Genomic DNA, 54,970 nt, shown 5'->3' on the forward strand with positions numbered 1-54,970 from the left:
GGCTCCATCATCCCCTCAGCAGGGGCGCCCACGATGCCGTGGAATCCGTGCCCACCATCGCGTGGAAATCGTGCCCATGATGCCGTGGAATACGCGCCCACGATGCCGTGGAATGCGCAGCGCTAGAGCCCTTTCCGATCTGATGGCTTTCATCAGGGCCGGACGGAAAGGGCTCTAAATCATAAGTTTCCGATAACCGTTTCACACTTATCGGAAAATGCTCTAGGCGGCGACCATTACGAAGGCGTTGGGAAACTGACGTTCGAACCGACCCAAGGCTTGAGCATCGAGGCGCGCGACGATCGTCACGCCACCCTCCGCCTCGTCCTCGCGACTCATCACCCGGCCGTGGCGATAGATCCAGGCCAAGGCTTCGCCCTCGCCTGCCGTGAGGCGGATGGCGATGGGCGGGGAGTCATCGATCAGACCGCTGATGCGCTTGAGCAGCGCTTCGCAGCCTTCGCCCGTGGTAGCCGAAACCGGTGAGGCCTCGGCCCGGCGGGCGCTTCCATCGACCTCCTCGCGGTCGTCTTCGGAGACCAGGTCGATCTTGTTCCAGACCTCGACGACGGTCTTGCCCTCGTCGAAAGTGACGCCAAGTTCGGCCAGCACGGTCTCGACGTCCCGGGCCTGAGCCACGCTGTCGGGGTTGGCGATATCGCGCACGTGCAGCACGACGCCGGCCTCTTGCACCTCCTCGAGGGTGGCGCGGAAAGCCTCGACCAGTTCGTGCGGGAGGTCTGAGATGAAGCCAACCGTGTCGGACAGGATCGCCGGCCGGCCATCGGGCAGTTTCACCGTCCGCAAGGTTGGATCGAGCGTCGCAAACAGCATGTCCTTGGCCAGGACATCAGCCTCGGTCAGGCGATTGAACAACGTCGACTTGCCGGCGTTGGTGTAGCCAACCAGAGCCACGGTCGGATACGGGACCTTCTTTCGAGCCTTGCGATGCAGGGTCCGGGTGCGACGCACCTCTTCCAGCTCGCGCTTCAGCTTGATGATATTGTCGGCGATCAGGCGGCGGTCGAGCTCGATCTGGGTTTCGCCGGGGCCCCCAGTATTACCTGTGCCGCCGCGCTGGCGCTCAAGGTGGGTCCAGGTGCGGACCAGGCGCGAACGCTCGTAGTCGAGCCGCGCCAGTTCGACCTGCAGCTTGCCTTCACGTGTGCGGGCGCGGCGGGCAAAGATCTCTAGGATCAGCCCGGTCCGGTCGATCACCTTGACGTTGAGGCTTCGCTCCAGATTGCGCTGCTGGACGGGGGTGAGCTGGTCGTCGAACACGGCGACGTCGATCTTCTCGACCTCGCAGATCGCAGCAAACTCCTCGATCTTGCCCTTGCCGAACAGGGTGGCGGGCGTGACCGCACGCAGCGGCGCGATCACCGTCTCCACGACGTTCAGGTCAAGGGCCAGCGCAAGGCCGACCGCTTCCTCAAGACGTGACTGAGGGTCACGCGCCAAGGCGGCGGCCGGGCCTCGCAGAGGCCGCACCGGGTGGATGACAAACGCCTTAAGAACCGGCGCGGCGCGATCTACGGATTTGGAGGATTTTGACAAGCGTCTCTAATTCAATCGTCGGAGTCGGCGCTCGGCTCGTACAGCTGAACGGGCTGGGCCGGCATGATGGTCGAGATGGCGTGCTTATAGACCAGTTGCGACTGGCCGTCGCGACGCAGCAGAACGCAGAAGTTGTCGAACCAGCTGACAACGCCCTGAAGCTTGACGCCATTGACGAGGAAAATGGTGAGCGGCGTCTTGGATTTCCGCACGCTGTTCAGGAACGTGTCCTGCAAGTTTTGTTTCTTTTCGGCAGACATGGGGGTTCCCCTCTTATTGTTTCGGAGGGCAAAGCGCCCCCCACACAAACAAAGCCATGCTAGAGGATTTTCCGCTGAACGCGATCACCATTCGGTGGGAAAATGCGCCCTGCGTCGAATTCGCGCTCTTTCAGACCAGTCATTTTAGACCACACCGTCAGACTGCTTTCTCGCGGGCGCGCTGGATATAGAGACGCCGAAGCCGCGTCGCCACCGGTCCGGGCGAGCCATCGCCAACTTTCACCCCGTCGACGCTGACGATGGGCAGAACCAGCGTCCCGGCCCCCGTGACGAAGGCCTCGCGGGCGGCTTGCGCCTCGGCGATGGTGAACGGTTTTTCGTTGATTGGCAGTCCCGCCTCGCGGATCACCTCGAACAGGGTGGATCGCGTTACGCCGCGCAGGATGTTGGCCTGGGTGTCGCGGGTGCGCAGGCTGCCTTCGGCGTCGATGATCCAGGCGTTGGATGAGGCCCCTTCGGTGACCTGCCCCAGTTCATCAACGAACCAGGCCTCAACCGCGCCGCGCTCACGCGCCGCCTGCTTGGCCAGGGCGTTGGGCAGCAGACCGACCGACTTGATATCGCAGCGCCCCCAGCGGCTTTCCGGCACACTGATCACAGCCGCGCCCTGCGCCGCCTTGCGTTCGGCAAGCTCGCGATCCGTGGACTTTGCGGTGACCACCATCGACGGCGGAACCGCCGGGTTTGGAAAGGCGTGGTCGCGACGCGCGACACCACGTGTCACCTGCAGATAGACCAGACCATTGCGGACCATGTTGCGGCGAACCGCTTCCCGCAGCACGAAGGTCAGGGCCGCCTGCCCCATCGGATGGGCGATGCGCAGTTCGTCCAGGCTGCGCCACAGCCGCGCGAAGTGCCCCTCCGCGTCGGCCAGCTTGCCGTCGAATACGGCCCAGACCTCATAGACGCCGTCGGCCAGCTGATAGCCGCGATCCTCGATATGCACGGCGGCTTCGCCGTGCCGGACGAAGCGGCCGTTCACATAGGCGAAGCGTGACATCTACTCTTCCTCGTCCGCCCGGGCGCCGGCGACACCTAACGACTTGAGCTTTCGATGCAGCGCCGAGCGCTCCATGCCGATGAAATTGGCGGTGCGCGAAATATTGCCGCCAAACCGCAGGATCTGGGCGTTCAGATATTCGCGCTCGAACAGCTCCCTGGCCTCGCGCAACGGCAAGGCGATGATCCGCTCGGCCCCGATCGCGCCGGCGTGGCCGGCCGAGGGCTGCTCCGCGCCAGCCAGCATCTCGGCGGTAATCAGTTCGCCCGGCTCGCCCGCCGCCAGGATCAGCATGCGCTCGACATTGTTGCGCAGCTGCCGAACATTGCCGGGCCAGGTCTGAACCTGCAGCGTCGCCAGGGCATCGTCGCCCAGACGCCGACGCGGCAGACCTGTCGCCTCTGCGATGCGCTCGATAAAGAAGCCGATCAGCTCGGGGATGTCTTCGCGACGCTCGGAAAGACCAGGCACCCTTACGGGCACGACGTTCAGCCGGTGGAAGAGGTCTTCGCGAAACCGGCCGGCGGCGATCTCGTCGCGCAGGTCGCGCGAGGTCGAGGAAATGACCCGCACATCGACTTGAACGTCGCTGTCGCCGCCCACGCGCCGGAAACGCTGCTCGACCAGGACCCGCAGGATACGGCTCTGGGTCTCGCGCGGCATGTCGGCCACCTCGTCGAGATAGAGGGTCCCGCCGTGCGCTCTCTCAAACACGCCGATCTTGCGCGGACGACCGCCCTCGCCTTCCTCGCCAAACAGTTCGACATCGAGTCGCTCGGGGGCCATGCCGGCCGCGCTGACCGCAACGAACTCCTGCCGGGTGCGGGCGCTGGCGCCGTGAATCAACCGGGCCACAAGTTCCTTGCCCGCGCCAGGCGGTCCGGAAACCAGCACGCGGCTGTTGGCTGGAGCCACCTTGGCGATCATCTGGCGAAGGGCCTGGGCGGCGGCCGACTTGCCCATCAGCCCGTCGGAGGTGAAGCTCTGGGCTCGTAGCCGGCGGTTCTCGCGCTTGAGGCCTGCCGCCTCCAGCGCCCGCTCGACCGCCAGAAGCAGCCGATCCGACTTGAACGGCTTTTCCAGAAACTCGTAAGCGCCGCGCTTGATGGCGCTGACGGCCGTCTCGATATTACCGTGGCCGGAGATCATGATGACCGGCAGATCCGGGTCCAGACCCTTGATCATGTCGAGCAATTCCAGCCCGTCCATACCGCCGCCCTGCATCCAGATATCCAGCACCAGCAGGGCCGGTTTGCGTGCGCGCAGGGCCGCCAGCGCCTGATTGGAATCGGCGGCGGTTCGCACGGCGTATCCCTCGTCCTCGAGAATGCCGGCCACGAGTTCGCGGATATCGACCTCGTCGTCCACGACAAGCACGTCAGCGCTCATATCATCTCCTCTACGCCACCAAAGGCCGCGGCGGGCAGGCGCGCGGTCGTTGGAAATTTCAGGATTACCCGGGCTCCGGGTGTTTCGCGGGCATCGGTAAGGACCAGAGTTCCCTCGTGATCCTCCATGATCCGCTTGACGATCGCCAGACCAAGGCCGGTGCCCTTCTCGCGGGTCGTCACATAGGGCTCGGTCAAACGATCACGATCACGCACCGGCAGGCCAACGCCATTGTCCTCTATGATCACGCAAAAATCGTCATCGCCCGCCACCAGGGTCGCGGTGATCCTGCCGGGCGACTCCGGCGTAGCATGGCGCCGCGCGCCGACGGCCTCGCCGGCATTCTTGAGGATGTTGGTCAGGGCCTGCCCCACCATCCGCGCGTCACACTTGATCAGCACGTCCTCGCCCGGTTCATGCAGCGCGACCTCGATCTCCGGATCGACGAAACGCTGGGCGAAGACTGCTTGGCGCAGCATTTCGGTCAGGTTGGCCGACTCGAAGCGCGGCGCGGGCATACGCGCGAATGCCGAGAACTCATCGACCATCCGGCCAATGTCGCCGACCTGGCGGATAATGGTTTCGGTGCAGCGATCGAAGGTCTCCAGATCGCTGGTGATCTCCTTGCGGTACTTGCGCTTGATACGCTCGGCCGACAGCTGGATCGGGGTCAGCGGGTTCTTGATCTCATGAGCGATCCGGCGCGCGACGTCCTTCCAGGCGGCGTTGCGCTGGGCGGCGACGAGCCGGGTGATGTCATCAAAGGTCAGCACCAGACCTTCAGCCACTTGACCGGCGCCCCGCACCCGCAATCGGCGGGTCTCGCCGTCGCGCGCCAGATCGACCTCGACCTCGGCGTCGGAGCGACCCTCGATGATGGTTTCGATGACAATGCCGAACTCCGGCGCCGCCTCGATCAGATCAAGTCCGACGGCGTCTTCCCGAAGGCTGAGCAGCGTGACCGCGCGGCGATTAAGGGCTGAGATTCGTCCCTGGGCATCGAGGCTCACCACCCCCGCGCTGACGCCAGACAGCACCGTCTCGATAAATTGACGCCGGGTTTCGGCGTCCAGACTCGCAGTTCGGAGTGCGGCCTGCTGCACCTGAAGATCGGTGGTCATCATATTGAAGGCGTTGGACAATGCCCGGATCTCATCAGGTCCGACTTCCGCATCAACGCGCGCGTCCAGGTCACCCGCAGAGACGCGGCCGGCGGCCTCGACCAGTCCAGCCACCGGGCCTGCGATGGAGTTGGCGGCGGCTATGCCGACCCAGACGGCCGCGACCAGCACCAGCAATGCCGTTTCTGCATAGCTGAGGCCAAAGATCGCTTGAATCCGAACCCGACTGCGCTCGGCGTCTCGATAGGAGATCAGCGAGTCTTCGGCCTCGATCAGATGGCTCAGGATTCCCGGATCGATCGGACGGACGACGTAGAGATAGGCGTCCGGGAAGGCCTTCAGCCGGTAGAGCGCACGAAACAGGTCTGACGACACGAAGCGTTGCGCCATCGCCTCGCCGGTGTCGGTACCCTGAAAAGTGGACGGCGGCGGCGCCAGGAATGCCGGCGCGCCGGGCATCTCGGCCCGGGCCAGAACTCGCCCGTCGCGGTCGAGCACATAGGCGGCGGAAAATCCGCTGTTGGCGGTATGGCCTGCAAGGAAGTGGCTGAACACTACCGGAGACTGCGCCATCGCCGGCGCGGCCTCGTTCAGGTTGGCGGCCATCGGGCGGATGTGTTCGCTGATATAGTTGGTCTGTTCCGAAACGTAGGACCGCGCCACCTTGGCCGAGTTTTCGACCACGGTTCTGACTCTCTGGCTGAACCAGCCCTCTACGCCGCGATTGACCAGCACGCCGAAGAACAGCGCCACGATCACAGCCGGCGCCACGGCAGCCAGCGAGAACAGGCCGACAAAGCGGAGATGCAGGCGCGCGCCCGCGTCGTTGGCCCGCGCGTCGATCATCTCGAAAAGCCGAAGCCCGACCACAGTCGCGACCCCGAGGATCAGGACGAGGTTGAAGCCCAGAACGATGAGGATCGCCGTGCTGGCCGGACTGATCGGGCCACTCTTCGGCGGTGAGGACGCCAGAGCGACCCCGGTCACTGTCAGAACCACCGCTAGAGCATAGGCCCCGCCGATCACATAACGCGACCGCAGAAGCTCCCGCCACCAAGCCCGGCTGAACCGGGGTGGCGGGCTATCGGATTCCAATGCGGACATCACTGACGCCATTGCATCAGTCTAGAAGTGGGTGTGCCCCAAAATCAACAGCTATGTGCCAAATAAGCTTCAGCGTCGACCGCGGGTCATTTCCACGCCCAGATCCTGAATCTTCTTGCGCAGGGTGTTGCGGTTGAGACCAAGAATCTCGGCCGCTCGCACCTGATTGCCCCGTGTGGCCGAGAGGGTCAGCTGGATCAGAGGGCGTTCGACCTCCTGAAGAACCCGATCATACAGACCCGCTGCCGGCACGCCGTCAGGCTGATCGGCGAAATGGCCGGCCAGGTGACGCTCCACCAGCATCGACAAGGTCACAGGCCCCTCCTCCGACCGGACGGCCGGGGTATGGTCCTGCAACTCACGATCGACGATACGGGCGTTGATCAGTTCTTCGGCGTAGAGAGCACACATCCGTCGGATCAGGTTTTCCAGCTCACGAACGTTGCCAGGCCAGGAGTGGGCCTTCAGGCGGTCGAGAGCGCTGGAATCGATGGTCTTGGCCGGCAGGCCTTCTCGATTGGCGCGCAGCAGGAAGGTGCGGGCGAGATCCGGGATGTCCTCGGTGCGATCGCGCAGCGGCGGCAGACGCACCGGCGCGACGTTGAGGCGGAAGAACAGGTCCTCGCGGAACAGGCCTTGCTGGATCAGCCCGCGAAGGTCGCGGTTGGTGGCCGCGATGATCCGGACGTTTGGTCGGCGGCCGGTCTTCGGGTTCAGCACCGGCTCGGTGCCGTCGATTACCCGTAGCAAGCGCGTCTGGGCGTCCAGCGGCATGTCGCCGATCTCGTCCAGGAACAGGGTGCCGCCATCGGCCTCGATCAGGCGACCCAGATCGCCGTCGCCGCGCCCAAAGAGCTCGGTTTCGACCCGTTCACGCGGCACCGCCGCCAGATTGATGACCACGAACTTGCCGTCGCGACGGCGTCCCAACTCGTGCAGAGCGCGGGCGACCAGCTCCTTACCGGTGCCGCTTTCACCAAGGATCAGCACGGTAAGGTCGGCTCCGACCAGCCGGGCGATGGTGCGATAGACCTCCTGCATCGGCGCCGAGCGGCCGATTAAAGGCAGGCGCTCGTCGCGTATGGCGCGGGCTTGGGCCTTGGAGGCCTCGGCGTCGGCCGGACGCGAGAGGGCGCGGCGGGCGGCAGAGGTGACGTCGTCGAGGTCGAACGGCTTGGAGATATATTCGAACGCCCCCGCATCGGCCGCGTTGACCGCCGTCAGCAGCGTATTTTGCGCGCTCATCACGATGATCGGCAGCTTGGGGCGCTCCTTGCGGATACGCGGCAGCACGTCGAAGACGTTCTCGTCGGGCATCATCACGTCGGTGACGACCAGGTCGCCCTCGCCGTCCATGACCCACTTAAGCAGGGTGGTCGCATTGCCGGTGGCCCGCACCTGATAGCCCAGACGGGTGAAGGCCTGGCTGAGAACGAGCCTCACCGACGAGTCGTCGTCAGCGATCAGGATCTTCTTGCTGGCGGCATTCATACTTACGTGTCTCCGACGGAAGGTTCAGGCGCCACGGGCAGCAGCACGCGGAACACGGTGCGGCCGGGCTCGGACTCGAAATCGATCAGGCCGCCATGGGCGGTGACCAGCTTGGTGACCAACGCCAAGCCAAGGCCGGTGCCATTGGGCTTACTGGTCACAAAGGGCTGGAACACATGGTCGCGCAGGGTCTGCGGCACGCCTGGGCCGTTGTCTTGGACGCGGATCTCGATGGGCGCGCCGCTGGCGGCCTTGCCATCGGCGCCACGCACCCGGACGCCGGGACGCCAGGCGGTGTGGATGGAAATCGCGCCGCGTCCGTCCCCGCGCATGTGGGCGGCTTCAGCGGCGTTCTTCACCAGGTTCAGAAAGATCTGGATCAGATGATCCTCGTCGCCCCAGACGGGCGGCAGCGAGGGATCGTAAGTCTCGCGCAGCGAAAGGCCGTCGGCGACACCATTGGCGACCAGGGCTCGAATGCGATCCAGCACCTGGTGGATGTTCACCGCCTCGCGCGGCGTCGGCAGATCCTCGGAGAAGGCCTCCATGCGATCCACCAGGCGGCGGATGCGGTCCGTTTCATCGACAATAAGTTGGGCCAGCGGCTGATCGGCTGCCGAGGCGCCGGTCTTCAGCAATTGCGCCGCGCCGCGAATGCCGGCCAAGGGGTTCTTGATCTCGTGGGCCAACATCTTGCCCAAGCCGACTACCGAGCGAAGGCCGGCGGCATCCGCGCCCCGGTCGACGCCCAGGACGCCCTTGACGTGCAGGGTCAACAACACCGAGCCATCGCCAAGCGGCGCGGCGGCGCCGTCGGCTTCGAAGGGCGGCTGGCCGAACAGGTTAACCTCGACGCCATGCTCGCGGACCGGAGCACCTTCGAAAATCGCGCGGTCGAGCAGCGAAACGAGCACCGAACCTGGCGGCAGGGCGGCGCGGAAGCGACCGCGCGCCAGAAGGGACAGGCCGTGTCCGAACAAGGCCTCGGCGGCCTCGTTCACGGCCACTAGGCCGCCCTGGCTGTCGACAACGAGGGCGGGCTCCGGGCTGAGGTCGAAGGCGGCGGATTTCAGCGCCTCGAGCGCCCTACCACCAAGAACGCGCGCGCGGTCGCTCATGCGGCGATCCTCCGGTCCCCCAGCCAAAGGCGCGTCAGAGCGCTTTCGACCAGTTCAGGTTGATCCAGGCGACATAGAGCAGCCCGCGCGGCGCGGCGCGCCTGGGGCTCTTCCGGCCAAGGCGCAGCTTCGATGTAGGAAGCCAGGTGTTTGCGAAACATCTTCAGGCCAAGCGGCAGGCCGTAAAAATCCAGGCTTCGCCGGAAATGGGTCAGGGCGATCGCTAGGCGTTCGTCGGCGTCGGGCTCGATAAAAGCGCGGCCCTCCAGAGCAGCCTCGATGGCCCCGGCGATCCATGGACGGCCGTAGACGCCGCGACCGATCATGACCCCGTCGGCCCCGGACTGATCGAGCGCCATCCGGGCGCTGTCACCGTCGACAATATCGCCATTGACGAGAACGGGGATCGACACCGCCGCCTTGACCTCGGCGACGGCCGACCAGTCGGCGACACCCTTGTAGAATTGGCTGCGGGTGCGGCCATGGACAGTGATCGCCTTCGCCCCGGCCGCTTCGGCCCGGCGTGCGATGTCGGCGGCGTTGCGGGTATTGTCGTCCCAACCCAGCCGCATCTTCACCGTAACCGGCACATTCACCGCCTCGACGGCGGCGGCGACCAGGGCTTGCGCCAAATCCGGATCGCGCATCAGGGCCGAGCCGCACTGCTGGCCGCCCGAGACTTCCTTGGCGGGACAGCCGAAGTTCAGGTCGATGATCTCGGCGCCGGCTTCGGCGGCCATGCGAGCGCCTTTGGCCATCAAGCCGATATCGCGACCGACCAGTTGCACGACCATCAGCGGCAGCCCCTCGCCCACGGCGGCGCGGCGCACGACATCCGGCCGCCCGCGCGCGAACTCGGCGCAGGCCACCATTTCCGTCGCCACATAAGGCGCGCCAAGCGCCGTGGCCGTTTCCCTGAAGGGCAGATCGGAGATGCCGGTCATGGGTGCGATCCACACACGCCCGGGCACTTCGACTCCGCCGACATCGAGCGTGTTGCTCATTTTGTAATCATCCCCATCGCTGTGTTTTTAGGCATATTGTGCGGCGCAGTAAAGCCCGGATCGACTGGACAACCGCAACGGCCGGACTAAACACCGGCCATGACCTTTTCCGCCGTGATCGTCGCCGCCGGCTCCGGAACCCGGGCTGGCCCTGGCCAAGCCAAACAATGGCGATCCGTGGCGGGTAAGCCCGTTTTGCGCTGGTCGGTCGAGAGCTTCATCGCCGCAGGCGCGGCCGATATCGTCATCGTCACCACCGAGGACGGCGCTCTGGTCTTGCCCGAGGTGCTGTCTGGGCTGCACGGCTGGCGCAGCGCCCAAGGCGGCGCGACTCGCGCGCTGTCTGTTCAAGCGGGCCTGGCGGCGCTTTCAGACCGGTCGAGCGACGAGCCCGTGCTCGTACACGACGCCGCCCGCCCCTTTCTCACCCGCAAGACCATCGAAGGTCTGCTGAGCGCCCTGACCGACGCCGATGGAGCGATTCCCGCCCTGCCGGTAGCCGACACCTTAAAGCGCACCGAGGCCGGGGCACCACTGACGACGACCCCGCGTGACAATCTCTGGCGCGCCCAGACCCCGCAGGCCTTTAGGCGCGCCACGCTGGTCTCTGCCTATCGGGCCTGGACCAGCCAAGTCGAGCCGACTGATGACGCCCAGGTGGTCGAGGCGGCGGGCGGCCACGTGGCCATCGCGCCCGGCGACCCACTGCTGATGAAACTGACCTATCCGGAGGACTTCGCCATGGCCGAACGACTGGCGGGAGCGGCCCGCATTACCCGCATCGGGCAAGGTTTCGATGCTCATCGCTGGGGACCGGGCGACTCCGTGTGGCTCTGCGGCGTCGAGATCGTTCACGACGAGACCCTGGTCGGCCACTCCGACGCCGACGCCGGCCTGCACGCCCTGACCGACGCCTTGCTAGGCGCTATCGGCGAGGGCGACATCGGCGACCATTTCCCGCCGACCGATCCGCAATGGAAGGGCGCGGCCTCCGACAAGTTCCTGATCCGCGCCGCCGATCTGGTTCGCGCCAAGGGCGGCGTGATCATCAATGTAGACGTGACCCTGATCTGCGAACGCCCCAAGATCAAACCGCACCGGGCCGCCATGCGCGAGCGTCTGGCGGCAATCTTGTCGCTGCCGCTCGACCGGGTCAGCGTCAAGGCGACCACGACCGAGCAGATGGGCTTCACCGGCCGTGGCGAAGGCCTCGCTGCTCAAGCCGTCGTGGCGGTCGAGACTCCGGCCTGACAGGTATAGGCTGACGTCGCGAATCCGCTGGAGCGCCGCATGTTTCCTCTAGAGATCGAAACCCTTGCCCGCCTGCTGGTCGCCGAGGCGCGCGAAAAATCTCTTCGGCTGGTGGCGGCCGAGAGCTGTACGGGGGGTCTAGTGGCCGGTGCGATCTGTTCGATCTCGGGCGCGTCCGACGTCTTCGAGCGCGGCTTCGTCACCTACACCAACCGCGCCAAGTCAGAGATGTTGGGCGTACCCGGCGACCTGATCGCCGACCATGGCGCGGTCTCCGAGCCTGTAGCCCGGATGATGGCCGAGGGGGCGCTGAGGAACAGCAACGGCCATGTCGCCGTCTCGATCACCGGCATAGCCGGCCCTGGTGGCGGTACGCCGATGAAGCCGGTCGGCACCGTCCATTTCGCCGTGGCTCGGGCTAATAGCTCGGTCGTGCATCGGCATGAAGAATTCGACGGCCAGACCCGCGAGGCGGTGCAGCTGGCGGCCGTCCGCACTGCGCTGGAGATGCTGCGCGAGGCTGTGGCTAGGCCTGCTTAGCCCCATGGATCTGCCGGGCGCGAGCCTCGAAACAGGCGATCAACTTGTCGGCCGCCCGGTCGAGGTTGGCCGCCAGCAAGGCGTCGAGCATCCGCGATTTGAACGCGAAATCGATCACGAACTCGACGCTGGTTCCGGCGCCGTCGGGCGTGAACCTCCATTGATTGGATAGCCGCTTGAAAGGGCCATAAAGCAGGTTGACGTCGACGGTCAGATGCTCCGCGTCGCGGCGCACGCGCGTCGCGAACTTCTCTTTCAAGAAGGAGAAGCCGACCTGGGCTTCGGCGTCCACCGTGCTGATCGGACCGTCCTGACGGGCGTTCCAGGTGCGCATGCCCGTTATCCACGGCACGAAGCTGGGATAGGCGTCGACGTCCCCAACCAGCACGAACAGCTGTTCAGGCGTGTACGGTAAAACCCGCGTTACGACGTGGCGGTGCAAGCCTAGACCGTCCGGGCGTCGAGAGCGCGCCGCGCCGCCTGCAGCTTGGCGAAGTCTTCGCCGGCATGGTGCGACGAGCGGGTCAGCGGGCTGGCCGAAACCATCAGGAAGCCCTTGGCGCGCGCAATGGCCTCATAGGCCTTGAACTCTTCCGGCGTCACGAAGCGATCGATGGCGGCGTGCTTGCGGGTCGGCTGCAGGTACTGGCCGATGGTGATGAAGTCGATGCCGGCCGAGCGCATGTCGTCCATCACCTGCATGACCTCTTCCTTGGCCTCGCCAAGGCCGACCATCAGGCCCGACTTGGTGAACTGGGTCGGGTCGCGCTCCTTGACCCGCTCCAGCAGGCGCAGAGAGTTGTAGTAGCGGGCGCCAGGTCGGATCTTCAGATAGAGCCGCGGCACGGTTTCGAGGTTGTGGTTGAAGACGTCCGGACGGGCGTCGATGACCACGTTCTCGGCGCGATCCTTGCGCAGAAAGTCGGGGGTCAGGATCTCGATGGTCGTGCCCGGCGCGGTGGCGCGGATGGCCAGGACCACTTCGGCGAAGTGCTGGGCGCCGCCGTCGGCGAGATCGTCGCGATCCACCGAGGTGATGACCACGTGCTTGAGGCCCATCTTGGCGACGGCTTCGGCCACGCGGCGCGGCTCGTCGGCGTCCAAGGCGTTGGGCAGGCCGGTGGCGACATTGCAGAAGGCGCAGGCCCGCGTGCAGATCTCGCCCATGATCATCATGGTGGCGTGCTTTTGGCTCCAGCACTCGCCGATGTTCGGGCAGGCCGCTTCCTCGCAGACCGTGGTCAGCTTGTGTTCGCGGACGATGCTTTGCGTCTCGTTATAACCCGCCGAGCCGGGAGCGCGTACGCGCAGCCACTCGGGCTTGCGCAGCACCGCCGTGTCAGGGCGATTCTGCTTTTCGGGGTGACGCACTGCCCGGTCATCCAGGTTGCGCGCCTTCAGAGTGTCGATCACCGTGGCCATGGCTCTTAAATCGGTCTTCTTGGCCTCCGGTTCAAGCACGCGATCTTGCATGCGACGCGAAGGCGCGAAATGACTGCATCACATGCGCCGCCATCTTCTTGCCGTCCTGATGTTCCTGACCCTCGCCGGCTGCGGTGAGGGCGGCTCGCGCGCGCCGTTCGCCGAGAGCCGCACGCCGTCGTCCATCGCGCCGCGCTTCTACGCGCCGGACAACTGGGCATGGGGCTATGTGCGGGTCGGAAATGGCCCAGCGCAGCGGTACGGGGTGTCCGCGCCGGCGGTCGGCCCTCGCGCTACGATCCTGATTTTGACCGGCTACTCCGAGCCTGCCGAGAAATGGTTCGAGACGGTGCGGCGTCTGAACGAAGGCGGCTATACGGTCTGGGTGCTTGAGCGGCAGGGCCAGGGTGGGTCCGAACGCCTCACGCCCTGGCGCGATGTCGGCCATGTCGACAGCTTCGATCCCGACGTCGCCGCTGTCCGCGCCCTGGTCAACGTGGTGATCCGCCCCAAAAGCGACAGGCCATTGCTGGTGCTGGGACATGCTGATGGTGGTCTTGTCGCCCTGCTGGCCGCGGAGAGCGGTCTGCCGACCGATGGCGTGATCCTGTCGTCGCCTGCCTTCGACCTGAACCGTCCGCCTGCCCAGACGCCGCAGCTCCTGGTCTGGGCCAGCCGACTGAAACTCGGATGGATCAGACCACCAGGCGCGCCCGGTTGGAGCCGCGACGGACCGGATGGCGTCGTTTCAGGTCTGACGGAGGACCGGCCGCGCGGCGCGATCCAGCAGGCCTGGCTTACCGCTAATCCAGATCTTCGCATGGGTGCGTCGAGCGTGGGCTGGCTAGCCGCTTTCTCCAGCGCATCAGAGCGCGCGCGCGCTGACGTCGGCAAGGTGAGGGCGCCCGTCCTGCTCTTGCGCGGCGAGAAGGATCGCACTGCGCCGTCCGCGCTCTCGACCAGGATTTGCGCGGCCCTCACCAACTGCCGCGAGGTTGGATTTCCGGCCGGCCGCCACGACCTTCATATGGAATCAGATGCCGTTAGAGACGCCTGGCTCGTCGAGATCGAGACCTTCATCAAGGCCCGCATCGCGGCTAAGACCGAACGCCACACGGGCTGATTTCACGGTTTGTGACTCTTCCTTGCAAAGCCGGACCTTCCCCGGCAGTCTCGCGTCTTAACGAAAGCGATAACGCTTTTCGGGGAGGTTTCGCCGGGATGCCGGTAGTTTTCAAAGCGGAAGACGGCCAGAAGGCCCTCTTCGACGCCCTTATCGATGCGCGTGACACCTACGGCGCCAAGAAGCCCATTCTTGAGGATCAGGACCGTAACCCCCTCAGCTATACCGACCTGATCCGGGCGAGCTTCGCCTTGGGCCGCAAGATCGCGGCGATGACCAAGCCGGGCGAAAATGTCGGCGTACTGTTGCCCTCGGGCTCGGCGGCCGTGGTGACCTTCTTTGCCTTGCACGCCTTTGGCCGCGTGCCGACCATGCTGAACTTTACGGCAGGGCTGCGAAACCTGAAGGCCGCCTGCAAGCTGGCCAAGGTTCAGCGGGTGCTGACGGCGCACAAGTTTATCGAGCTTGGCAATCTGCACGACATCGTCGACGCCCTCGAGCATCAGACGACCATCACCTATCTGGAAGATGTGCGCGGCACGATCGGCCTGACCGACAAGCTGTTCGCTGCCGCCGCCGGCCTGTTTCCGCGCCAGTTCCGCGCATCGGCCAAGCCGTCGGATCGCGGGGTGATCCTGTTCACCTCCGGCAGCTTCGGCGCGCCGCGTGGCGTGGTTCTGAGCCAGGCCAACCTTGTGTCGAACGCTGAACAGATCGCGACGCATATCGCGCTGGACCCGTCTTGGGTGTTCTTCAATCCCCTGCCCGTCTTCCATTGTTTCGGCCTGACGGGTGGCGTGATCCTGCCGCTGCTGAAGGGCATGAAGGCGTTCCAGTATCCGTCGCCGCTACACACCAAGCAGATCCCGGCCCTGGTCAAGGACACCGGCGCTTCGGTGCTGTTCGCTACCGACACCTTCCTCAACCACTATGCTCGGGCTTCCGATAGCGACGAGCTTTCGGGTCTGAGGTTTATCGTATGCGGCGCTGAAAAGGTTAAAGAAGAGACCCACAACCTCATCAATGATAAATTCGGTCCAGTGCCCGTGCTGGAGGGCTATGGCGCCACCGAGGCGTCGCCGGTGATCGCGGTGAACAAGCCCGACGATAACCGGCGCGGTACGGTCGGCGGGCTGCTGCCAGGCCAGGAGTTCCGTGTTGAACTGGTGGAGGGCATTGCCGGTGGCGGCAAGCTGCTGGTGCGCGGCCCCAATATAATGTTGGGCTATCTGCGTGAAGACGGTGGTGTCGACGCCCCTAAAGGCGGTTGGCACGACACCGGCGACGTCGTCGCGATGACCGACGACAACTGGATCACCATCAAGGGCCGCGTAAAACGCTTCGCCAAGATCGGCGGCGAGATGGTGTCGCTGACGGCCGCCGAAGACCTGGCCTCGGCCGTCTGGCCGGACGGTCGCCACGCGGTAATCTCGATGCCCGACAAGAAGAAGGGCGAGAAGCTGGTGCTGGTCACCGACCGTCACGATGCGGCGGTCTCCGACCTGGTGGCCCACGCCCAGACCATCGGCGCGCCGGAGCTGGCGGTGCCGCGCAAAATCCTGAAGGTGCCGGAAGTGCCCGTGCTGGGCAGCGGTAAGACCGACTATGTCGCTATACAGCGGATGGCCGATCAGGACGCGAGAGCCGCTTAAAGGCGACATGGACCCGGCGCGCTAGAGCATTTTCCGATAAGTGTGAAACGGTTATCGGAAAATGCTCTAAACTTTTGATTTAGAGCCCTTTTCGCCCGACCCTGATGAAGCCTTCAGGTCGGAAGGGGCTCTAGATCGCCGCCGCTACGCAAGCCTCCGAACGGCGCTGAACGGCGGCGAAGTAGCGATTCCCCCGGTCCTCTAAAACACGCCGCCCAGAGCTTCCAGTTCAACTCGGAAACCCTGCTTGCGGCCATGGAGGGCGCGCAGGTCGTCCATGAAGGCCTGATGGCTGGGGAATTCGCCGAAATCGGCAATCATCGGGGCCAGAGACTCCATCTCCAACCATTGCTGCGCTGCCGCCTTGTAGCGACCGGCGATCCCGTAGGTCAGCACATTGCGGATCATGGCGCGCAGCAGCAACGTCGCCGCCAGCGGAAATGGCCCCTCCAGCCGTCTAGCGGCGGCGGTCAGCAGATCCTCGTCCGCGCCGTTGATCGCGCCATGGCGGTTGACGATCAGCCGCGACGCCGCCGCTAGGTCAGGCCACTCGATCAGGAAGGCCAGGGCCGCTTCGAAGCGCGGAAACTCGGCAGCGATCTTCCTGGCGTCGTCCTCGGCCACGACATCGTCGAAGTCCGGGAGACCCTTCAGGAAGGCCCGCAGGCGCGGGATCGAAAGGGTCGCCTCGAAGGCCGCCCAGCGCCGACGCTGGGCCTCGTCCTGCCGGCCGTTGGCCTGCAGGGCGTCGAGATAGACATCTTCCCAAGAGGCCAGGTCAGCCGGGTCGTAAGGCTCGGGCGCGCGGCCCGATAGCAGGCCGCGAGGCTTGACCGCCGGCGCGGCGACCTCCAGCGCGGCCAGGGCCTCGCCTTCCCGTCCGACAGTTAGAAGACGGCTTCCGATCTCGGCGGCTATGGCGGGAAACCGGCGCTGGGTTTCGCTGAAGGTCGCGATGAAGGCTCCGACGTCGCCACTGATATCGGCCAGACGGCGTAAAGCGTCGCGGACCACGGAAACCTTGGCGTCATAGCCCCCCGCCGACCGCGCCGGCCGTTCGGCCAGAGCCGCCTCCAGACGCTCGCGAAGTCGCATCTGCCCGGTGGCGCCAAGTGACGGCGCGGCAACGGCGATCAGCGGGCCAAAGACGTAGTAGTCGTCGCAGAGGATCAATTGGGCCACGCGATCCGCCAGATCGACAGGCGTGACCTTGGCCAGGGTCGCGATGTCCCCGACGGAGTCGCGCGCCTCGGCGAAAACCTCGCCGATCGGGCCTTCCGGCTGGCTGACCCGGTCAAACACCGAACCGGCCAGGTCCAGGAAATCCATCAGCAGCGCCAGGGCCGTCTTGGGGTCGCTTTCGGCCAGACGCTGGATCATGCGCAGGTGCAGGTCGAGATCGCGCGCAAAGGCCGCGCGCTTGCGCCAATGGATGCGCGAGGTGGCCTTGGCGATCGCCGCCAGCCGCTTTGAGATCTCCAGAGCCAGACCGTCGGGGCTGACCTCGGCGAACAGTTCCAGCCGCAGGGCGCGCTTGACGTAGGCGTCGATCGACAACTCCATCAGGATGGAGGCCAGCCGCTCCGCGCCGAGATCGACGAGATTGGCCTCGGAAAGGGTGGTCCTGGACCCTTTCCGAACCTTGGCCGAAGCCTTGGCCGAAGCCTTGGCCGGCTTGTCTGCTGTTGTGGCCGTCGCGCGAGCCATCCGTTTCCCTAGATGTGGAGAACGCGTCCGTAAGCGTCGAGGGCGGCTTCGTGCATGGCTTCCGACATGGTCGGGTGAGCATAGACGATGCCGTGCAGGTCTTCTTCGGTCGCCTCAAGGGTGATCGCCGTGACGAAGCCCTGGATCATTTCCGTGACCTCATGGCCGATCATGTGCGCGCCGATCAAGGCGCCGGTCTGGCCGTCGAACACCGTCTTGACGAAGCCTTCGGTCTCGCCGGCGGCTACGGCCTTGCCGTTGACCTTGAACGGGAAGCGGCCGGCCTTGACGTCGATGCCTGCGGCCTTGGCCGCGGCTTCCGTATAGCCGACCGAGGCGACCTGGGGGGTGGCGTAAGTGCAGCCCGGGATGGGCGAATTGACGGCGGGCGTCTTGTAGCCGGCGATGTGCTCGGCGGCGTAGATGCCCTCGTGGCTGGCCTTGTGCGCGAGCCACGGCGCGCCGGCGACGTCGCCGATGGCGTAGAGGCCGGGGACATTGGTCTCGCCGTGCTTGCCGGTGACGACATGGCCGCGATCGGTAGTCAGGCCGACGGCCTCGGTTCCCTCGGTGTTGGGCACGATGCCGATGGCGACGATGCACTTTTCGGCGGTCAGCAGTTCGGCCTTGTCGCCGACCTCGACCGATACCGACACGCCAGTGGCGGTCTTTTCGACCTTGGTGACCTTGGCTCCAATGCGGAACTTGATGCCGCGCTTCTCGAACGCCTTCTGGGCGGCCTTGGAAACCTCGGCGTCCTCAACCGGCATGATGCGGTCAACGGCCTCGACCACGGTCACCTCGGCGCCCAGCGCGCGATAGAAGCTGGCGAACTCGATGCCGATGGCGCCCGAGCCGATGACGACCAGCGACTTGGGCATCGATTTGGGGGCCAGGGCGTCGCGATAGGTCCAGACCTTGTCGCCATCCGACACCGCGCCGATGGCGGGAATGTTGCGGGCGCGGGCGCCGCTGGCCAGGATGACGTTCCTGGCTTGAATGGTGCGGCTGCCGCCAGCCTTCAGAACCACGACGACCTTCGGAGCCGGCGCGCCCTTTTCGAGCTTGGCCTCGCCCTCGACGACCTCGATCTTGTGCTTCTTCATCAGGTAGGCGATGCCGCCCGACATGGTCTTGGCCACGCCGCGCGAGCGCTCGATGATCTTGTTGAAGTCGAACGACGGCTTCTCGACCGACAGGCCGTAGGCGTCCAGATGGGAAAGCTGCTCGAAGATCTCGCCGGACTTCAGCAGGGCCTTGGTGGGGATGCAGCCCCAGTTCAGGCAGATGCCGCCTAGGTTCTCGCGCTCGACGATGGCCGTCTTCAGGCCCAGCTGGCTGGCGCGGATCGCAGCCACATAGCCGCCAGGACCGGCGCCGATAACGACGACATCGAATTCGGTGGACATGATGTTCGTACCCTAGCTTGGACGTCGCCCGAAGGGAGCCGGGCGGCCTCGATCGATCGGCCTGCAAGCCGATCCGGGAGAATTTAGAGCAGCGCCTCGACCGCGACCTTGAGGTCCTCGGGCTTGGTGGTGGGAGCAAACCGCTCGACGACTTCGCCGTCGCGGCCGATCAGGAACTTGGTGAAGTTCCACTTGATGCCCTCGGTGCCCAGCACGCCCTTCTGCTCCTTCTTCAGGAACTTGTAGAGCGGGTGAGCCGAAGGGCCGTTGACGTCGATCTTGGCCAAAATCGGAAAGGTCACGTCATAGGTCAGGGAGCAGAAACTCGCGATTTCCTCGGCCTCGCCAGGCTCCTGAGCTCCGAACTGGTTGCACGGAAAGCCCAGGATCGTCAGGCCGCGATCCTTGTAGTCGCGATAGAGCGCCTCAAGGCCTTCGTACTGCGGGGTCAGTCCGCATTTGCTGGCCGTGTTGACGATCAGCAGCACTTGGCCGCGATAGTCGGCCAGGCTCACGTCCTGGCCGACCAGCGTCTTGGCGGAGTAGTCATAGACTGACATTGGCGCTCTCCCTGCCCGAGAGCTTTCTTCGAGGAAGAAAGCTCGGTTCAAATAGCTGGAACGCGACGGGCGCCGAAACCGGCTTCCACTTTCGGCTGTCGCGCTCCTGTTCGACTAGACGATCAGGGTCAGCGGCTCTTCGATCAGCGGCTTGAACGCCGCCAGGAACCTGGCCCCGACGGCGCCGTCGACGACCCGGTGATCGCAGGTCAGGGTGACAGTCATCACCGTGGCCACGGCCAGCTCGCCATTCTTGACGACCGGTCGCTGCTCGCCCGCCCCGACGCTCATGATCGCGCCCTGCGGCTGATTGAGGATCGACGCGAAAGCCTTGATACCGAACATGCCGAGGTTGGAGATCGAGAAGGTGCCGCCCTGGAATTCCTCGGGCTTCAGCTTCTTGGCCTTGGCGCGCGCGGCTAGGTCCTTCATCTCGGCGGAGATCTGGGCCAGGCCCTTGGTCTCGGCGGCGCGGATGATCGGGGTGATCAGGCCGCCGTCGATGGCCACGGCCACCGCGATGTCGGCGTGCTTGTGAAGCGCGATGCCCTCGGGCGAATAGGAGGCGTTAGCCTCCGGCACGCGCTTGAGCGCCACGGCCACGGCCTTGATGATGATGTCATTGACCGACACCTTCACGCCCTGGCTTTCCAGCAGACTATTGATCTTGGCGCGTGCAGCCAGCAGACCATCGATCTCGAGATCGATCGTCAGCGGGAAGTGCGGCACATCCCGGAAGCTTTCAGTCAGACGACGCGCGATAGTCTTGCGCATCATGTCCAACGGAGTCAGGTCGTAGGAGCCGGGCGGGATGCCCATCTGCTCCAGCGTCGGGCTGGTGCGCGTTCCAGCGGCAGGAGGAGCGGCCGCGACAGGTGCTGATGCGGCGGCCGGCTTGGGAGCGGCGGCAGCAGCGGGAGCCTTGCCCGCGGCTTCCACGTCAGCCTTGACGATGCGACCATGGGGACCCGAGCCGGCGATGGACTTCAGGTCCACATTGCCGGCCGAGGCCAGGCGGCGGGCCAAGGGCGAAGCAAAGACGCGGTCGCCAGTTGGCGCCGACGCAGCGGCCGGGGCTGGGGCCAGCTTGGCCGGAGCAGCGGTCTCGCCGCCGGCTTGGACGGGGGCGGCAGGCGTCGGAGCAGCCTTCGGTGCTTCAGCGGCCGGAGCCGACTTGGCTGCCGGCGGAGCCGGGCTTTCGCCCTCGCCGACCAGCTTGGCGATCAGGGCGTTGACCTTGACGTTCTCGGTCCCGGCGTCGACCAGAATGGCCTCGACCACGCCTTCATCGACGGCTTCGACTTCCATCGTCGCCTTGTCGGTCTCGATCTCGGCGATCACGTCGCCGGCCTTCACGGTGTCACCCACCTTCACGTGCCACTTGGCGAGGGTTCCCTCTTCCATGGTGGGCGACAGGGCGGGCATCAGGATGTCGATCGACATTGAGCAGCTTCCTCAAGCGTTCGGGACGGCTTCGACCAGCGTGGTCGGTGTCCATTTGGCCTTACGACGAACAAGGCGTTGTTCGTCGGTTTCGTCATGATAGTCCAGCCGTTCGGGCTCTCTGCCCTCGAAACCGGACAGATTGATCGCGACGACGTTGAGCGTGCTTAGGCCTTGCCCCCGTCCTCGATCGGAACGGCAACTCGTCGACGGGCTTGCCCGGGTCGAGTTGCACATGCACCGCGCCGCAGTGACACGAGCTGCCGAGCATCGCCACAGCCGTCACCCCGCCCGCCCGTCCAGGCCGGGGCCTAGTCGAGCGGGCATTGGGATCACCGGTAGCAAACCTTCTTCGCGGCCTGGACGATCTTGTCGATCGACGGCAGCGAAAGGGCTTCCAGATTGGCGGCGTAGGGCAGCGGCACGTCTTCCTGGTGCACGCGCAGAGGCGGCGCATCCAGATAGTCGAAACCGTGCTCGATGATGCGGGCGACGATCTCGGCGCCGACGCCCATCGGGCCCCAGCCTTCCTCGGCCGTCACCAGACGGTTGGTCTTCTTGACGCTTTCCAGGACCGTGGCGTGGTCCATCGGGCGGATGGTCCGCAAATCGACCACCTCGGCCGAGATGCCCTGGGCGGCGAGTTCCTCGGCGGCCTTCAGGGCGAAGCCGACCATGCGGCTATAGCCGACGATGGTGACGTCCGTGCCTTCCCGGCGGACCTTAGCCTTGCCGATCGGCACGACATAGTCCTCGACATCCGGGATATCGAACTCGATGCCGTACATCATCTCGTGTTCGAGGAAGACGATCGGGTTCGGATCCCGGATAGCCGCTTTCAGAAGCCCTTTCGCGTCGGCCGCATCATAGGGTGCGATAACCTTCAGGCCGGGCACGTTGCCGTACCAGGCGGCGTAGTCCTGGCTGTGTTGCGCGCCGACCCTGGAAGCCGCGCCGTTGGGGCCGCGGAACACGATGGACGACTTGATCTGGCCACCAGACATGTAGAGCGTCTTGGCGGCCGAGTTGATGATGTGGTCGATCGCCTGCATGGCGAAGTTCCAGGTCATGAACTCGACGATGGGCTTCAGGCCCGCCATCGCCGCGCCGACGCCCATGCCGGCAAAGCCGTGCTCGGTGATCGGGGTGTCGATGACGCGCCTGGGGCCAAACTCCTGCAGGAGATCGCGGCTGACCTTGTAGGCGCCCTGATACTGGGCGACTTCCTCGCCCATCAGGAACACGCGGTCGTCGCGGCGCATCTCTTCGGCCATGGCGTCGCGCAGGGCGTCGCGCACGGTGATCTTCTTCATCGGCGTGCCCTCGGCGATCTCAGGATCGGCGAAGGTTGAAGCAGCGGAGCTAACGGCGGGCGACGCCGCGACAGGCGCAGCGGCGACCGGAGCGGCCGCGGCGGTCGGAGCCGGGGCCGGCGAAGCCGCCTCGCCTTCGCCCTTGAGCCGTGCGATCAGCGTATTGACCTTGACGTTCTCAGTGCCGCCAGGAACCAGGATGGCCTCGACGACGCCTTCATCGACGGCTTCGACTTCCATCGTCGCCTTGTCCGTTTCGATCTCGGCGATCACGTCGCCGGCCTTCACGGTGTCGCCTTCCTTGACCAGCCACTTGGCCAACGTGCCCTCTTCCATCGTGGGCGAGAGGGCGGGCATGAGGATGTCCACGCTCACTGGGCGGCCTCCAGGTAAACGTCTGTGTACAGCTCGGACGGATCCGGCTCGGGGCTGGTGCGGGCAAATTCCGCGGCTTCGGCGACGATGCGCTTCACCTCGGCGTCGATGCCCTTGAGATCGCCCTCGGTGACGCCGGCCTTGGCCAGTCGTTCCTTGATGTGATCGATCGGATCGCGGGTCTGCTTGACCTCGTCGACCTCTTCCTTGCTGCGGTACTTGGCCGGATCCGACATCGAGTGGCCGCGATAGCGGTAGGTCTTCATCTCGAGGATGTAGGGGCCCTGGCCGCTACGAGCGTGCTCGGTGGCGCGGGCGCCGGCTTCACGCACGGCGACGATGTCCATGCCGTCGACTTCCTCGCCCGGGATCCGGAACGAGACGCCGCGCTTGTGGAAGGCGGTTTCCGACGCCGAACGCTCGACGCTGGTGCCCATGGCGTACTGATTGTTCTCGACCACGTACACGACCGGCAGCTTCCACAGCTGGGCCATGTTGAAGCTCTCATAGACCTGGCCCTGGTTGGCCGCACCGTCGCCAAAATAGGCGTATGAAACGGCGCCATTGCCCCTGTAGTGGTTGGCGAGCGCCAGGCCGGTGCCGAGCGCGACCTGCGCGCCGACGATGCCGTGACCACCGTAGAAGCCGGTCTCGATGTCGAACATGTGCATCGAGCCGCCCTTGCCGCGCGACGAACCGCCCGCGCGACCGGTCAGCTCGGCCATGACTTTCCTGGGATCCATGCCGGCGGCCAGCATGTGGCCGTGGTCACGGTAGCCCGTGATGATCTGGTCGCCCTTCTGCTGGATCGACTGCATGCCGACCGCAATGGCTTCCTGACCGATATAGAGGTGGCAGAACCCGCCGATCAGACCCATGCCGTACAGCTGGCCCGCGCGCTCTTCGAAGCGACGGATCAACAACATGCCCTGATAGAACTTGAGAAGCTCTTCCTTGCCGACGATGGCGTTGACACCGGTGTCACTCGCCTTGCCCTCGGAAGTCTCACCCTTGCGCGTTCGCGCCATTCAACTCTCCTTGGCCAATCTTCATCGCGGCCTTCATCCCAGAGCACATCCCGCCGAAGTCGTCGTCGGTTCCGCGAAGGAAGTGCTCGTCATGCAACGCCAAGATTGCTTCCCGGTTCGGATGATCCGGGAGCGATCGTCAGTCTTCGCCGTCAAACATGGTCCGACCGCGCTAGCGCTTGGTGCGGATCACATAGTCCTTCGGGTCGGCATATCCCAAGAGAGAACGTGCGCGTTCTTCCAGAAGATCGGCCGACAGACTGCCGCTGCGTAATAGACGAGCCCGGGCCTCCAGGTCCATCCTTTCGGCACGGATCTTCTTGAGTTCCTTCGTCTTGGCGGCGAGATCTGCGTTGCGCTGGGACGTCGACAAAAGCCCGCGCTCGCCGGTCAAGGCGTGAAACACGAAGTAGAAGATCAGGAAAAGGATCGCTGCGGTCGGCAGGAACGGTTGCAGTCGGGCGAACATCTGAGATTCCCGGGAGTCGATTCTCAGGGTCTCAGATCGTGCTTAACGCCTTCTGAATAAGGGCTCGCGAAGTGCGCCGACAATCGGCGTTTACCGGCCTCGCGGTGCTTTCATTTGAGATCGTTTCATCGGCATCTAGATACCGCATCGCAGCGCCCTGCTCGCACTCGCGAAGAGGTAATTTTCGGCGTTCGCAGCCTTCCCTTCGGCGTTGATAGAAAAAATGCGAGCGTCGGCGCTGAGGGAACAAGGCGACGCACATCTTGTGGTCGTCGGGCGCCCGAGAATCGCCATCTTCGGCTAGCGTCCTGTCAGCTAAAGGTTGCGGAGGGGACGAGTGTGATCGAGAGGCGAGCCATTCTGCCGTCGATGCTGTTGGCGACAGCCACGCCCATCAAGGCGCCGGCCGAGGAAGGCGTCGTCAAGGGTCGCCGAGGTGGCCCCAACATGATCAAGAGCGATCCGCCCAAGCTCGATTTCGGCGGCGGGCTGATAATCCCCCTGAACGCCTCGATTTTCAGAACGCTCTGGGAGGGTTAAGACCGCTGGATCACCTATGGTCGCGCGCTGTCGACCCAGAAGGTGCGTGCCATGGGTCAGGCCGACGCAGCCGCGATCGGATCGATGAAGCTGATGCTGCTTACCTTGGCCTTCTCGCCCGAGAGGCTCGAGCGGTTCGAGACCTGTGGCTGGAAGCTGAAATCCGGCAAGACCGACGACCTGATCAAGGGCGACATCGCCCCGCCCGGCCGCCCCGTCATGCCCACGGTGGACGAGGTTTCAGCATCGACGGGCCAGGTTCCCGAAGGCGGCTCGGTGGGTGATCCGGCCTATCGCGCCATCACCGGCTATATGGTCATGAAGAAGGACGCGCCCCTCTCCCACGTCAAGGAAAAGGCGCAGCTCCTGTTCGAAGCCGCGCCTTCCTGAAGTTCAAGCTCTGGAAGCGACTAGCGACCCTTGAGCGCTGAGCGACCGGCATAGATGCCTTGATCGTCGAGCATCTGCTCGATGCGCAGCAGCTGGTTGTACTTGGCCAACCGGTCCGAGCGGGCCAGTGAACCGGTCTTGATCTGACCGCAGTTCAGCGCGACCGCGAGATCGGCGATGGTCGAGTCCTCGGTCTCGCCCGAGCGGTGGCTCATCACGCTGGTGTAGCCGGCGCGGTGGGCCAGATCGACGGCGTCGATGGTTTCCGACAGCGTGCCGATCTGGTTGACCTTGACCAGGATCGAGTTGGCCAAGCCTTGGTCCAGGCCCATCTGCAGGCGCGAGGAATTGGTGACAAACAAGTCATCGCCAACCAGCTGGACCTTCTTGCCCAGGCGATCGGTCAACAGCTTCCAGCCTTCGAAATCATCTTCCGACATGCCATCCTCGATCGAGAGGATCGGGAATTTGTCGGCCAGGCCAGCCAGGTAGTCGACCATGCCGGCGGGATCCAGGCTCTTGCCCTCGCCTTCCAGCTCGTACTTGCCGTTCTTGAAGAACTCGGTGGCGGCGACATCCAGGCCGAGGACGAAATCGTCGCCAGCCTTGTAGCCCGCGGCCTCGCCGGCCTTGACGATGAAGGCCAGGGCGTCTTCGGCCGAGCCCAGGTTGGGGGCAAAGCCGCCTTCATCGCCGACATTGGTGTTGTGGCCAGCGTCCTTCAGAGCCTTCTTCAGGCCGTGAAAAATCTCCGCGCCCATGCGCAGAGCTTCGGAGAAGCTCGCCGCGCCGGTCGGCAGAATCATGAATTCCTGGATGTCGATCGGGTTGTCGGCGTGGGCGCCGCCGTTGATGATGTTCATCATCGGCAGCGGCAGGACGCGTGAATTGACCCCGCCGACGTACTTGTAGAGAGGCAGGCCGGCCGACTCGGCGGCGGCCTTGGCGGTGGCCAGCGAGACGCCGAGAATGGCGTTGGCGCCCAGGCGAGCCTTGTTGGGCGTGCCGTCCAGATCGATCAGCAGGGTGTCGACCCGGCGCTGGTCTTCGGCGTCGACGCCCGACAGCGCGTCGAAGATCTCGCCATTGACGGCGTCGACGGCCTGAAGGACGCCTTTGCCGAGGTAGCGGCTCTTGTCGCCATCGCGCTTTTCGACAGCTTCGTGAGCGCCGGTCGAGGCGCCTGAGGGCACGGCGGCGCGGCCAAACGCGCCGTCTTCCAGGATCACGTCGACCTCGACCGTCGGGTTGCCCCGGCTATCGAGAATTTCGCGGGCGATGATATCGACGATCTCGGTCATGGAAGTTCCTCAAGGCGAAAGGCGCGGGAGCCTTAGCCGTCAAGGCCGTTCGGCGCAACTTGACTTCCCCTCGGAAGGGCCGGTGATCGTTGGTCACAAAATGAAAACGGGCGCGCTGTCGATCAGGCGTTCATGATCCGGGGCTGCTGGACACCGCCGATCCGGAACAGCACTCGACCCGCGCCAAAATCCAGCTCGACGCGGGAAAACATCTTCAGGATATCGACGCCTAGCAGCAGCGCCGGCCTGTCGTTTAGTCCCCAGATGTCGAAGATATGCAGATCGGCGAAGGCCATCGGCAGATTGGTCATGCGCAGATCGCCCAGGGTCAGGGACGGCGCGATGCGGAACTGACCGACGGTGATCTCGCCCGACGCCGTCAGGAGCTTGGCGGACCTGACATCGTCATAACGCCGCCGCCGGGTCGCGATGGCCCGCGACAGCGCCATATTGCCGATGCTGACGCCGCCGCCGGAATCGATAAAGGCCAGCGCGCGAGCGCCGGCGACCCGGCAGTCGGCGACCGTGAGGCGGCCAAACCGATCATCCGCGATCACCGAGACCTCGCGCGGCATCCGGACGAGATCGAAGGGAGACCGGCTGCGACGCACCTCTAGCCGCCGCTTGCGAAAGTCCATGATCACATTGCGGCCTTCGAGAATGTCGACGCCCAGCAAGCCGTCGGCGCCGACCCGTTCTGGCGGCAGCACCGGAAGGTTGACGTTCGACAGCTGCGCGTCGCCGACCTGAAGTTGGGCGACCTTTGCGGTTCGGGCGATTATGGACCCGCCGATGCCGTGAACGAGGATGTTGGGTCCCTGCGCCAAGGCAAGTCGGTTGGCGAGCGTCTCCGACAGCACGCTGCGATCCGCGCCGCTGTCGACGATGAACTGGAACGGTCCGAGGCCATTGAGCATGACCTCGACGGTCAGCCGATCATTGATATCCAGCGAGGCGTCGAGCATCAGGACGGTTTCGAGCGGATCGACAGCAGCGGGCGCTGGCGCTGGCTGTTGAGCCGACGCGCCCTGGGTCATGAATGACAGACCCAGTCCCGCCGTCAGAATGCGGCGTGTGAGCATGGGCGGACCTTCCTAGATCCGCTTAGATAACACCGTTTTTTACACAAGTATGACGAAAAACGCCGCCCGGCGAACCGGGCGGCGTCTTCGAACTCACAGCCTTGAAGGAGAGACCTTAGTCTTCCTTGGGGGTGAGGATTTGCTTGCCGTTGTACAGGCCCGTCTTCAGGTCGACATGGTGCGGGCGGCGCAGTTCGCCCGAATCCTTGTCTTCCACGAAGGAATTGGCGCCCAGGGCGTGGTGCGACCGGCGCATGTTCCGGCGAGAAGGCGAAGTTTTTCTTTTGGGAACGGCCATCGAAGTAACTCTGCGCGCTGAGCGTGAAAATTAGAGACGGCGACTCGGGATGACCCAGGCCGCCGTGTGAGGGCGCGCTTATGCCTGAATCTCTTCAGACATGCAACAGCGCCAATTCAGACCAGTCTGCCCTGCTCTTTCGCCGCCGCGATGAAGCTCGCAAATAGCGGGTGCGGGGCGAACGGACGGCTCTTCAGCTCCGGGTGGAACTGTACGCCGATGAACCACGGATGGTCCTCGCGCTCGACGATTTCAGGCAGCACGCCGTCGGGCGAACGACCGGTCAGCTTCAGGCCGGATTCCTCCATCCGGTGGCTGTAGCCGATATTGACCTCATAGCGGTGCCTGTGGCGCTCGCTGATGGACGTGTCGCCGTAGATCTGGGCAACCTTGCTTCCCGGCGTCAGGACGGCGTCGAAGGCCCCCAGGCGCATGGTGCCGCCCAAGTCGTCGCCGGAGCGCCGCTGGACGGTCTCGTTACCCTTGATCCACTCGGTCATGATCCCGACGACAGGACGGTCGGTGGGGCCAAATTCGCTGGATGAGGCGTCGGTGATCCCGGCTACGTTCCGCAAGGTCTCGATGACCGCCATCTGCATGCCAAAACAGATGCCGAAATACGGCACCTTGCGTTCGCGAGCGAACTGGGCGGCCCGAATTTTCCCTTCGGCGCCTCGCTCGCCAAAGCCGCCAGGCACCATGATGGCGTGGGCGTTTTCGAGGCGAGCCGCAGCCGCGCCAGGATCGCCCTCGAAGGTCTCGCTCTCGACCCAGTCGAGATTGACCTTCACCTTGTTGGCCAGGCCACCATGGTGAAGCGCTTCGATCAGCGACTTATAGGCGTCCTTGAGGACGGTATATTTGCCGACCACGGCGATGGTCACTTCGCCGTCCGGATGATTGACCGTCTGGTCGATCTCCTCCCAGCGGCTCAGGTCGGGCTTGGGCGCGTCGTGCAGGCCGAACACGTCCAGCACCTCGGCGTCGAGGCCTTCCTGGTGATAGTCGATGGGCACCGCATAGATCGAGGAGCTGTCCATCGCCTGGATGACGGCGCTGGGCCGCACATTGCAGAACTGCGCGATCTTGCGCTTTTCCTCGACCGGGATTTCCTGCTCGCAGCGGCACAGCAGGATGTCGGGCTGGATGCCGATCGAGCGCAGTTCCTTGACGGAGTGCTGGGTCGGCTTGGTCTTCATCTCGCCGGCTGTCTTGATGAACGGCAGAAGGGTCAGGTGGACATAGCAGCTCTGGCCGCGCGGCAGGTCCTGGCGCAGCTGGCGGATGGCCTCGAAGAACGGCAGGCCTTCGATATCGCCGACAGTGCCGCCGATCTCGACCAGCACGAAATCGACCGGCTTCTCGCCCGTCTCGTCCATGGCCGGCGACATGACGAACTGCTTGATCTCGTTGGTGACGTGCGGAATCACCTGGACGGTCGCGCCCAAATAGTCGCCGCGACGTTCCTTCTCGATGATCGTCTTGTAGATCTGGCCGGTGGTGATGTTGTCGGCCTTGGTGGCCGATACGCCGGTGAAGCGCTCGTAGTGGCCAAGGTCCAGGTCCGTCTCGGCGCCGTCGTCGGTCACGAAGACCTCGCCGTGCTGATATGGGCTCATCGTGCCGGGATCGACGTTGAGATAAGGATCGAGCTTACGAAGGCGAACCTTGTAGCCACGAGCCTGGAGGAGCGCTCCGAGCGCTGCGGAGGCGAGGCCTTTTCCAAGCGAGGAAACCACGCCGCCGGTGATGAAGATGTACCGGGTCATGGGCGCTCAGATTAGCCGCGATTCGGCCATCGCGGCGAAAAGACCGACGTTCATCAACAGCTTTCGCTGAGAACGCTTACTGGGGCGGGGTTTGCGCAGGCGCGGGGATCACGGGAACCGGCTCAGGAGCCGCCGAAACCGACGCGGCGGGCGCCGACGGGGTCGGCTTTGCGGCGGCCGGTCGGGCCGGCGCGGGCTGGCTGGGCGACGGCGCGTTGATGCTGGGGGTCGGAGCCTGGATCGCGGCCGGCTGGGAAGTCGAGGGTGCCTGGCCGACGGGAGCCGGCGGGGCTGCCGGGGCATTCAGGGTCTTGGTGTCGAGACCGTCGATGTTCAGGCGATCCACGGCGGATGCTCCGCCCATGCGGCCCGTCAGGATGGTCAGGACCAGGCTGATGACCAGGAAAATCGAGAACAGGATCCAGGTAATGCGGGTCAGCAGATCGCCGGCGCCCCGCGCCGTCATGAAGCCGGTATTGCCGCCGCCCATGCCCAGGGCTCCGCCTTCGGAGCGCTGGAGCAGGACCACGCCGATCAGGCCGAGGCAGACGACGATGTTGATGGCGAGCAGGATGCCGATGAGCATGAGTAAACTGATCTCGATCCGGGCGACGGGACGTTCCGTCGTGAAAAACGAAGCGGCCCCTCTACCACTAGCGGCGCGCGCGCGCCATAGCTGGGAAGGACGCCGGCCAACTCAAGACCTCAACGCGAAGCCAAAACCTTCAATGATCCTCGAAACCGAACGACTGACCCTGGCGCCGCTGACATCGCTCGATGCGCCGCACGTCTATCCGTTCCTCAGCGATCCCGAAGTGATGGCCCATTGGGACCAGGCGCCGATCGAGGATCCTGACGAGGTCGAGGCCTGCGTCGTCGCCCAGGTCGCCGAGATGGATGAGGGCAAGGCTCACTACTGGGCCGTTCGCCAGTCACAAACCGGCGACTTCCTGGGCTATTGCGAGCTTGTCGACATCGATAAGCGGCATCATCGGGCAGAGCTCCGATTCATTGTCGCCCGCGAGGGCTGGGGCCAGGGTTATGGCCTGGAGGCCGTCCGCGCCCTGCTGGCCCACGCCGCCTCCATTGGCCTGAAGCGCCTGATCGCCCGAACCCATGTCGGGGACACCCGCGCCGAGCGGCTGCTGGAACGGTTGGGTTTCGAGACCGAAGGCTATCTGAAGGGGCATATCCATCGCGATGGCGAGCGGCGGGACTGCCGATTGTTCGGGCTGTTACTTTAAGCGACGACGCCCTTCCCACGCAGACGGAGTCGCGGCCACTGCGGAGAAGTAAAGCGCGCTTCGTCCTTTCCGCCCGGCGCCGGGCGGAGACGTCCAATAGGGGAAATGACGGCAGGCATGGGGATCGGCCGCGCTCTGTCCCCGTTCTTTTCAAGACAAACCCCAGCCAGATCAGCGGCTTGCAAAATTCTTGATCGCCCCAATCCTCGGCGCTGAAACCGCCCGCATAATCGATCTCACCTGACAGCACGGGAAGGGCGTCCGGCCGGCGACCAGCGACGGCTGTCAGGGGTGATCGAGCGGGGTTTGCCAGAGTCGCGAGAGCGGGACCGGCGGACTTAATCAGAGGACAGGGGACGTAAACCTGTCCATCGGGGATCTGCCAGGGTGCCCGCCCGTCCGAAGGTTCGTTCCGGGTCCCCGGGAAGACCGTGGCTGCAGCTCAAGGGCTGGGTCCGGTTTCGAAGGGGGCAAGCCCGGATGGGGGCAAAAGGTTGAACGAGACCTGCGCGCCCCGGCCTGAGGGATAACGATCACGCGGAGCGTCTGACTTCGTCGAAACGGTACTTTGAAACACCCCTCATCCGGGCGAGGCCCGGGCGCTCCGCGACCCTTCCCACCAACTCGGCGGTTTCCCGCGTGAGGTCGCGAGGTCGTGTCTTCCGGCCGCAACTGGCGTCCCGCGAGCGTTCAGCTACGGTTCAGCCGCACGGCCTAGCTTGGCTCGATACAGTTCAAAGCGCGGGGAAAACCGCAATGCGCAAGACCATCAGCCTGATCGCCTTTGGCGTCGCTTCAACCCTGGGCGCGACCGCTCAGGCCCAGGCGCCCAGCTGGAACGGTCCGTACCAGGAACCGCCGCGCGGCTCCTACGTCGAGACGTGCCGCGAGATCACGACCTTTAGCGGCAACGTCTATGCGCGCTGCAAGACCAGCGAGGGTCGCTGGACCTGGACCGGCGCTCATCTGCGCGACTGCAACAACCAGGGCCTGGCCAACGCCGGCGATGGCCGGCTGATCTGCCAGAGCTTGGTCGGCGGGGGCGGCAGCGGGCCCGGCGGTGGTGGCGGTCGTCCCGGTGGTGGCGGTGGCGGCGGTAACGTATATCGCGCTGATGCGGTGCTGTTCGAACATGCCGGCTATGAGGGCCGCCCCTACCAGGTGCGCGGCGACATGCCAGACCTGACGGCCATCAAGTTCAACGACGTCGCCTCGTCCATAAAGATCATGCGCGGCGAATGGCAGGTCTGCGAGCACACCAACTACGACGGCCGCTGCTGGACGCTGTCGCGCGACGAGGGCCTGTTCAACAAGGACCTTAATGACCGCATCAGCTCGATCCGTCGCATCCGCTAAGGGGTTGGCCAAAACGCGTGGCGACCTCTTGAAGGTCGCCACGCGCCATGGCTAAGGTCCGAGTTTTCTGTTGGAGCTTGAATATGCGCAAGATCGTCGTCCTAGCCGCTGCGGCCGCCGCCCTGCTGGTCTCGGCCTGCAACACCATCGAAGGCGTTGGTCGTGACGTCACCGCCACCGGCCGCGCAGTTACCGACACCGCCCGCGACGTTAAGAACTAGCGGCTTTAGGCGTCCTCTTCGCGGGACGTCTCGGCTCCGATGGCCTGCTTTTCGTGCGGAGCGATCTCCTGATCGGACGCCTCGCGCGCCGCTTGCTCGGCGCGCGAGGCGGCCGGCGGACGATCATTTTCGCTTGGTTTGACGGGGACTTCCGGCATAGCGATCTGGCTCCACTTCACACATGACCTTAAACGGCGGGCCGGCTGGATGGTTTCAAGCTATGCATTCACAAAATCCTGACCAGAACGGCGATCCGACAGAGAATATTGCTTGACCTTGGTCAATCGTGTCGAGATTTTGTTCTAAATTAGACCGAAACGATACTTGATACGGGTGAGTTTTATCCCCGATTAACTAACAGATGCGTCGCTGGGTCGCCTTTTCATCGCCGTTCTGGAGCCCCATATAAACGCCATGTCGAGTTCTCCCTCTCCCAGCGTCATGACCGGCCTCAAGCGAGGCATCCTCCACCGCTGCCCTAACTGCGGCGACGGCCGGCTGTATGTGCGCTACCTGAAGGTGGACCCCGACTGCGAGGCCTGCGGCCATGACCTGGCCGCATATCCCGCGGACGACGGCCCCGCCTACTTCACCATCCTGATCATCGGCCATCTGTTCGTGGCGCCGCTGCTGCTGTTCCCGTTCATCTGGAAGGCGCCGGTGGGCCTGGTGTTGCCGCTGACCATCCTGCCCCTGGCGGCCCTGACCCTGCTTCTGCTGCCGCGCGTCAAAGGCGCGGTGATCGGCGCGTTGTGGGCGATCAAGCTGCGCAAGGCCCAGGACGCGCCGCTCGCCTAAACTGACTTCACCGGAACCGACAAGCGGCGCCGCACATTCCCCATCCCGACACCGCGACCCCGGCGCTGAAGCCGGTCGTCGAGGCCGAACGGGAGAACGACATGATCGGCACGATCCTCATTATCATTCTGATTTTGGCCCTGGTCGGCGCCCTGCCGACCTGGGGTCACAGCCGCTCGTGGGGCTATTTCCCCAGCGGTGGCCTTGGCCTGATCCTGGTCATCCTGATCGTCCTGGTTCTGATGGGACGCCTCTAGAGCCCTTTCCGACCTGATGGCTTCATCAGGGTCGGGCGAAAAAGGCTCTAAATCAAAAGTTTAGAGCATTTTTCGATCCGATAACCGTTTCACACTTATCGGAAAATGCTCTAGCGCTTCTGCCGGACGCCGCCGAACAGCGGTTGGCGTCCGGCTTTGCCTTCGCCTAAGCTCCCCGCCAACACTTCGGGGGAATCTGGGCATGACGACGCAAGCCGCCGAGGCGAAGACCGGCATGAGCCCCATGACCCGGGCCCGCGCTATCCTCGGTGGATCGGCCGGCAACCTTGTCGAGTGGTACGACTGGTTCGCCTACGCCGCCTTCTCAATCTATTTCGCCAAGGTCTTTTTCCCGGCCGGCGACCAGACCGCCCAGTTCATGAAGACTGCCGCCGTTTTCGCCGTGGGCTTCCTGGCCCGCCCGGTCGGGGCCTGGTTGATGGGCCTCTATGCCGATCGCGCCGGTCGCCGCGCCGCCCTGACCCTGGCGGTCGGCCTGATGAGCCTGGGCTCCCTGATCATCGCCCTGACGCCTGGCTTCGACCAGATCGGCGCCGCCGCTCCCGCCATCCTGCTGGCCGCCCGGGTGCTGCAGGGCCTGTCGGTCGGCGGCGAATACGGCGCCAGCGCCACCTATATGAGCGAGATGGCGGGCAAGAAGCGCCGCGGCTTCTGGTCCAGTTTCCAATACGTAACCCTGATTATGGGCCAGCTTGTCGCGGCTCTGGTGCTGGTGATCTTGCAACGAACTCTGGAGCCAGCCGAGCTTTCGGCCTGGGGTTGGCGCATCCCGTTCTTCATCGGCGCGGGCCTGGCGGTGATTGTCTTCTGGATCCGCAGCGGGCTGGAAGAGTCCCAGTCCTACACCAACGCCAAAGCCCAGGGCGCGCCGCGCGCCAACACCCTGGCGATGTTCACCCAGCACCCGCGCGAAGCCTTGGCCATCATCGGCCTGACCGCGGCCGGCTCCCTGGCCTTCTACGCCTACACTACTTACATGCTGAAGTTTCTGACCAACACCACTGGCTTCTCCAAGGAGGTTGCGGGCGCGGTCAACCTGGCCACCCTGGTCGGTTTCATGCTGGTCCAGCCGCTGTTTGGATGGATGTCCGACAAGTGGGGCCGGCGGCGAATGCTGGTTTTCGCGTTCGGCGGCGGCGCGATCCTGGCTTGGCCGATCTTCACCCTGGTAGCCGGGGCGACCGATCCGATCGTGGCCTTCCTGCTGGTCTTCGCCGCCCTGGTGGTTCAGTCGGCCTATACCTCGATCAGCGCTGTGGTGAAGGCCGAGCTCTTCCCCACTCATGTGCGGGCCCTAGGCGTCGCCCTGCCCTACGCGATCGGCAACGCCGTGTTCGGCGGCACCGCCGAGTTCGTCGCCCTTTGGTTCAAGAGCATCGGCATGGAGAGCGGCTTCTACATCTATCTGGCCGCCATGATGGCCATGGGGGCGATGATTGCCCTGGTCCTCCGCGACAGCGGCAAGCACAGCCTCATCCACGAGGACTAAACCGCGCTCTTCGCCGAATCTCCTTCCAGCCGTAAACTCAAAGCCATGCCGATCATCGACATCGCCGCTCTCGCCCTCTTTGTGTTCGCCTGGCTGTTCTATGAGCCCCTGCTCAAGCGGCTGGGCGAAGGCGGCAACCTGATCAACACCGACATGACGGTGATCCGGCGGCGCTGGATGCAGGAGATGGCGGTGCGCGAGATCGCCCTGCTGGACGGCCAGCTTCTGGGCCACGCGATCAACTCGGCCAGTTTCTTCGCCTCGTCCAACCTGATCCTGATCGCGGCGGCGGCTGGCGTGCTGTTCGGCGGCGACACGACGCTCAAGAGCATCGAAGGCCTGGCCGTCCTTGCCCCTGCCACCCAGACCCTTTTCGAGCTAAAGCTGGGCCTGGTGCTGTTCGCCATGGCGCGCGGCCTGCTCGACTTCATCTGGGCCATACGCCAGATGAACTATTGCCTGGCCGCAATCGGCGCCACGCCGATGTGGGCCTCGCCCGCTACGCTGGCGGAATATGCCGAGGCCACCGGCGGCATCCTCAACCCGGCCCTATCGGCCTTCAACGCCGGGGTGCGCGGGTACTATTTCGCCCTGGCCGGCGCCGCCTGGCTGCTGGGGCCCTATGCCTTCATCGCCGCGACTCTGGGCGCCCTGGCGCTGCTGCTCTGGCGTCAGCGCCGCAGCCGAGCATCATCGGCCGTTCGCAAGGTGCGCCAGATTTTGGAACGGCAGCCGGTCGTCCGTGGGCCGCATATGCGACACGCCGAGAAGGACCCGCCGGTCGATACGATCTAGATCAGACCCAGCTCAGCCCGCAGCTTCTTGGTCAGCTTGCTGGCGATTACGTCGAAGGATTCAGAACTCAACTGTCTACGCCCACACCAATCGGGCAGGTCACGCCCGTGCCGCCGATGCCGCAATAGCCGCCCGAGTTCTTGGCCAGGTACTGCTGGTGATAGTCCTCAGCGAAGTAGAACGGGCCGGCCGCGGCGATCTCGGTGGTGATCGAACCCAGTCCCTTGTCCGAGAGCGCCTGGTCATAGGCTTCCTTCGACGCTACCGCCGCCGCGGCCTGACCGTCGCTCGTCACATATATGCCCGAGCGATATTGGGTGCCGATGTCGTTGCCCTGGCGCATGCCCTGGGTCGGATCGTGGTTTTCCCAGAAGGTCTTCAGCAGGCTCTCGTAGCTGACGGCCCGGGGATCGAAGACCACGAGCACCACCTCGGTGTGGCCGGTGCCACCGCTGCAGACCTCCTGATAGGACGGATTGGGCGTGACGCCCGCCGCGTAGCCTGCGGCGGTCACATACACGCCCGGGACCTTCCAGAAGATCCGCTCCACGCCCCAGAAGCAGCCCATGGCGAACACCGCCGTCTCCATGCCGTCGGGATAGGGTCCCTTCAGCGGATGGTTGTTGACGAAGTGCGTTTGCGCGGTCGGGATCGCCGCCTCGCGGCCCGGCAGGGCGCTGTTGGCGGTGGGCAGATCCAGGGACTTCTTGGCGAACAGCATGGCGGGGCCTCGGTGGGAAAGCGTCCCCGCCGATATATGTGCTCGCGGGCTACATTTCATCCCTCATGAGCGCTTGCCCCCGAAAGCCCCATGAGTATATTGCGCGCCTTCCTGCGAAGGGGGGCCTCAACCGCCCCCGATTCCTTGCGCATGGTGAGGTGGCCGAGTGGTTGATGGCGCACGCTTGGAAAGCGTGTTTAGGTGAAAGCCTAACGAGGGTTCGAATCCCTCTCTCACCGCCACGCACCTTCCAACCCTCCCCCACAAGAGAAGCTTCGCACGCTCATTCTTTGACGAGGCGCGCGCTCGTGGAAGCTTCAGTCCAGACGCAAGCGGTCAGGACCAGAAGTGCTAGCAACGGCGCGGGCGGTGTCGAGCCAGAGGGGCCTCTTGGCTCGAAGAAACTGAGCGTCAAACGCCAGTGGGCGGGCTTGGCGCACCAGTTTCGCGTGGGTGGCGACGCCTGGACCCATGACCAGCGCAGGGTCTCCTTGCGCTACAATTCGACGGTCGCCACGCCCTACGCCATCGACATATTCAATCCGGTCTACGGGCAGCCCAAGCCCGTCGCCACGTTGAACCAGGACTTGCTGGAGGAACTGCGTGGCCAGTGTCTCTACGCTCAGGACCTGGTGACCTTGGGCCGCTTAACCGCCCTGCTTGGTCTGCGTCACGATTGGGTACAACAGACTGAGGTGGCGCCGGTTGTCCGTACAGTTTGGCGGCTTGGCTAAGGTTGGTTCAGGTTCAGATCACGCCGCCAGTTTGTGCTCGAGGTTGGCCCTATCCGGGGCGAGCCCCGGATAGGGCGGCGCCTGGATTTGCCCATAGGCCTCGTCGGGGGTGGCCTCCTCAAGGGCCCAGTGGGGCCGGTTGGTGTTGTAGTAGCCGATCCACTTGGTCAGGCCGGCCCGCATCTCCGATCCGGTCTCGAAGGCGTGGATGTAGACGCACTCGTATTTGAGGCTGCGCCAGAGCCGCTCGATGAAGACATTGTCCATCCAGCGGCCGCGGCCGTCCATGGAGACCCGCATGCCGGCGTCCTTCAGCACGTCGACGAAGCGGGGCGAGGTAAACTGGCTGCCCTGGTCGGTGTTGAAGATCTCTGGCGGCCCGTAACGGGCCAAGGCCTCCTCAAGGGCCTGGATGCAAAACTCGGCGTCCATGCTGTTGGAGAGCCGCCAGGACAGGACTTTCCTCCTCGCCCAGTCCATTACCGCCACCAGGTACAGGAAGCCCCGCCGCATCGGGATGTACGTGATGTCGGCGCACCAGACCTGATTGGGCTTGTCGATGGTCAGCCCGCGCAGCAGGTACTTGTAGGCCCGGTGTTCCGGGTGCGGGATCGTCGTGCGCGGCTTCTGATAGATCGGCGCCAGGCCCATCCTGGCCATCAGCCTGCGCACCCGCATCCGGCCGACCATGTAGCCTTGGCGGCGTAGATGCCGGGCCATCTGGCGCGAGCCGTACCAGGGTGTCTCCGGAACGCCTCGTCGATCAGCCGCATCAGCGCCAGGTTCAGCGGGGTCTCGCCCGCCGGCTGATAGTAGAAAGCCGAGCGGCTGATCGACACCAGGGCGCACTGGCGCTGGATCGATAGCCGGGGATGCTCGGGCTCGATCATCTGTCGCCTCCGGTCCAGGCTCAACGACCGAAGGCCTTGGCCAAAAAATCCCGCTCCACCACCAGCTGGCCGATCTTGGCGTGCAGCTTGTCGATCTCGCCCTCCCGGGCGCCCTCGGTCGCCTCGGCCTTGCCGGAGAACACCCCGGAAAACCCCTCGATGGCCTGCTTGCGCCACGCCGCAATCATCGTCTGATCGACGCCGTGTTTCGTCGCCAGCTGAGACAGGGTCAGCTCCCCCTTCAACGCCTCCAACGCGACCTTGGCCTTGAAATCAGCCCAGTACCGCTTCCGCTTCCCAGTCATAAAGCACGTCCTTCATCGAGGTCGAACCACCTTAGCCAACTGTCCGAATTTCCGGCGCCACCTCAGTGTCGGCATCCGGGCAAGACCGCGGCGCTGGAGACCTTCAAGCGCTATTGGCCCAACCCCGCGGCCGGCCTCCCGGCGACGCCCGGTGCCTTCTTCCAGTTGTCACAAGGCGGCGTGGACTTCTTCTTCCTGGACGTACGGTACTATCGCGACCCCAATGAGGACCCAAATATTGCGGGCAAGACCATGCTGGGCGCCGCCCAGCGCGACTGGCTGCTCTCTGGTCTCAAGACCAGCCGAGCACCATTCAAGGTGCTGATCTCCGGTTCGGGCTGGAACGACGGCAAGGTTGAGGGCGCGGATTCTTGGGCTTCCTTCACCCACGAGCGCGACGCCATTCTCGACGCCGTGATGGCGGCCGGCGTGACAGGGGTGATCCTGCTGTCTGGCGACACCCACTGTGGCGAACTGAACTGCCTCCCCTGGTCGCAGCGCGGCGGCTACGACCTCTATGAGTTCATCGGCTCGCCCCTTGCCCAGGACACCGTCGATCAATACCTGACCGGCCGGCCGGCCGGTCATGCGAGTGCGCCAAGCCTTCTCCACCGACGTGAACTTCGGCATTATCGACTTCGACCTCACCCAGCAGGACCCCACCGTCCGCTTCGAACTTCGCGACGAGGGCGGACAGGCCGCCTGGCCTGCCGCCGTCATCAGGGCGTCAGAACTGCGTCCGGGCATGAAATCCTGGCCGAACAAGCTGGATGCGGTCTCCGCACGTCGCTGGACTGCGGCCTTGGCCGGTTCGGGCTACTATGGGACACCTCCCCCCTAAATGCTCTTGCGTCCCCACGCGCCGCGCTCACGGTCGGGATTACGTCTGGCGGAAGCCGATGGCGCGGAGGCGATAGAGGCGCGCGGATCGGGCAAACCCCGACAAGCTTGCCAAGGTTCACGCGCTTGCGCTTATAGGGACGCGCACGCAGCCCAGGAACCATACACTCATGCCGTTGGACGAGCCGAACGACAAGCCGATCCCGCGATCGGCGAGAGGCTCGGGGCGGCGTCTTCGCGGTGCGGTCGCGCATTATCTGGGCACGGCGATCGTCTCTGGCCAGATTGCCCCCGGCGAGAAGCTGACCGGCGAAATCGCCAACGCCGAGGCGCTCGACGTCTCGCGTAGCGCCTATCGTGAAGCGGTTCAGGTGCTGACCGCCAAAGGCTTGGTCGAAAGCCGTCCCAAGGTTGGCACGCGCGTCCTGCCGCGCAGCCGCTGGAACATTCTGGACCCGGCGGTTTTGGCCTGGGCGTTCTCGGCCGAACCCGACCTGGCCTTCGTGCGCGATCTCTTCGAGCTTCGAGCAGTGGTCGAGCCTGCCGCCGCCCGCTTCGCCGCCGAGCGCCGCGACAAGGACGATATCAAGGCGATGAAGGACGCCCTAGTGGGGATGCGCCGCCACACCTTGGCGACCGAAGCTGGCCGAGCGGCTGACCGGGCTTTTCATAGCGCCTTGCTGCACGCCACCCACAACAACGCTATGATCGCGCTCAGCGCCAGCATCAGCGCTGCGGTCAGCTGGACGACCGAGTTCAAGCAGCGCTCGCGCGCTCTCCCCCGCGATCCGGTGCCCGACCATGCCAGGGTCTGTGACGCGATCGTCGCCGGCGACCCGGAAGCCGCTAGCGCGGCCATGCGTACGCTTGTTGACCTTGCGCTGGAAGACACCCGCTCGGCCATGTGACGACGCCGCTGGCATCTGGCGGGGCGCCTGCCCAACGCCCGAAAGCCACCGTATACCGGCCGGAATGAGACCGGTATCATTTCTCAGCCTTGGGTGATTGCGCCGGAATTTATTGTCTGAGTATAAAAGCGCACGCAGGGTCGCCAATGAAGCGGCCGCTCATCTGGTGAGGAAACCCGAACATGCGCGCTTCCACGCTATTATTCGCGTGTGCCCTGGCTTGGTCGTCTTCCGCGCCCCTCGGCGCCCAAGCGGCTGACCTGACGCGCAAGTCTTTTGGCCAGACCCCGTCAGGCGAGGCCGTCGAGGCCATCACCCTGACCAACAGCCATGGCGTCAGCGCCACGATCATCACCTATGGCGCGACGCTGCAGTCCCTCGTCGCGCCGGATCGCTCGAGCAAGACGGCCGACATCGCGCTGGGCTTTGCCAACGCCGCCGCCTACGCCACGAACGCCAGCTATTTCGGCGCCTCGGTCGGCCGCTTCGCCAACCGGATTGGCAAGGGGCGCTTCACGCTCGATGGCAAGACTTACCAGTTGGCGCTGAACAACAACGGCGTTGCGGCCCTCCATGGCGGCGTGAAGGGCTTCGACAAGGTCGTTTGGAAAGTGCTGGACGCCAAGTCTGGTCCGACGGCTTCCGTGACCTTCGGCTATCTCAGCCCTGACGGCGAGGAAGGCTATCCCGGCGCCCTGAGCGCCACCGCGACCTACGCCCTGGACGAGCAGAACAATCTGACCGTCACCTACGGCGCCACGACCGACAAGCCGACGATCGTCAACCTGACCAATCACGCCCTGTTCAACCTCGCCGGCGAAGGCTCGGCCGATGGGGCGATGGGCAATGTCCTGACCATTCCCGCCGACGGCTACACGCCCGTGGACGGCGAACTGATCCCGACAGGCGCGACCACCTCCGTGGCCGGTACGGCCTTCGATTTCCGCAAGCCCACGGCTGTCGGGGCGCGGATCCGTGACGCCAGCGATCCACAACTGGTTATCGGCCGGGGCTACGACCACAATTACGTGTTGGACGGCAAGTCCGGCGGCGCCCTGCGGCTGGCCGCGCGTCTGGCCGATCCCAAGAGCGGCCGCGTGCTGGAGATCCTCAGCGACCAGCCGGGCATCCAGTTCTATGCCGGCAATTTCATCGACGGGACCACGGTCGGCAAGAGCGGCAAGATCTATCGCCAAGGTGACGGCATCGCCTTGGAACCGCAGCATTTCCCGGACGCGCCGAACAATCCTCAATTCGCCTCGACCCGTCTGAACCCCGGCCAGAGGTACAGCAACACCATGGTCTTTCGGCTGAGAACGGCGAAGCAGGGCCAGTGAGACACGTCTGCTTGAGACGCGATCATCAGACCGGCTCATCGGCGCGCTTGGGGGGGGTAAATTTCGGCCCTAGGCTGCCGCGATGATTGCCAGGAAGTCGGCCGCCTTCAGCGAGGCTCCGCCCACCAGTGCGCCGCCGACCTCAGCCGCGCGCAGGATTTCTACGGCGTTGTCGGGCTTTACCGAGCCGCCATAGAGGATAGGCGGCGCTTTTCCGGCCTCTCCGAAGATCAACACCAGTTGGGCGCGGATCGCTGCGTGCATCTCTTCGATATCAGCGACTGTCGCCGTGCGGCCCGTGCCGATGGCCCAGATCGGCTCATAAGCCACCGAGAAGGCCTGCCCCGCCAGACTGGCCGGCAACGATTCACGCACCTGGGCGGTCACCACCTCCAGCGCCGCGCCCGCCTCGCGCTGCGCCAAGCTCTCGCCCACACAGATGATGGGCTCCAGCCCCGCCGCCAGAGCGGTCTCGACCTTGGCCGCCACCAGGGCGCTCGTTTCGCCATGATCCTCGCGGCGTTCGGAATGGCCAAGGATCACAAGCCTGGCGCCCGCGTCGATCAGCATGGATGCAGCAATGTCGCCGGTGTGAGCGCCGCTGGCCTTCGCATGGCAATCCTGCCCGCCTGTCAGCACGCTAGAGCCTTCCAGCGTCTCGCTCAACCGATGTAGCAAGGTGGCCGGCGGGCAGATCGCCACGCGGGCGGCGGCGGGCCTGGCGTCCAGGGCGGCAGCCACAGCGCGGGCTTGATCCAGCGCCTCGGCAAGGCCGTTCATCTTCCAGTTTCCGGCGATTAGCGGCCGGGGCGTAAGGCTCGAAAGGGTCATGGATAGGGTGTTGACCCCGCGGCCCCTTGGGAAGTCAAGATCGCCGTGACTTGCCCCCTCACCTCCCGCTCTACTATACCCGCTGCTCGCGTCCGACGCGTCGCCTGTGTGCGCCCGCGCACACGGTCAGTCAGGAAGGTTTTCGCAAGTATGCTCGCCGGTTTCCGCACCTTCGCCAAATCGCCCTTCGCGGTGATCCTGTTTGGCCTGCTGATCCTCAGCTTCGCCGTGTTCGGGATCAGCGACGTCTTCAACGGGCCACGCATGTCGGGCGTGGTCGCCGCCGGGTCGCGCTCGGTCTCGGCGAACGACTTCAAGACCCGATACGAGAACTATCGCAAGGAAACCGAGCGTAGGTCGGGCGAGTCCCTGACGCCTGATCAGGCCGTCGAACGCGGCGTCGATCGCCAGATCCTGCAGGAGGTAGCTCTTCAGGAGTCGATGGCCGAGGTGATCCGCAAGTTCGGCATCCACCCGTCCGACAAGCTGATCGGCAACATCGTGCGCGAGCAGATGAGCAACCTGCACCCCAACCAGCGCCCGTTCGACCCGATCACCGGCAAATTCGATCCCAAGATGTACGAGGCCCTGCTGCGCGAAAACGGCATGACGCCCGACAGCTACCAGGCCTCGCTCAGCGACGAGATCGCCCAGACCCACGTATTCACCGGCGTGGCCAACGGCCTGCACGCGCCGCGCATCTATGCGGCGCTGCAGGCGGCCTACGGTCTGGAGGGCCGCGATCTGGCGGCCTTCGCGATCAATCCGGCCACCATCGAGCGCCCAGGTGATCCGACCGACGCCCAACTGACCGCCTTCATGAAGGAAAATGCCGGGCGTCTTACGCGCCCCGAGACCCGCGTCCTGTCGGTCATGCGCGTCAGCGCCCAGGCGCTGGAGCCGTCGGTGACGATCAATCCCGCCGACGTGCAGAAGACCTTCGATTTCCGCAAGGACACCCTGGCCACCCCGGAAACCCGATCGCTGGTCCAGATCGTCGCGCCCGACGCCAAGACCGCCGCCGTCATCGCCCAGCGCCTGGCCAAAGGCGACCAGCCGGCCGTCGTGGCCAACGCCTATGGCAGGCAGCCGGTGATTGTCAGCGACAAGCCCAAGTCCGCCCTGCCCGACCGCAAGGTCGCCGACGCGGCCTTTGGCCTGGCTGTCGGTCAGGTCAGCCCGCCAATCGTCGGCAGCCTCGGCATCTCGGTCGTCAAGGTGACCAAGATCACCGCCGGCGCCGCCCCCAGCCTCGACAGTGTGCGCCCGCAGATCGAAGCCGAGCTTCGCACACAGGGCGCTCAAGCCAAGGCCTACGACCAGACCCAGGCCTATCAGGACGCCCATGACGCGGGTTCGGACCTAATCGCCGCCGCCACCAAGGCCGGCGCCATGGTGATGACCACGGCTCCGATCACGGCCCAGGGCGCCGACCAGACCGGCCAGCCGATCCCCGGCCTGACCCCCGACATGCTCAAGACCGCCTTCGACCTGTCGGCAGGTGGCGAGAGCGAACTGGTGGAGCTGGGCAAGGGCGAATACTACGCTGCCAAGGTCGAGAAGATTATTCCAGCCGCCCTGCCCGCTCTGGCCGAGGTTCGCCCGCAACTGGTCCAGGTGTGGCTGCAGAACGAGATGACCGAGCGCCTCCAGGCCAAGGCCACGGCCCTGGCCGCCCGCGTCAAAAAGGGCGAGTCGATGGAGGCTGTGGCCGCTGCGGCTGGCTCCAAGGTCCAACGCGTCTCGGGCATCAGCCGCGAGAACGCCCAGCAGCACCAGGGGCTGGGCCGCGACCTGCTGCTGGCCACCTTCAACGCCAAGCCTGGTGAAGTGTTCGCCTCGCGGGCCGGCCAGATGGCCTTTGTGGTCGCCAAACTGGAAACCGTTCACCCGGGCAAGATCGCCGACATGGCCCGCATCACCCAGGCCATGCGCCCGCAGATCGACAGCGGCCTGATGCGCGACCTCGGCGAGGCCGCCCGCCTCGGCGCCCAGGCCGGCCTGAAGACCAAGACCAACCTGACCCTCGCCCGTCAGTCTATAGGCGTCGACACCGACGCTCTGGCCAAGGCCGAGGCCGCCAAGACCGGCAAGGTCAAGAAATGAGCCTCGAGCCAGCCTTCGACGCCTTCGCACAGACCTACCATGCTGGTCAGCCCCAGGTCGTCTGGACCCGGCTGATCGATGATCTGGAAACCCCGGTCTCGGCCTATCTGAAGATCGGACAGGGCAAGCCCTACGCCTTCCTGTTCGAAAGCGTCGAAGGCGGCGCCTGGCGCGGCCGCTATTCCATCGTGGCGATGAAGCCGGACTTCGTCTGGCGCTGTCGCGGCGACCAGGCCGAGGTCTCCGAAGGAGAAGCCATCGCTCGCGGTGAGTTCACGCTCCAGTCCGGCGGCGCGCTGGACAGCCTGCGCGACCTGGTCGCCGCCTCGCGCATCGAGCTGCCAAAGGGTCTGCCGCCCATGGCCGCCGGCGTGTTCGGCGCTTTGGGCTACGACATGGTGCGGCTGGCCGAACGCCTGCCCGACATCAATACCGACACTACCGGCCTGCCGGACGGCATCATGACCCGGCCGTCCATCGTCGCCGTCTTTGACGCCATCGCCCAGGAGATCATCCTGGTTACAACCGTGCGACCGACGGACGGCGTCTCTGCAGAAGACGCGCACCACGCCGCTCGGGCCCGTATCGAGACCGTAATGGCCGACCTGCGCCGGCCGCTGGCCCACGAGGCTCCCCGCACCGGTCACGCTCCCATCGAGTTCACCACGCCGGTCAGCCGCGAGGACTATGCGGTGGTGGTCGAGAAGGCCAAGGAGTACATCCGGGCCGGCGATATCTTCCAAGTCGTGCCCAGCCACCGCTTCCGCGCGCCGTTCGACCTGGCCCCCTTCGCGCTCTACCGCTCACTGCGCCGTACCAATCCATCACCGTTCCTGTTTTTCCTGAACCTGGACGGCTGCCACCTGGTGGGCTCCAGTCCCGAGATTCTGGTGCGCTTGCGCGACGGCAAGATTACCATCCGTCCCATTGCTGGCACCCGTCCGCGCGGCGCGACTCCGGAAGAGGACCTGGCGCTGGAAGCCGAACTGCTGGCCGACCCCAAGGAACGCGCCGAGCACCTGATGCTGCTGGACCTGGGCCGCAACGACGTGGGCCGCGTCTCGATGCTGAAGGAGCCGGGCAAGAACGAACCGGCCAGACCGCACAAAGGCCCGCGGGTGAAGGTGACGGAAAGCTTCAAGGTCGAGCGCTACAGCCACGTCATGCACATCGTCTCCAATGTCGAAGGCGTTGCGCCCGAGGGCGTCGATCCGGTCGACGTGCTGATGGCCGCCCTGCCCGCCGGCACGCTTTCCGGCGCGCCCAAGGTGCGGGCCATGGAGATCATCGACGAGCTAGAGATCGAAAAGCGCGGTCTCGGCTATGCCGGGGCGGTCGGCTATATCGGCGCGGACGGCTCTGTCGACACCTGCATCGTGCTGCGCACGGCGCTGGTCAAGGACGGCATGATGTATGTCCAGGCCGGCGGCGGCGTCGTGGCCGACAGTGATCCGGACGCCGAATATGACGAGACCCTGCACAAGTCCCGCGCTCTGAAGCGCGCGGCCGAGGAAGCTTGGCGGTTTGCCTAGTAACCGAGGCGGTCGGCCGGCAGATGCTGGATAACCGCCGGCGGGGCCAGCACCATCACGGTGGCGAAGCTCAGCGCGCAGAACGCCGCGAAGGCCGCCGCCGCCAGGACGGGTCCCATCTTCTGGCGGCGCTCCTTGGGCCGCAGCAGGGCGCGGGCATAGGCCATGGCGACAGGGTCGAGGGCGGAATCAGACGAGACCATGGATCGACCATGCCCCACGCCATACGATCTGTAATCGCCTTAAGCCTTTCTCGCGCTCAAATGCCGCAAACCCCCTCCCGCTTCGGGCTCGCCCGTTCTAGAAGCTAAGTCATGATCCTGGTCATCGATAACTACGACAGCTTCACTTACAACCTCGTCCACTATCTGAACGAGCTTGGGGCAGAGACGGTCGTCCACCGCAACGACGACCTGACGGTGCAGCAGGCCCTAGCCCTGCGCCCCGCCGCGATCCTGCTGTCGCCGGGGCCCAAGGCTCCAGATCAGGCCGGAATCTGCCTGCCTCTGCTGCGCGGCGCGCCAGATGACATGCCCATTCTCGGCGTCTGCCTTGGCCACCAAGCCATCGGCCAGGCCTATGGCGGCGAAGTGATCCGCGCCAAGGAAGTGATGCACGGCAAGACCAGTCCCATCCGCCACGCCGACAAGGGCATCTTTGCCGGCCTGCCCAACCCCTTCACCGCCACCCGCTATCACAGCCTGGCCGTCCGTCGCGAAGACCTGCCGGCCGAGCTGGAGGTCACCGCCTGGACCGACGACGGAGAGATTATGGGCGTGCAGCACCGCACCCGCCCCGTGCATGGCGTGCAGTTCCACCCCGAATCCATCGCCACCGAGGGCGGCCACCAGATGCTGGCTAATTTCATCGACCTGTCCGGCGTGAAGCGCGACGCGGCGATCTGGGTCTAGGCACAGCATGTCCGACACCTTCAAGCCGCTCCTGGCCAAGCTGGCCGACGGCCAGACCTTTTCCGAAGACGACGCGGAAGTCTTCTTCAGCGCCTGCCTGCGCGGCGAACCTACTCCAGCCCAGATCGGCGCGGCGGTCACCGCCATGCGCCTGCGCGGCGAGACGGTGGGCGAGATCGCCGCCTGCGCCCGCGCCATGCGCCGCGCCGCCGTCGTGCTGGATCATCCCTATGACGTGATCGACGTCTGCGGCACCGGCGGCGATGGCCAGCATACGCTGAATATCTCCACCGCCGTCGGCTTCGTGGCGGCGGGCGGCGGGCTGAAAGTCGCCAAGCACGGCAACCGCGCCGTGACCTCGAAGTCTGGCACTGCCGACGTCCTGACCGCTCTGGGGGTCAATATCGACGCCAGCCGCGAGCAACAGCGCCGCGCCCTCGACGACGCAGGCATCTGCTTTCTGTTCGCCCAAGCCCATCACGGGGCGATGAAGCATGTCGCGCCGATCCGGCAGCAGTTGGGCTTCCGCACCATCTTCAACCTGCTGGGTCCCCTGACCAATCCGGCTGGAGCCAAGCGGCAGGTGGTAGGCGTCTCGGCCCCGCGCTTCGTCGAGCCCATCGCTCGCGCCCTGGGCGCCCTGGGCGCCGAGCGCGCTTGGTCGGTGCATGGCTCAGGCATGGACGAGCTGACCACCACCGGCGAGACAGAAGTCGCCGAATGGCGCGATGGGGCGGTGCGCCTGTTCGTCATCACCCCCGAGGCCGTCGGCCTGCCGCGCGCCTCGCTGGCCGACCTGACCGGCGGCGAGCCCGACTTCAACGCCGCCGCCCTCACCCGCCTGCTGGATGGTGAAAAGGGCGCCTATCGCGACATCGTCCTATTGAACGCCGCTGCCGCCTTCCTGGTCGCCGACAAGGTCGAGACCCTGATGGAAGGCATTGAGGCCGCCGCAGCCTCAATCGACAGCGGCGCGGCCAAGGCGACCCTGGCCGGCCTGGTCATGGCCACCAATACCGAACTGGCGGGCGCATGACCGACATTCTGGCCAAGATCGCCGCCTACAAGCGCGACGAGGTTGTCGACCGCAAGCGTCGCCGCACCCAGGCCGCGCTCGACAACGCGGCCCGCAACGCCTCTTCCCCGCGTGGCTTTAAGAACGCCCTGAAGAATGCTCATGCTCCCGGCAAGCTAGCCCTGATCGCCGAGATCAAGAAGGCCTCTCCGTCCAAGGGCCTGATCCGCGCTGATTTTGATCCACCCGCCCTTGCCCGCGCCTATGAGGCCGGCGGCGCGGCCTGCCTGTCGGTGCTGACCGACGGTCCCAGCTTCCAGGGCGCCGATCCCTATCTGATCGACGCCCGCGCCGCCGTCAGCCTACCCTGCATCCGGAAGGACTTTTTGGTCGATCCATGGCAGGTCTCCGAGAGCCGCGCCTTGGGCGCCGACGCCATCCTAGTGATCCTGGCCATGATCGACGACGTCCTGGCCGCTGAATTGATGAGCGAAGCCGAACGCCTGGGCATGGACGCGCTGGTCGAGGTCCACGACGAGGCCGAAATGGCCCGCGCCGGTGAGCTGGGCTCCACCCTGGTGGGCATTAACAACCGCGACCTGAAGAGCTTCGTGGTCGATCTGGCGGTCACCGAGCGCCTGGCCGCTCAGGCTCCAAAGGACGCCTTGCTGGTCACCGAGAGCGGGATATTCACGCCCGAGGATGTGGTGCGCATGGACGCGGTCGGCGCGACAGCCATGCTTGTCGGCGAGAGCTTGATGCGCCAGGCCAACGTCACGGCCGCGACAAGGGCGCTGCTGGCCTAGCCTGCCCTTTTGCGGGCTTGCAGCCGACGCGCTTAATAGGCGCCTGCCGGACCGCCCTCTTGGCCGGCGCGCGCCACAGGGGCGCGCGTCGGTTGGAGATCAGGCGATTAGTGGGTTTTAGCGGCGGCGGCGGCAGCCGCCTCGGCCTTGCGTCCCGCCGTCGCAGCACCTTCAGCGGTCGCGTCGGCGGCCTTGTCGGCAGCTGCAGCGGTATTGGCGGCGCCGGTGGCGACCGCGTCGCCCGTCTTGTCGGCGGCGATGGCAGTGTTATTGGCCGCGTCGTTGGCGGCCGACGCTGTGGCGGCGCCAGCGTGATCGGCGGCGGCGGCGGTTTCGCTTTCGGTCTTCGGCGAGCAGGCGACCGCGGCTGATGCGATGGCGGCAACGGCGACGAGGGTGAGTAGACGCATGGGAAATGCTCCTGAGTTGACCGCCGCCAAGTCGACGGAAGCTCAACCGGAAACACAATTCTCCAGTTGAGGTTCCAAACAGCCCATCCCGTCATCTCGAGGATCGGGACGGACATGAAGCGACGCGCGATCCGCCAGGAGGCTCCGTACGCTGCAGTCGCTGTCAGCGACCATCACCGGAGAGGGAATCTCGCGACAACCTCAAAGGCCGATTCGACGAGCGAGGGCCTGATTGGCACTATCCACGCCAGCAAATGCTCGACCTGTGACGCCGCAAGCGCGTCAACTTGACATTAAGGAAGAACACCTAGAGAACATTCACAAGGTTTGCGGTTTGTTCCGCGTCTTCATCGAGGTCGAGATGCTCACGCGCAAGCAGCACGAGCTGCTGATGTTCATCCACGAACGCATCAAGGAGAGCGGCGTATCGCCGTCGTTCGACGAGATGAAGGAGGCGCTGGATCTCGCGTCGAAGTCCGGCATCCACCGGCTGATCACGGCGCTGGAAGAGCGCGGCTTCATCCGTCGTCTGGCCCACCGGGCCCGGGCGCTGGAAGTGGTGAAGCTGCCGCAACAGGCGACCACGGCCGCGCCGCCCAAGGGACGCGGCACGTTCAAGCCACAGGTTGTTGAAGGCGGCGGCGTTCCACCTGCGACGAGCAGCGGCTCGGCGCCGACGGCGGCCAATGACAGCCGCGAATTGCCGATGCTGGGCAAGATCGCCGCCGGTACGCCCATCGACGCCATCCAGCACGAACGCGAGCGCCTGCCAGTGCCAGAGTCGATGCTCGGCAGCGGGGAGCATTACGTACTCGAGGTTTCCGGAGACTCGATGATTGAGGCCGGAATCCTCGACGGCGACTACGTCATCATCAAGAAAGGCGACACCGCAAATTCCGGCGAGATCGTTGTAGCCTTGGTGGGCGAAGAAGCCACACTCAAGCGCCTGCGCAAGAAGGGCGGCTCGATCGCTCTGGAGGCGGCAAACCCGAAGTACGAGACGCGCATCTTCGGTCCGGATCAGGTCGAGGTGCAGGGCAAGCTGGTGGGGCTGATCCGGCGGTATCACTAGCGCCGCGGCGACTTTTCCGAAATCGAAGGCCGTCCCGGCGATGTCGGGGCGGCCTTTTTCAATTTCAAACCTTATCATCCCGGCCGAAGCGAAGCGGAGAGTCGGGACCGCAGCAAGCTCATGGACTTGCTGCGGTCCCGTGTAGCCTCTGCGAGGCTTCCGGGATGACAAGAATAGATAGGGAGCGGGCTCCGGAGCCTCTACTCCTTCGCGATCCGCGCCAAGTGCCCCAGGATCTTCTCCGCCGCATCGAGCCGCTGAGCCGGGGTGTCCCACTCGCCCTTGATCACCACCTTCTGATCCGGACGGATCTTCCAGATCAGACCGTTCTTGGCGACGTACTGCATCAGGCCCAGCGGATTGGCGTAAGTATCGTTGCGGAAGCTGGCCACGGCGCCCTTGGGTCCCACATCGATCTTGGCCACATTGGCCTCGCGGCACAGGCCCTTGATGGCGACGACCTTGAGCAGGCTATCGGTCTCGGGCGGCAGCGGGCCGAAGCGGTCGATCAGTTCGGCGGCCAGGGCTTCGCGGTCGGCCGACTTCTCAGCCTCGGACAGGCGGCGATAGAGCGACAAGCGCACATTGAGGTCCGGCACATATTCGTCCGGGATCATCACGGCCGCGCCAGTATTGATCTGCGGCGACCAGCCTCGGTCCTCCAGCAAAGCCTCCGCGCCCTGGCGCTGGCGCAATTCGGCGACGGCGTCTTCCAGCATCTGCTGATAAAGCTCGACGCCGATTTCCTTGATGTGGCCGCTCTGCTCGTCGCCCAGCAGGTTGCCCCCGCCGCGCTGGTCCAGGTCGTGACTGGCCAACTGGAAGCCCGCGCCAAGACTATCAAGCGATTGCAGCACCTTCAGCCGCTTCTCGGCCGACAAGGTGATGGTCTTCTCGTTGGGCGTCGTCAGATAGGCATAGGCGCGGGCCTTGGAGCGGCCGACCCGGCCGCGGATCTGATACAGCTGGGCCAGGCCGAACATGTCGGCGCGGTGGACGATCAGGGTGTTGGCCGAGGGGATGTCGAGCCCGCTCTCGACGATCGTGGTCGCCAGAAGCACGTCATATTGGCCCTCATAGAAGGCCGTCATCACGTCTTCCAGCTGGGTCGGGGCCATTTGTCCGTGGCCGACCACGTACTTGACCTCGGGCACCTGGGTGCGAAGGAACTTTTCGATCTCCTCCAGGTCCTTGATGCGCGGCACAACATAGTAGGCTTGGCCGCCTCGATACTTCTCGCGCAGCAGGGCCTCGCGCAGGGTCACCGGGTCGAACGGGCTGATATAGGTGCGCACCGCCAGGCGATCGACCGGCGGGGTGGCGATGATCGACATCTCCCGGATGCCGCTGAGCGCCATCTGAAGGGTGCGCGGGATCGGCGTCGCGGTCAGGGTCAGCATATGCACGTCGGCGCGAAGCTCTTTCAGCTTCTCCTTGTGCTTGACCCCGAAGTGCTGCTCCTCGTCGACGATCACCAAACCGAGGTCCTTGAACGAGACCTGCTTGGACAGCACCGCGTGGGTGCCGACCACGATCTCCAGCTGACCATTCGCCAGGCCCTCCCGGGTCTCGGCGGCTTCCTTGCCGGTGACCAGACGAGACAGTCGAGTGATCTCGACCGGCCAGCCCTGGAAGCGGTCCTTGAAGGTCTTGTAGTGCTGGCGGGCCAGCAAGGTGGTGGGGCAGACAAGAGCCACCTGCTTGCCGCTCATCGCCACCACGAAGGCGGCGCGCAGGGCGACTTCGGTTTTGCCAAAACCGACGTCACCGCAGATCAGGCGGTCCATCGGTCTGCCCGAACCCAGGTCGCTCAGCACGTCGGCGATGGCCGATAGCTGGTCGTCGGTCTCTTCATAGGGGAAGCGGGCGCAGAACTCGTCGAACACGCCATGCGGTGGATCGGTCTCTTCCACCGATTTCAACTGGCGGGCGGCGGCGATCTGGATCAGGCCCTCGGCCATGACCCGCAGGCGCTCCTTGGCCTTGGACTTGCGGCTCTGCCAGGCGGCTCCGCCCAGCTTGTCCAGCTGGACGTTCTCACCGTCGGTTCCATAGCGGGTCAGCAGGTCGATGTTCTCGACCGGCAGGTAGAGCTTGCTCTCACCGGCGTACAGCAGGTCCAGGCAGTCGTGCGGCGCGCCCTGGACGTCGAGGGTTTTCAGGCCCTCATAGCGGCCGATACCGTGGTCGATGTGGACAACGAGGTCGCCTTGCGTCAGGGCGCTGGCCTCGGCCAGGAAGTTGGCGGCGCGGCGCTTCTTGCGCGGCCGGGCCAGGCGGTCGCCTAGTATGTCGGTCTCGGAGATAACCGCGAGATTTTCGGTCTCGAAGCCGTGGTCCAGCGGCAGGACCACGCGCTGGGGGGTCTTAGGATCATTGGCCTTGGCCGCCTGCCAATAGCCGGCATGGGTGATTTTCGTCAGGCCATGGTCTGCCAGCATGGTCCCCAGGCGCTCGGACGAGCCCTCTGACCATGAGGCGAAAAGCACGCGCTTGCCGCTGCTCGCCAGATCGCTGGCATGGGCCGCGGTAGCCTCGAACAGATTGACGCTGTCCTGGGCCCGCTCGGCGGCGAACACCCGGCCCAGCTTGGCCCCCATGTCCACCACGTCCAGGCCCTGAGGCTGGAACGGCGTGAACCGGCGATGCGGGCGATCGCCTAGAGCCTCTTCCCACTCTTCCGCCGTCAGATAGAGCGCGCGGGGCTCCAGTGGGCGATAGGCCGACTTCCGGTCGGCGCTGGCCCGGGCCTGATAGGCGTCTTCGATCATCGACAGGCGCTCGTCACGCGCTTCCGAGGCTTGGTGATCGATCCCGACCAGCGAGCCGTCGGGCAGATAGTCGAACAGGGTGGCCATCCGCTCGTAGAACAGCGGCAACCAGTGCTCCAGACCTGCGCGGCGACCGCCCTCGCTGACCGTGGCGTAGAGCGCATCGTCGCCCGGCGCGCCGAAGGTGGCCACATAGCCCCGGCGGAAGCGCGAAATGCCTTCGGCGTCCAGCAGGGCCTCGCTGACCGGCAGGAGATCGACTTCCTTCAGCTGCCTGGTCGAGCGCTGGGTCTCGGGATCGAAGGCGCGGATGCTCTCCAGCGTGTCGCCGAACAGATCCAGGCGCACAGGCTCCTCGGCGGCCGAAGGATAGACGTCGATGACGCCGCCCCGGATCGCGAATTCGCCCTTCTCCGACACGGTGGAGGCGCGAACATAGCCGTTGACCGCGAAGTAGCGCTCCAGGTCCTTGATATCGACGCTGCCGCCGACCTTGGCCGAATAGCTGGCCCGCATCAGGACGGTCTTGTCGGGCACGCGCTGCAGCAGGGCCGGCGCCGCGATAACCAGGAGGGCCGGCTCGGTCGTACCCAGGCCCCTGGCCAGTCGAGACAGGGTGGCCATACGCTGGGCGGCGACGCCGGCCGAGGGTCCGACCCGGTCATAGGGCAGGCAGTCCCACGAAGGGAACGGCACCGCATCGATCTCGGGCGCGAAGAACTTTAGGGCGTCGATAAAAGCGTTGGCCCGCGCCGTGTCCCGGGCCACGAAGGCGGTTAGACCGCCCCGCGCGCGGGCGATGTCAGCCATCACCAGGGCGTCGAAGCCCTCGGGCGCGCCGGCCAGGGTCAGGCCGCCTGCGGCCTTGGCGATCTGCTTGGCGTCGTAGGCCATGAAACTCTCTTAAGCGCCGTCGCCGACCGGGCGAACGGCATGGGCCTCGAAGCGGAATTCGCGAATCATCGCCAGCACATCAGTCTCGAATTCCGCCGGCGTGGCTTCCTGCCCAACGATCCAGGCGTAGATTTCGCGATCGGGTTGATCGAGCAAAGTTTCGAGGGTGTCGAACTGTTCCGACGTCAGGTTCTGGCCATGGTTGTCCGCGAACGGCCCCAGAATGAGGTCCGCCTCCCGAAAGCCGCGATGCCAGGCGCGGAAGCGAAGCCGCCGAAGGCGGGAGTCGTGATCGATGGTCATGTGTCGGGCGGATATAGAGCTTACGAAGGCTTCGCGCCAGTGACGCCGGCCGCCAAACAGTCTTCGTCGAGATTGACTTTCCGGGGGTTCCGCCTATTTATCCCCAGCTTCGGAGCAGGTCAGGCGAATCCGCGCCGCCCGTTCGCCCAAACACGGGCGGCTCTGAATTCAGCCAGATTGATATGACAGAATTTTCCGAACTCGGGCTTTCGCCCACGACCCTCCAAGCGGTCGCAGACACCGGCTACACCACGGCCACCCCCATTCAGGCCGCCGCCATCCCGGTGGCCCTCGCCGGCCAGGACGTTCTGGGCATCGCCCAGACGGGCACCGGCAAGACCGCCGCTTTCACCCTGCCCCTGATCGACAAGCTGATGACGGGTCGCGCCAAGGCGCGCATGCCGCGCGCGCTGGTCATCGCCCCGACCCGCGAGTTGGCCGACCAGGTCGCCTCCAGCTTCGAGAAATATGCCAAGGGCACCAAGCTCTCCTGGGCGCTGCTGATCGGCGGCGTGTCGTTCGGCGATCAGGAAAAGAAGCTTGATCGCGGCGTCGACGTCCTGATCGCCACCCCCGGCCGCCTGCTCGACCATTTCGAGCGCGGCAAGCTGCTGATGACCGGCGTGCAGTTCCTGGTCGTCGACGAAGCCGACCGAATGCTGGACA

At 65.1% G+C, this 54,970-nt stretch carries 53 protein-coding genes, 1 tRNA gene and 3 pseudogenes (1 of these 57 cut by a window edge); 26 read left to right on the plus strand and 31 right to left on the minus strand.

Translation table 11 applies throughout. From position 1 onward, the window contains the following. Window positions 1–222: 222 nt before the first annotated feature. The 8 genes from hflX to dusB form a co-directional block, all read right to left on the minus strand. Window positions 223–1,557, minus strand: a complete 1,335-nt coding sequence (gene hflX / locus ACP69S_RS11050) for a GTPase HflX (RefSeq protein WP_425997138.1) — start codon at window positions 1,555–1,557, stop codon at window positions 223–225. An 11-nt stretch (window positions 1,558–1,568) separates the two neighbouring features. Beyond that, on the minus strand, window positions 1,569–1,817 hold the full coding sequence (gene hfq, locus ACP69S_RS11055) for an RNA chaperone Hfq (RefSeq protein WP_013079113.1): 249 nt from the start codon (window positions 1,815–1,817) through the stop codon (window positions 1,569–1,571). A 157-nt stretch (window positions 1,818–1,974) separates the two neighbouring features. Then, window positions 1,975–2,838, minus strand: coding sequence for a D-amino-acid transaminase (locus ACP69S_RS11060; RefSeq protein WP_425997141.1), 864 nt, complete (start codon window positions 2,836–2,838; stop codon window positions 1,975–1,977). Then, a complete protein-coding gene (locus tag ACP69S_RS11065; RefSeq protein WP_425997143.1) occupies window positions 2,839–4,227 on the minus strand; it encodes a sigma-54-dependent transcriptional regulator in 1,389 nt (462 codons plus the stop codon). Next, complete coding sequence (locus ACP69S_RS11070; RefSeq protein ID WP_425997145.1) at window positions 4,224–6,464, minus strand: ATP-binding protein; 2,241 nt, start codon at window positions 6,462–6,464, stop codon at window positions 4,224–4,226. The genes ACP69S_RS11065 and ACP69S_RS11070 overlap by 4 nt, the downstream gene beginning before the upstream one ends. 57 nt (window positions 6,465–6,521) lie before the next feature. Next, complete coding sequence (locus ACP69S_RS11075; RefSeq protein ID WP_425997147.1) at window positions 6,522–7,943, minus strand: sigma 54-interacting transcriptional regulator; 1,422 nt, start codon at window positions 7,941–7,943, stop codon at window positions 6,522–6,524. Between the two features lie 2 nt (window positions 7,944–7,945). Continuing rightward, window positions 7,946–9,061 (minus strand): two-component system sensor histidine kinase NtrB, encoded by a 1,116-nt coding sequence (locus tag ACP69S_RS11080; protein ID WP_425997149.1) that lies wholly within the window; start codon window positions 9,059–9,061, stop codon window positions 7,946–7,948. After that, window positions 9,058–10,065: a tRNA dihydrouridine synthase DusB gene (gene dusB / locus ACP69S_RS11085; protein WP_425997151.1), complete on the minus strand. Its 1,008-nt coding sequence runs from the start codon at window positions 10,063–10,065 to the stop codon at window positions 9,058–9,060. The genes ACP69S_RS11080 and dusB overlap by 4 nt, the downstream gene beginning before the upstream one ends. A 99-nt stretch (window positions 10,066–10,164) precedes the next feature. Between dusB and ACP69S_RS11090 the strand changes: the two genes are divergently transcribed. Both ACP69S_RS11090 and ACP69S_RS11095 read left to right on the plus strand, forming a co-directional pair. Further along, window positions 10,165–11,316 carry a bifunctional 2-C-methyl-D-erythritol 4-phosphate cytidylyltransferase/2-C-methyl-D-erythritol 2,4-cyclodiphosphate synthase gene (locus tag ACP69S_RS11090; RefSeq protein ID WP_425997153.1) on the plus strand — a complete coding sequence of 384 codons (1,152 nt, stop codon included), beginning with the start codon at window positions 10,165–10,167 and terminating at the stop codon, window positions 11,314–11,316. 39 nt (window positions 11,317–11,355) lie between these two features. Next, complete coding sequence (locus tag ACP69S_RS11095; RefSeq protein WP_425997155.1) at window positions 11,356–11,856, plus strand: CinA family protein; 501 nt, start codon at window positions 11,356–11,358, stop codon at window positions 11,854–11,856. Here the strand turns inward: ACP69S_RS11095 and ACP69S_RS11100 are convergent. Both ACP69S_RS11100 and lipA read right to left on the minus strand, forming a co-directional pair. Further along, a complete protein-coding gene (locus tag ACP69S_RS11100; RefSeq protein ID WP_425997157.1) occupies window positions 11,843–12,298 on the minus strand; it encodes a type II toxin-antitoxin system RatA family toxin in 456 nt (151 codons plus the stop codon). The genes ACP69S_RS11095 and ACP69S_RS11100 overlap by 14 nt on opposite strands. Window positions 12,299–12,300: 2 nt before the next feature. Beyond that, window positions 12,301–13,278, minus strand: a complete 978-nt coding sequence (gene lipA / locus ACP69S_RS11105; protein WP_425997395.1) for a lipoyl synthase — start codon at window positions 13,276–13,278, stop codon at window positions 12,301–12,303. An 82-nt stretch (window positions 13,279–13,360) separates the two neighbouring features. On the opposite strand from lipA, the gene ACP69S_RS11110 reads away from it, so the two are divergent. After that, window positions 13,361–14,401 carry an alpha/beta fold hydrolase gene (locus ACP69S_RS11110; protein ID WP_425997159.1) on the plus strand — a complete coding sequence of 347 codons (1,041 nt, stop codon included), beginning with the start codon at window positions 13,361–13,363 and terminating at the stop codon, window positions 14,399–14,401. A gap of 98 nt (window positions 14,402–14,499) precedes the next feature. Next, the gene (locus ACP69S_RS11115) at window positions 14,500–16,053 is read left to right on the plus strand and encodes an AMP-binding protein (protein WP_425997161.1); all 1,554 of its coding nucleotides are present in this window, start codon (window positions 14,500–14,502) and stop codon (window positions 16,051–16,053) included. A gap of 201 nt (window positions 16,054–16,254) precedes the next feature. Here the strand turns inward: ACP69S_RS11115 and ACP69S_RS11120 are convergent, their stop codons facing one another. From ACP69S_RS11120 to ACP69S_RS11155, 8 genes and pseudogenes are all read right to left on the minus strand, one after another. Continuing rightward, the gene (locus ACP69S_RS11120) at window positions 16,255–17,760 is read right to left on the minus strand and encodes a DUF6880 family protein (protein ID WP_425997163.1); all 1,506 of its coding nucleotides are present in this window, start codon (window positions 17,758–17,760) and stop codon (window positions 16,255–16,257) included. A gap of 8 nt (window positions 17,761–17,768) precedes the next feature. Next, window positions 17,769–19,169 carry a dihydrolipoyl dehydrogenase gene (gene lpdA / locus ACP69S_RS11125; protein WP_425997165.1) on the minus strand — a complete coding sequence of 467 codons (1,401 nt, stop codon included), beginning with the start codon at window positions 19,167–19,169 and terminating at the stop codon, window positions 17,769–17,771. Window positions 19,170–19,252: 83 nt separating this feature from the next. Next, complete coding sequence (locus ACP69S_RS11130) at window positions 19,253–19,729, minus strand: glutathione peroxidase (RefSeq protein WP_425997167.1); 477 nt, start codon at window positions 19,727–19,729, stop codon at window positions 19,253–19,255. 114 nt (window positions 19,730–19,843) lie between these two features. Continuing rightward, complete coding sequence (locus ACP69S_RS11135) at window positions 19,844–21,172, minus strand: pyruvate dehydrogenase complex dihydrolipoamide acetyltransferase (RefSeq protein WP_425997169.1); 1,329 nt, start codon at window positions 21,170–21,172, stop codon at window positions 19,844–19,846. Between the two features lie 12 nt (window positions 21,173–21,184). Beyond that, a pseudogene (locus tag ACP69S_RS11140) lies at window positions 21,185–21,268 on the minus strand (aldehyde-activating protein); the annotation flags it as partial. Window positions 21,269–21,504: 236 nt separating this feature from the next. Then, the gene (locus ACP69S_RS11145; RefSeq protein WP_425997171.1) at window positions 21,505–22,842 is read right to left on the minus strand and encodes a pyruvate dehydrogenase complex E1 component subunit beta; all 1,338 of its coding nucleotides are present in this window, start codon (window positions 22,840–22,842) and stop codon (window positions 21,505–21,507) included. 14 nt (window positions 22,843–22,856) lie between these two features. Further along, the gene (gene pdhA / locus ACP69S_RS11150; protein ID WP_425997173.1) at window positions 22,857–23,888 is read right to left on the minus strand and encodes a pyruvate dehydrogenase (acetyl-transferring) E1 component subunit alpha; all 1,032 of its coding nucleotides are present in this window, start codon (window positions 23,886–23,888) and stop codon (window positions 22,857–22,859) included. 172 nt (window positions 23,889–24,060) lie between these two features. Continuing rightward, complete coding sequence (locus ACP69S_RS11155; RefSeq protein WP_425997175.1) at window positions 24,061–24,357, minus strand: FtsB family cell division protein; 297 nt, start codon at window positions 24,355–24,357, stop codon at window positions 24,061–24,063. Window positions 24,358–24,696: 339 nt separating this feature from the next. Here ACP69S_RS11155 and ACP69S_RS11160 point away from each other — a divergent pair, with 339 nt between their 5' ends. Together ACP69S_RS11160 and ACP69S_RS11165 are read left to right on the plus strand one after the other, a co-directional pair. Next, the gene (locus ACP69S_RS11160; protein ID WP_425997177.1) at window positions 24,697–24,897 is read left to right on the plus strand and encodes a hypothetical protein; all 201 of its coding nucleotides are present in this window, start codon (window positions 24,697–24,699) and stop codon (window positions 24,895–24,897) included. Window positions 24,898–24,948: 51 nt separating this feature from the next. Continuing rightward, window positions 24,949–25,287 (plus strand): hypothetical protein, encoded by a 339-nt coding sequence (locus tag ACP69S_RS11165; protein WP_425997179.1) that lies wholly within the window; start codon window positions 24,949–24,951, stop codon window positions 25,285–25,287. A 20-nt stretch (window positions 25,288–25,307) separates the two neighbouring features. Here ACP69S_RS11165 and eno read toward each other — a convergent pair whose 3' ends face one another. The 5 genes from eno to secG all read right to left on the minus strand — a co-directional run bounded on the left by eno (window position 25,308) and on the right by secG (window position 30,323). Then, complete coding sequence (gene eno / locus ACP69S_RS11170) at window positions 25,308–26,588, minus strand: phosphopyruvate hydratase (RefSeq protein WP_425997181.1); 1,281 nt, start codon at window positions 26,586–26,588, stop codon at window positions 25,308–25,310. A gap of 122 nt (window positions 26,589–26,710) precedes the next feature. After that, the gene (locus ACP69S_RS11175) at window positions 26,711–27,670 is read right to left on the minus strand and encodes an aspartyl protease family protein (protein WP_425997183.1); all 960 of its coding nucleotides are present in this window, start codon (window positions 27,668–27,670) and stop codon (window positions 26,711–26,713) included. A 115-nt stretch (window positions 27,671–27,785) separates the two neighbouring features. After that, window positions 27,786–27,968 (minus strand): 50S ribosomal protein L32, encoded by a 183-nt coding sequence (rpmF, locus tag ACP69S_RS11180; protein WP_007671126.1) that lies wholly within the window; start codon window positions 27,966–27,968, stop codon window positions 27,786–27,788. A 116-nt stretch (window positions 27,969–28,084) separates the two neighbouring features. Next, entirely contained in the window at window positions 28,085–29,737 is a 1,653-nt protein-coding gene (locus ACP69S_RS11185; RefSeq protein WP_425997185.1) for a CTP synthase, read from the minus strand. Between the two features lie 76 nt (window positions 29,738–29,813). Further along, window positions 29,814–30,323, minus strand: a complete 510-nt coding sequence (gene secG, locus ACP69S_RS11190) for a preprotein translocase subunit SecG (protein WP_425997187.1) — start codon at window positions 30,321–30,323, stop codon at window positions 29,814–29,816. A 142-nt stretch (window positions 30,324–30,465) separates the two neighbouring features. Between secG and ACP69S_RS11195 the strand changes: the two genes are divergently transcribed. The 3 genes from ACP69S_RS11195 (at window position 30,466) to ACP69S_RS11205 (ending at window position 32,558) form a co-directional block, all read left to right on the plus strand. Next, window positions 30,466–30,981: a GNAT family N-acetyltransferase gene (locus tag ACP69S_RS11195; RefSeq protein ID WP_425997189.1), complete on the plus strand. Its 516-nt coding sequence runs from the start codon at window positions 30,466–30,468 to the stop codon at window positions 30,979–30,981. Between the two features lie 756 nt (window positions 30,982–31,737). Further along, on the plus strand, window positions 31,738–32,337 hold the full coding sequence (locus ACP69S_RS11200; protein WP_425997190.1) for a beta/gamma crystallin-related protein: 600 nt from the start codon (window positions 31,738–31,740) through the stop codon (window positions 32,335–32,337). 83 nt (window positions 32,338–32,420) lie between these two features. Next, window positions 32,421–32,558 (plus strand): entericidin A/B family lipoprotein, encoded by a 138-nt coding sequence (locus tag ACP69S_RS11205; protein ID WP_425997191.1) that lies wholly within the window; start codon window positions 32,421–32,423, stop codon window positions 32,556–32,558. A 5-nt stretch (window positions 32,559–32,563) separates the two neighbouring features. Here the strand turns inward: ACP69S_RS11205 and ACP69S_RS11210 are convergent, their stop codons facing one another. Further along, window positions 32,564–32,716, minus strand: a complete 153-nt coding sequence (locus ACP69S_RS11210; RefSeq protein ID WP_425997193.1) for a hypothetical protein — start codon at window positions 32,714–32,716, stop codon at window positions 32,564–32,566. A gap of 256 nt (window positions 32,717–32,972) precedes the next feature. Here ACP69S_RS11210 and ACP69S_RS11215 point away from each other — a divergent pair, with 256 nt between their 5' ends. The 4 genes from ACP69S_RS11215 to ACP69S_RS11230 all read left to right on the plus strand — a co-directional run bounded on the left by ACP69S_RS11215 (window position 32,973) and on the right by ACP69S_RS11230 (window position 35,918). After that, a complete protein-coding gene (locus ACP69S_RS11215) occupies window positions 32,973–33,356 on the plus strand; it encodes a DUF983 domain-containing protein (RefSeq protein ID WP_425997195.1) in 384 nt (127 codons plus the stop codon). A gap of 101 nt (window positions 33,357–33,457) precedes the next feature. After that, window positions 33,458–33,613: a DUF3309 family protein gene (locus tag ACP69S_RS11220; RefSeq protein WP_425997197.1), complete on the plus strand. Its 156-nt coding sequence runs from the start codon at window positions 33,458–33,460 to the stop codon at window positions 33,611–33,613. A 202-nt stretch (window positions 33,614–33,815) separates the two neighbouring features. Then, window positions 33,816–35,123, plus strand: coding sequence for an MFS transporter (locus ACP69S_RS11225; RefSeq protein WP_425997199.1), 1,308 nt, complete (start codon window positions 33,816–33,818; stop codon window positions 35,121–35,123). A 45-nt stretch (window positions 35,124–35,168) separates the two neighbouring features. Then, entirely contained in the window at window positions 35,169–35,918 is a 750-nt protein-coding gene (locus ACP69S_RS11230; RefSeq protein ID WP_425997201.1) for a DUF599 domain-containing protein, read from the plus strand. Window positions 35,919–35,985: 67 nt separating this feature from the next. On the opposite strand, the gene msrA is transcribed toward ACP69S_RS11230, so the two are convergent. Beyond that, the gene (msrA, locus tag ACP69S_RS11235; RefSeq protein ID WP_425997203.1) at window positions 35,986–36,639 is read right to left on the minus strand and encodes a peptide-methionine (S)-S-oxide reductase MsrA; all 654 of its coding nucleotides are present in this window, start codon (window positions 36,637–36,639) and stop codon (window positions 35,986–35,988) included. Window positions 36,640–36,791: 152 nt separating this feature from the next. On the opposite strand from msrA, the gene ACP69S_RS11240 reads away from it, so the two are divergent. Both ACP69S_RS11240 and ACP69S_RS11245 read left to right on the plus strand, forming a co-directional pair. After that, a tRNA-Ser gene (locus tag ACP69S_RS11240) sits at window positions 36,792–36,881 on the plus strand. Between the two features lie 189 nt (window positions 36,882–37,070). Next, window positions 37,071–37,373: a TonB-dependent receptor domain-containing protein gene (locus ACP69S_RS11245; RefSeq protein ID WP_425997205.1), complete on the plus strand. Its 303-nt coding sequence runs from the start codon at window positions 37,071–37,073 to the stop codon at window positions 37,371–37,373. 18 nt (window positions 37,374–37,391) lie between these two features. Here ACP69S_RS11245 and ACP69S_RS11250 read toward each other — a convergent pair. After that, window positions 37,392–38,568: pseudogene (locus ACP69S_RS11250) on the minus strand (IS3 family transposase). On the opposite strand from ACP69S_RS11250, the pseudogene ACP69S_RS11255 reads away from it, so the two are divergent. The 4 genes and pseudogenes from ACP69S_RS11255 to ACP69S_RS11270 form a co-directional block, all read left to right on the plus strand. After that, a pseudogene (locus tag ACP69S_RS11255) lies at window positions 38,467–39,078 on the plus strand (alkaline phosphatase D family protein); the annotation flags it as partial. The pseudogenes ACP69S_RS11250 and ACP69S_RS11255 sit on opposite strands and share 102 nt — an antisense overlap. 76 nt (window positions 39,079–39,154) lie before the next feature. Beyond that, window positions 39,155–39,409 carry a hypothetical protein gene (locus ACP69S_RS11260; protein ID WP_425997400.1) on the plus strand — a complete coding sequence of 85 codons (255 nt, stop codon included), beginning with the start codon at window positions 39,155–39,157 and terminating at the stop codon, window positions 39,407–39,409. A 169-nt stretch (window positions 39,410–39,578) separates the two neighbouring features. Continuing rightward, window positions 39,579–40,316, plus strand: coding sequence for a FadR/GntR family transcriptional regulator (locus ACP69S_RS11265; protein WP_425997207.1), 738 nt, complete (start codon window positions 39,579–39,581; stop codon window positions 40,314–40,316). 182 nt (window positions 40,317–40,498) lie between these two features. Next, window positions 40,499–41,653, plus strand: coding sequence for an aldose epimerase family protein (locus ACP69S_RS11270; protein ID WP_425997209.1), 1,155 nt, complete (start codon window positions 40,499–40,501; stop codon window positions 41,651–41,653). 69 nt (window positions 41,654–41,722) lie between these two features. Here the strand turns inward: ACP69S_RS11270 and tpiA are convergent, their stop codons facing one another. Continuing rightward, a complete protein-coding gene (gene tpiA / locus ACP69S_RS11275) occupies window positions 41,723–42,484 on the minus strand; it encodes a triose-phosphate isomerase (protein ID WP_425997211.1) in 762 nt (253 codons plus the stop codon). Window positions 42,485–42,634: 150 nt separating this feature from the next. Between tpiA and ACP69S_RS11280 the strand changes: the two genes are divergently transcribed. Both ACP69S_RS11280 and trpE read left to right on the plus strand, forming a co-directional pair. Further along, window positions 42,635–44,590 (plus strand): peptidyl-prolyl cis-trans isomerase, encoded by a 1,956-nt coding sequence (locus ACP69S_RS11280; RefSeq protein ID WP_425997213.1) that lies wholly within the window; start codon window positions 42,635–42,637, stop codon window positions 44,588–44,590. Further along, window positions 44,587–46,122: an anthranilate synthase component I gene (gene trpE, locus ACP69S_RS11285; protein ID WP_425997215.1), complete on the plus strand. Its 1,536-nt coding sequence runs from the start codon at window positions 44,587–44,589 to the stop codon at window positions 46,120–46,122. Before ACP69S_RS11280 ends, trpE begins: the two co-directional genes overlap by 4 nt. Here trpE and ACP69S_RS11290 read toward each other — a convergent pair. Further along, window positions 46,119–46,325, minus strand: coding sequence for a hypothetical protein (locus ACP69S_RS11290; RefSeq protein WP_425997217.1), 207 nt, complete (start codon window positions 46,323–46,325; stop codon window positions 46,119–46,121). The genes trpE and ACP69S_RS11290 overlap by 4 nt on opposite strands. A gap of 111 nt (window positions 46,326–46,436) precedes the next feature. On the opposite strand from ACP69S_RS11290, the gene ACP69S_RS11295 reads away from it, so the two are divergent. Genes ACP69S_RS11295 through trpC form a run of 3 tightly spaced genes read left to right on the plus strand, consistent with a single transcriptional unit; the run spans window position 46,437 to window position 48,854 of the window. Further along, complete coding sequence (locus ACP69S_RS11295; RefSeq protein ID WP_425997219.1) at window positions 46,437–47,033, plus strand: anthranilate synthase component II; 597 nt, start codon at window positions 46,437–46,439, stop codon at window positions 47,031–47,033. 7 nt (window positions 47,034–47,040) lie between these two features. Beyond that, window positions 47,041–48,069 (plus strand): anthranilate phosphoribosyltransferase, encoded by a 1,029-nt coding sequence (gene trpD / locus ACP69S_RS11300; protein ID WP_425997221.1) that lies wholly within the window; start codon window positions 47,041–47,043, stop codon window positions 48,067–48,069. Then, on the plus strand, window positions 48,066–48,854 hold the full coding sequence (gene trpC / locus ACP69S_RS11305; RefSeq protein ID WP_425997223.1) for an indole-3-glycerol phosphate synthase TrpC: 789 nt from the start codon (window positions 48,066–48,068) through the stop codon (window positions 48,852–48,854). The genes trpD and trpC overlap by 4 nt, the downstream gene beginning before the upstream one ends. 107 nt (window positions 48,855–48,961) lie before the next feature. Here trpC and ACP69S_RS11310 read toward each other — a convergent pair whose 3' ends face one another. Next, window positions 48,962–49,264, minus strand: coding sequence for a hypothetical protein (locus ACP69S_RS11310; RefSeq protein ID WP_425997225.1), 303 nt, complete (start codon window positions 49,262–49,264; stop codon window positions 48,962–48,964). A gap of 361 nt (window positions 49,265–49,625) precedes the next feature. Between ACP69S_RS11310 and lexA the strand changes: the two genes are divergently transcribed. Continuing rightward, a complete protein-coding gene (gene lexA, locus ACP69S_RS11315) occupies window positions 49,626–50,336 on the plus strand; it encodes a transcriptional repressor LexA (protein ID WP_425997396.1) in 711 nt (236 codons plus the stop codon). Window positions 50,337–50,536: 200 nt separating this feature from the next. Here lexA and mfd read toward each other — a convergent pair whose 3' ends face one another. Next, a complete protein-coding gene (mfd, locus tag ACP69S_RS11320; RefSeq protein WP_425997227.1) occupies window positions 50,537–54,001 on the minus strand; it encodes a transcription-repair coupling factor in 3,465 nt (1,154 codons plus the stop codon). A gap of 9 nt (window positions 54,002–54,010) precedes the next feature. Further along, window positions 54,011–54,304 (minus strand): succinate dehydrogenase assembly factor 2, encoded by a 294-nt coding sequence (locus tag ACP69S_RS11325; RefSeq protein WP_425997229.1) that lies wholly within the window; start codon window positions 54,302–54,304, stop codon window positions 54,011–54,013. Between the two features lie 182 nt (window positions 54,305–54,486). On the opposite strand from ACP69S_RS11325, the gene ACP69S_RS11330 reads away from it, so the two are divergent. Next, window positions 54,487–54,970 carry the 5' end (the start) of a DEAD/DEAH box helicase gene (locus ACP69S_RS11330; RefSeq protein WP_425997231.1) on the plus strand. It continues 1,325 nt past the right edge of the window, so 484 of the gene's 1,809 nt are visible here — the first part of the coding sequence; it begins with the start codon at window positions 54,487–54,489; its stop codon lies beyond the right edge, outside the window.

This window comes from Caulobacter sp. DWR1-3-2b1 (assembly GCF_049895765.1).
Taxonomy (GTDB): domain Bacteria; phylum Pseudomonadota; class Alphaproteobacteria; order Caulobacterales; family Caulobacteraceae; genus Caulobacter.

What these genes read in the sequence shown, in the direction of transcription:
- trpC (WP_425997223.1), top strand. Translation starts at nt 48,066, where the DNA reads ATGACCGACATTCTGGCCAAGATCGCCGCCTACAAGCGCGACGAGGTT.
- ACP69S_RS11175 (WP_425997183.1), bottom strand. Translation starts at nt 27,670, where the DNA reads ATGCTCACACGCCGCATTCTGACGGCGGGACTGGGTCTGTCATTCATG.
- ACP69S_RS11195 (WP_425997189.1), top strand. Translation starts at nt 30,466, where the DNA reads ATGATCCTCGAAACCGAACGACTGACCCTGGCGCCGCTGACATCGCTC.
- ACP69S_RS11070 (WP_425997145.1), bottom strand. Translation starts at nt 6,464, where the DNA reads ATGGCGTCAGTGATGTCCGCATTGGAATCCGATAGCCCGCCACCCCGG.
- secG (WP_425997187.1), bottom strand. Translation starts at nt 30,323, where the DNA reads ATGCTCATCGGCATCCTGCTCGCCATCAACATCGTCGTCTGCCTCGGC.
- mfd (WP_425997227.1), bottom strand. Translation starts at nt 54,001, where the DNA reads ATGGCCTACGACGCCAAGCAGATCGCCAAGGCCGCAGGCGGCCTGACC.
- rpmF (WP_007671126.1), bottom strand. Translation starts at nt 27,968, where the DNA reads ATGGCCGTTCCCAAAAGAAAAACTTCGCCTTCTCGCCGGAACATGCGC.
- ACP69S_RS11065 (WP_425997143.1), bottom strand. Translation starts at nt 4,227, where the DNA reads ATGAGCGCTGACGTGCTTGTCGTGGACGACGAGGTCGATATCCGCGAA.
- ACP69S_RS11090 (WP_425997153.1), top strand. Translation starts at nt 10,165, where the DNA reads ATGACCTTTTCCGCCGTGATCGTCGCCGCCGGCTCCGGAACCCGGGCT.
- ACP69S_RS11165 (WP_425997179.1), top strand. Translation starts at nt 24,949, where the DNA reads ATGGGTCAGGCCGACGCAGCCGCGATCGGATCGATGAAGCTGATGCTG.
- dusB (WP_425997151.1), bottom strand. Translation starts at nt 10,065, where the DNA reads ATGAGCAACACGCTCGATGTCGGCGGAGTCGAAGTGCCCGGGCGTGTG.
- ACP69S_RS11230 (WP_425997201.1), top strand. Translation starts at nt 35,169, where the DNA reads ATGCCGATCATCGACATCGCCGCTCTCGCCCTCTTTGTGTTCGCCTGG.
- trpE (WP_425997215.1), top strand. Translation starts at nt 44,587, where the DNA reads ATGAGCCTCGAGCCAGCCTTCGACGCCTTCGCACAGACCTACCATGCT.
- lexA (WP_425997396.1), top strand. Translation starts at nt 49,626, where the DNA reads ATGCTCACGCGCAAGCAGCACGAGCTGCTGATGTTCATCCACGAACGC.
- lpdA (WP_425997165.1), bottom strand. Translation starts at nt 19,169, where the DNA reads ATGTCCACCGAATTCGATGTCGTCGTTATCGGCGCCGGTCCTGGCGGC.
- trpD (WP_425997221.1), top strand. Translation starts at nt 47,041, where the DNA reads ATGTCCGACACCTTCAAGCCGCTCCTGGCCAAGCTGGCCGACGGCCAG.
- msrA (WP_425997203.1), bottom strand. Translation starts at nt 36,639, where the DNA reads ATGCTGTTCGCCAAGAAGTCCCTGGATCTGCCCACCGCCAACAGCGCC.
- ACP69S_RS11080 (WP_425997149.1), bottom strand. Translation starts at nt 9,061, where the DNA reads ATGAGCGACCGCGCGCGCGTTCTTGGTGGTAGGGCGCTCGAGGCGCTG.
- ACP69S_RS11290 (WP_425997217.1), bottom strand. Translation starts at nt 46,325, where the DNA reads ATGGTCTCGTCTGATTCCGCCCTCGACCCTGTCGCCATGGCCTATGCC.
- eno (WP_425997181.1), bottom strand. Translation starts at nt 26,588, where the DNA reads ATGACCGAGATCGTCGATATCATCGCCCGCGAAATTCTCGATAGCCGG.
- ACP69S_RS11295 (WP_425997219.1), top strand. Translation starts at nt 46,437, where the DNA reads ATGATCCTGGTCATCGATAACTACGACAGCTTCACTTACAACCTCGTC.
- ACP69S_RS11280 (WP_425997213.1), top strand. Translation starts at nt 42,635, where the DNA reads ATGCTCGCCGGTTTCCGCACCTTCGCCAAATCGCCCTTCGCGGTGATC.
- tpiA (WP_425997211.1), bottom strand. Translation starts at nt 42,484, where the DNA reads ATGACCCTTTCGAGCCTTACGCCCCGGCCGCTAATCGCCGGAAACTGG.
- ACP69S_RS11110 (WP_425997159.1), top strand. Translation starts at nt 13,361, where the DNA reads ATGCGCCGCCATCTTCTTGCCGTCCTGATGTTCCTGACCCTCGCCGGC.
- ACP69S_RS11325 (WP_425997229.1), bottom strand. Translation starts at nt 54,304, where the DNA reads ATGACCATCGATCACGACTCCCGCCTTCGGCGGCTTCGCTTCCGCGCC.
- ACP69S_RS11220 (WP_425997197.1), top strand. Translation starts at nt 33,458, where the DNA reads ATGATCGGCACGATCCTCATTATCATTCTGATTTTGGCCCTGGTCGGC.
- ACP69S_RS11200 (WP_425997190.1), top strand. Translation starts at nt 31,738, where the DNA reads ATGCGCAAGACCATCAGCCTGATCGCCTTTGGCGTCGCTTCAACCCTG.
- ACP69S_RS11185 (WP_425997185.1), bottom strand. Translation starts at nt 29,737, where the DNA reads ATGACCCGGTACATCTTCATCACCGGCGGCGTGGTTTCCTCGCTTGGA.
- ACP69S_RS11270 (WP_425997209.1), top strand. Translation starts at nt 40,499, where the DNA reads ATGCGCGCTTCCACGCTATTATTCGCGTGTGCCCTGGCTTGGTCGTCT.
- ACP69S_RS11060 (WP_425997141.1), bottom strand. Translation starts at nt 2,838, where the DNA reads ATGTCACGCTTCGCCTATGTGAACGGCCGCTTCGTCCGGCACGGCGAA.
- ACP69S_RS11095 (WP_425997155.1), top strand. Translation starts at nt 11,356, where the DNA reads ATGTTTCCTCTAGAGATCGAAACCCTTGCCCGCCTGCTGGTCGCCGAG.
- lipA (WP_425997395.1), bottom strand. Translation starts at nt 13,278, where the DNA reads ATGGCCACGGTGATCGACACTCTGAAGGCGCGCAACCTGGATGACCGG.
- ACP69S_RS11215 (WP_425997195.1), top strand. Translation starts at nt 32,973, where the DNA reads ATGTCGAGTTCTCCCTCTCCCAGCGTCATGACCGGCCTCAAGCGAGGC.
- ACP69S_RS11120 (WP_425997163.1), bottom strand. Translation starts at nt 17,760, where the DNA reads ATGGCTCGCGCGACGGCCACAACAGCAGACAAGCCGGCCAAGGCTTCG.
- ACP69S_RS11260 (WP_425997400.1), top strand. Translation starts at nt 39,155, where the DNA reads ATGCGAGTGCGCCAAGCCTTCTCCACCGACGTGAACTTCGGCATTATC.
- ACP69S_RS11075 (WP_425997147.1), bottom strand. Translation starts at nt 7,943, where the DNA reads ATGAATGCCGCCAGCAAGAAGATCCTGATCGCTGACGACGACTCGTCG.
- ACP69S_RS11135 (WP_425997169.1), bottom strand. Translation starts at nt 21,172, where the DNA reads ATGTCGATCGACATCCTGATGCCCGCCCTGTCGCCCACCATGGAAGAG.
- ACP69S_RS11210 (WP_425997193.1), bottom strand. Translation starts at nt 32,716, where the DNA reads ATGCCGGAAGTCCCCGTCAAACCAAGCGAAAATGATCGTCCGCCGGCC.
- ACP69S_RS11310 (WP_425997225.1), bottom strand. Translation starts at nt 49,264, where the DNA reads ATGCGTCTACTCACCCTCGTCGCCGTTGCCGCCATCGCATCAGCCGCG.
- ACP69S_RS11115 (WP_425997161.1), top strand. Translation starts at nt 14,500, where the DNA reads ATGCCGGTAGTTTTCAAAGCGGAAGACGGCCAGAAGGCCCTCTTCGAC.
- ACP69S_RS11225 (WP_425997199.1), top strand. Translation starts at nt 33,816, where the DNA reads ATGACGACGCAAGCCGCCGAGGCGAAGACCGGCATGAGCCCCATGACC.
- pdhA (WP_425997173.1), bottom strand. Translation starts at nt 23,888, where the DNA reads ATGGCGCGAACGCGCAAGGGTGAGACTTCCGAGGGCAAGGCGAGTGAC.
- hfq (WP_013079113.1), bottom strand. Translation starts at nt 1,817, where the DNA reads ATGTCTGCCGAAAAGAAACAAAACTTGCAGGACACGTTCCTGAACAGC.
- ACP69S_RS11145 (WP_425997171.1), bottom strand. Translation starts at nt 22,842, where the DNA reads ATGCCCGCCCTCTCGCCCACGATGGAAGAGGGCACGTTGGCCAAGTGG.
- ACP69S_RS11205 (WP_425997191.1), top strand. Translation starts at nt 32,421, where the DNA reads ATGCGCAAGATCGTCGTCCTAGCCGCTGCGGCCGCCGCCCTGCTGGTC.
- ACP69S_RS11265 (WP_425997207.1), top strand. Translation starts at nt 39,579, where the DNA reads ATGCCGTTGGACGAGCCGAACGACAAGCCGATCCCGCGATCGGCGAGA.
- ACP69S_RS11130 (WP_425997167.1), bottom strand. Translation starts at nt 19,729, where the DNA reads ATGTCAGTCTATGACTACTCCGCCAAGACGCTGGTCGGCCAGGACGTG.
- ACP69S_RS11155 (WP_425997175.1), bottom strand. Translation starts at nt 24,357, where the DNA reads ATGTTCGCCCGACTGCAACCGTTCCTGCCGACCGCAGCGATCCTTTTC.